Here is a 53376-nt window from a genome sequence, read left to right on the forward strand (position 1 = left end):
AACTTCGTCGACGACAGATTTTTCGTGCTTGTATCGCTCCAGCATGCCTGGTTTGCCCGGCTCTGATTTCTTTGAAATTTCTTCGTCAAGCTCAGGCTTAAAGAACGGGATATGTGCCTTGTAGGCTTTGTCTATCCTGTCCTGTTGAGTAGCGATAGCTATGATGATGGTTATTGACTGATCCGGATGTTTGATGTTTTTTTTGCTGAAGAGAGTTTTTAACTCTGTGGACTCAACGATTTTTCCATTCCATGGGAGCGGCTTTGCAATATATTGTCTGGGTGGGAATGGCGCGTACGGCAGACGTGGCAATGGAGGGTCAGATTTTATGATGATGGGGGGGAGATTGATTGTTTGAGGGGGGGGCGTGTTTTTCATGATGCCTCCTTGGCAATGAGTCTGGTACGTAAAACGTCGAATTATTCGTTGGGGACGAAGGATAGTCGTTGTGAGAATTATGGATGTTCGATTTTCTGGCGATAACGATTCAAGATGAGATTCAGTTGATCGCCGTTAACTAACATGTCTTGCATGATTGGGGCTAAGGGTGTTGTCTTGCATGATAAGCAGGCTATTTATATGGCTTCTGATCGGCAACCTGAAAAACTCGTCGGAAAATTCTTGATAGTGTGTGAGGTCAGGTATTTTTCCACACTACTGATGCTCTGTTGCCTAGCTGCGTTATTAGCAACATGGCTGTTGCGGGGGCCGCCAATCAGGTCATGGACAGCGCTCTACGGAGAGACTGGAGCGCTACCTCATTGTCGGGTAGGGTGCCAAGGCATTCTCCGCGGAACAAGGATGAAATCATGATGATTACCGCTCTGCGCTCCCGTCTGGCCGTGAGTCTCGGCTTGAGCCTGGCCCTCGGTGCCTTGGCTCCCGCCGCTTTTGCACAACCCGATCAACAGGTCCTCGCCGGCGCCGAACAGTACAAGGGCGAGGCCCTGAAGCTGCTCGAAAAACTGGTGAACATTGACTCCGGCTCCGGCTATGTGCCGGGGCTGACCCAGGTCGGCGACATTGCCATCGATGAGTTGAAGAAGCTGGGCGCCAGCATTGAAAAGGTGCCGAACTCCGATGGCAGTCAGCACATCCTGGCGACCCTCAAGGGCACTGGGAAAGCGAAGATTCTGTTGATGGCCCACATGGACACGGTGTTCAAGGAAGGCTCGGCTGCCGAGCGTCCGTTCCACATCAAGGACGGCCGCGCCTATGGGCCTGGCGTGATGGACGACAAGGGCGGCATCGTCGCCGGCATCTATGCGTTGAAGGTGCTCAAGAACCTGGACTTCAAGAACTATGCACAGATCACCTTCCTGCTCGATGCCAGCGAAGAAACCGGCTCGGACGTCGCCACCGACCTGATCAAGAAAACCGCCAAGGCCCATGACGTGACCCTCAACCTGGAACCGGGGCGCCCGGCCGATGGCCTGGTGGTGTGGCGCAAGGGCAGTGCCACGGCGCTGGTGGAGGTCAAGGGCAAGGCGTCCCACGCCGGTGTGGCGCCAGAACTGGGGCGCAATGCGGCGATGGAAGCGGCGCACCAGATCCTTCAGCTCGGCAAGCTCGGCGACGCGGACAAGAAAACCACCATCAACTTCACGGTGCTCAACGCGGGCGACCGGACCAATGTGATTCCCGACAAGGCCACCGCCAAGGCTGACGTGCGGGCCGCGGTGCCGGAAGAATTCGACCGTATCGAAAAAGACCTGGCCCGTGTGTCCCAGGACAAACTGATCTCCGACACCGAAGTCACCACCAGCCTGAAACGCGGCCTGCCGCCAATGCCGCAGACGGCGGAATCGGATCGTCTGATGGCCATGGCCCAGGGGATCTATGGCGAGCTGGGGCGCAAGCTTACCGAGGAGGGCAGCGGCGGAGCGGCGGATGCCAGCCTGTCGGCCGAGGTCGGCACGCCGACGCTGGACGGTTTCGGGATCGTCGGCGGCAACATCCATACACCCGAGGAATACGCGGAAGTGGAAAGCGTCGTGCCACGGGTCTATCTGCTGTCGCGGATGATCATGGAGTTGGCGGGACGGTAGTCATCAGGCCCAGCACTGAGTCCTGTGTAGGGGCGCTCCCAGTGGGTTAAGGCATACCCCCTGTGGCCTCTGGAAGTGTTTTCCAGAGGCCAGTTTCATTGGGTGAAGCGGCTAGCGTGGGTCGACGTTATCCAGCGCCCGGTTTGCCAGCAATCCACCCAGCTCGATCAATTGCTGGATGCCCAGAGCCACATGCCGCCGCGAGCCATCCAGCTCGAACGCCAGGTCGCTGACCATGGCATTGGCCGAGGAGAGGGTTTCGCTGAGGTTGGCGAGCAGGCATTCGGTGTCGACGCCGTTGACCACGGTGAAGAGTGGACCCGGATCGATCTTGGCTTCGGTCGGGTGGGGCTTGAGGTAGAAATCGAGGGCGCGCTTGGCGGCTTTGTCGAGTTCCGATGCGTTGGGATCGGTGTCTGGTGGGTTGGGGGGTACTTTGAACATGCTTGAAACTCCTTGGTAAATGGAGCCGCAACCTATTGCTACCAAACATTAGGTGGCGGCTATACGCAGGTTGGTAGACCGGGTACCAAGGCAACCCAGCGCACCACAAGGGTGCCCCGCGCACAGCCGCCATAACAATCAGCCAACGAAAATCGTCAACGGATATTTGCCGAAGCTGTGCGCCTTAGTTTACCCGGGCTACCAAACCCGGTCGCTGATTCGTCAGCGACCGGAAAACGATAAAGCCAGGGGCCCAAAGCGCACAAGCCGGCGGATTCTGGCGTAGTTGTAGGCAATGGCGCAAGGCGATGTAGTTGCGACCTACACCACGATGAGCAAAGTAAACACATGGCTTTTGTGGCGAGGGGATTTATCCCCGCTGGGCTGCGCAGCAGCCCCAAAACCAGTCACCGGGGTGCAACAGATGCACCGTGTCAGCCGGTTTACGACTGCTTCGCAGCCGAGCGGGGATAAATCCCCTCGCCACAAGAGTTTGGTGCCAGCCAGGAGATTTCAGTACACCCAAACCTCCACCCGCCGATTCCTGATCCGGCCTTCATCCTCGCTATTGGCCGCCACCGGCATCAGTGCGCCGAACCCGCGTACTTCCCGCAGCGTCACGCCGTTCCTGACCAGCTCACGTCGCACCGCCATGGCCCGTAGTTTGGACAACAAATCCGCTCGCGCCGGGTCGTCCTTGGCGTCGCCGAACCCCACCAGCGTGACGTGCCGTTCGGTTTTGCCGTGTTGCCGGAGGTAGTCGAGCACGCGGCTCAGGTCCTGGCGGGCCTTGTTGTCGAGGCTGGCGCTGCCTTCGGCGAAGCGGAAGTTGACGGTCAGGCGTTGGGCGTGGCGGCTCAAGGACTGGTAGCCCTCCGGCATCAACGCATTCGGCGTGACAGTCATGGCCCGCACGGTCTGGGCGATGAACCCGTTTGCCGCGACGATGGCCTGGCCCTTGTCGCTTTGGGTGAACGCCACCAACGCCTCGGCCCATGGAGTGCCCGCCTGGGGCGGCAGGTAGAAGAACAACCGCCGGGACAACGGATAGTCCTCCGTGGCAATCAGGTTGTTCAACGGCAACATCGGTTGGGAGTCGCCGTCGGCAATCGCCAGCGCCTTGGCCTGGCGCACGTAGGGCAAACCGATGAAACCGATGCCTTGGGGATCCTGGCTGACGGCGTCGGACAACTGTTCGCTGGATTCGAAGCGCAGGGCGGCAGGATCCAGCCGTTTGCCCTGACGGTTGAGCACCAGTTCCTTGAAGGTGTCGTACGTGCCGGACTGGTCATCCCGGGCGTAGAGCCGTATCGGTCCGCCGACGCTGCCCACCGACTCCCAGGTCTTCGCTTCACCGCTGAAGATCTTCGCCAGTTGCACAGTGTTCAACTGACGCAGCGGGTTGCTTGGGTGAAGGATAATCGCCAGGCCATCAATGGCGATGACCTGCTCGGCCGTAGGACTTTTCAGATCACCCAGGGGCAGCAGTTCCTCCAGCTCGTTGTCCTTGATCGGCCGGGAAGAGGCGGCCAGGTCGGCGCCGCCCTGCTTGAGGGCGGCGAATCCGGTGCTGGAGCCATGGGCGGCGATGTCGATCTCCACCCGCCGGCCACCGGCGGTCTGGCCAACGATGCGTTGCTCGTTGTCATGACCGGTGATTTCAGTGCTGACCTTGAGCAGGCCCTGATCTTCCATCAGCCCCTTGGCCAGGGCTGGACCGAGTGTCGCGCCAATGGTGTTCGAACCCTGTATGCGCAAGGCAAGACCCTGCTCGGGAACCGGCAGATCGGTGGCCCAGGCCGTGAGCGGCAGCCACAGCACCACGAAACAACCCACCCGAAGCCGCATCTCGGCACCTTCTGAACCCAGAGAAATGCCGGAAGATTAAGTCAGGCAGGTGACTGTGAGATGACAATCACCCTCGACCCCTGTGGGAGCGAGCCTGCTCGCGATAGCGGTGGGTCAGCTTGCATTGATGTTGAATGTGCCGCCGTCATCGCGAGCAGGCTCGCTCCCACAGGGGGGAGTGCAGGTTTTGGGATCAGCTCAATTGCAGCCAGATCGGCGCATGGTCCGAAGGCTTCTCCATGCCCCGCAGTTCATAATCCACACCGGCATCCTTGACCCGTGGCAGCAGGCCGTGGGAGGTCAGGATCAGGTCGATGCGCAGGCCGCGCTTGGGTTCGTCCTCGAAGCCGCGGCTACGGTAGTCGAACCAGCTGAAGCGGTCGGTGACGTCCGGGTTCAGGTGGCGGAAGCTGTCCACCAGGCCCCAGTTCTTCAGGCGGGCCATCCATTCGCGTTCTTCCGGCAGGAAGCTGCATTTTCCGGTTTTCAGCCAGCGCTTCATGTTGTCCGGGCCGATGCCGATGTCGCAGTCTTCCGGGGAAATGTTCACATCGCCCATTACCACCACGGGCTGGTCGTTGCTGAAGCGGCTTTCCAGCAGGTGCTGCAAATCGCTGTAGAAACGTTCCTTGGCCGGGAACTTGGTTGGATGATCGCGGCTTTCGCCTTGTGGGAAATACCCGTTCATGATGGTCACCGGCACACCATTGGCGTCGGCGAAGGTGCCCCAGATAAAGCGCCGCTGGGCGTCTTCATCGTCGCTCTCGAAGCCTTTGTACAAACTCAGCGGCGCCTGGCGGGAGAGCAGGGCGACGCCGTAATGGCCTTTCTGTCCGTGGTAATGCACGTGGTAACCCAGGGCTTGCACTTCGGCCAGGGGGAACTGTTCGTCGTGGACTTTGGTTTCCTGCAGGCCGATCACGTCCGGCTGATGCTTCTCGATCAGCGCCGCCAGCTGATGGGGGCGGGCGCGCAGCCCGTTGATGTTGAAGGAGACGATCTTCATGGTCGGCTGTCCTGGCAAAACTGCGATGCTAGCTGACATGTCGGAGAGGAGCTAGTGGCCTGTACGGTTAATTCGAGTACTCAAATTCGAGTGCCAGGGCTTGCCAGGCAAGGCGCCATGACGAGTCGTAGCCCCGCTACGGCGAGGAATGGCAACGCAGGCTGGCAAGTCCTGGCGCCGAAGTTGAGTAAGCGAATTAGCCACACAGGCCACTAGCGTGGCAGTAGGACAAATGCACTGCTAATGTCCTGTGCATGTAGGAACGATCGCAGCCCTATCGGGTTCGTACTCAATAAGAGCAGGGCCTCCCGAGCCCGCCCAGGAGATCTCCCACCATGCCTGAAACCGCTACCGCCATCGCCGATATCCACATGCTCGACAGCGGCTACTCCCGCGAAGCCCGTTCATTGCTGTACCAGGCCTATCGCCATGAGCCGACGTTCAGCTACTTGTTCGAGTCCGAGCGCCCGGGTTATGAGCAGCGGGTGAGGGCGACGGTACGGGAGTTGGTCAAGCAGCATTTTCTCCAGGAGTTGCCGGCCATCGGCCTGCTGGTCAACGACCGGCTGATCGGCATCGCCCTGATCGCTCCACCCCAACGCCGGCTGGGCATCACCGAAAGCTGGGCCTGGCGCCTGCGCATGGTGTTGAGTACCGGTTTTCGTTGCACCCGGCGCTACCTGGAATACCACGCGGCGGTGACGGCCTGCCTGCCGTCGGATGCGGTCCATGTGCTGCCGCTGCTGGGGGTGCATCCACAGTTTCAAGGCAAGCATTTCGGCGAACAGTTGCTCCAGGCAGTGCACAACTGGTGTGCGGTGGATGAACATTCTCAGGGGGTGGTCCTGGACACCGGTAACCCACGCTACCTGGAGTTCTATAAGCGCCAGGGGTATGAGGAAATCGGCGAGATTGCGGTAGGACCGATCCGCGAACACGTGTTCTTTCACCCCAATCCCCAGGTTTTGCAAAGCGCAACGGCCTGAACCTACTCCCGGTCTGCGAACTTTTGCGACATGTCCGGTCCTATCAGGCTCCCAAGCCCGTGTTAGCATCCGCGCCATGAAACTCCCAGGACGAATAACCCGTGGCGCGCTCCTGCTGTCCCTCAGCTGCGCGGCACTGGCACAAAGTGAATTGGATGTACGGGTCAAACCCTCCAATGATGCACTCAAGGCCAACGTCGAAGGCTACATCGGTGGCCTGGGCGATCGTGACGAGGAGGCCTTGCTGCGCTTCAGTCGTGGTGCCGAGGAGCAGGCGCGCAAAGCCGCCCAGGCACTGGGCTACTATCAGCCGCGGATCGACAGCGAGGTCAAGGGCGGCAAGCAGCCGCGCCTGATCCTGAGCATCGACCCTGGCGAGCCCGTGCATTTGCGCAACGTCACCGTGCGCGTCGATGGCCCGGCTGCCTCGCTCAAGGCCTTTCGGGTACCCGACAACACGGCCCTCAAGCCGGGCGCGGTGCTCAACCATGGTCGCTATGAAGACGTCAAGCGGACTATCCAGAACCAGGCTTCGCGCTATGGCTTTTTCAGCGGTCGATTCGTCAGCCAGAAACTGCAGGTGGACCCCCAGGCCGGCATCGCCGATATCGAGCTGATCTACGACAGTGGGCCACGCTACACCCTGGGGGCGGTGAGTTTCGAGGGCGATACGCCCTTCGACGAAGACCTGCTGCGACGCATGGTGCCCTTCAAGGCCGGTACGGCCTACGACTCAGAGCTGATCGCCGAACTGAACCAGGCCCTCCAATCGAGCGGGTACTTCGAAGGCGTGCGCGTGGATGCGGCGCCCACCGCTGCGACCGACAACGTGATACCGGTCGCCGTCAAGCTCGACACCCGCAAGCCGCGCACCATGGGCCTGGGCCTGGGGTTCTCCACCGACGTCGGCCCGCGGGCCAAGGCCAATTGGACGCGCCATTGGGTCAACTCCCAAGGCCACAGCTACGGCTGGGAGACGGAAGTGTCGGCCCCCCGACAGAACGTCGGCCTGTGGTATGACGTGCCGCTGGACCCGCCGCTGACTGACAAGCTGCGCTACGCCGGCGGTTACCAGTATGAAGAGCTGGCCGACACCGACAGCCTCAGCAAGCTGTTGACCGTGGGGCCCGAGTGGCACAGCAAGTTGCCCAGTGGCTGGCAGCGGGTGATATCGCTCAAGTGGCAGCGCGAGGAGTATCGCCTGGGTGACGATTCGGGCCTGAGCACGCTGTTGATGCCGGGCGTCAGCTACTCGTACCTGCGCAGCGACAACCGCATCGATCCGCACAACGGCTATCGCTTGCAGTTCGACACCAAGGTCGCCAAGGAAGGGCTGGGCTCGGACAACAACGTGCTCTACGGCACGGCCATGGTCAAGGGCCTGACCACGGTGTTCAACAAGCATCGCCTGTTGGCCCGGGCCCAGGTGGGCGGCAGTGCCACCAATGGCTACAAATCCATTCCGCCGTCCCTGCGCTTTTTCGCCGGCGGCGACCAGAGCGTGCGCGGCTACGATTATCAGAGTCTGTCGCCGGAAAACAACGAAGGCGATCGCATCGGTGGCCGTTACATGATCGCCGGCAGCCTCGAATACCAGTATTCGATTGCGGAAAAATGGCGGGTCGCGACCTTCGTCGATCAGGGGAACGCCTTCAACAGCCTTGAATTGCCGAGCCTCAAGACCGGCGTGGGGGTTGGCGTGCGCTGGGTGTCGCCGGTCGGCCCGATCCGCCTCGACCTGGCCCATGCGCTGGACGAAGAGGGCGGCATCCGATTGCACTTTTCCATGGGGCCTGAGTTGTGAGGCGTGGTTTGAAGAGAATACTGCTGGCGCTCGCTGGAGGGCTGGCGTTGGTCGTGCTGACATTGGGCGTCATGTTGGGTACGCAGCCGGGTAGCCGCTGGACGCTTGGCCTGGCGCCGGGTTTGAGCGTGGAAAACTTCCAGGGGCGGTTGGGCGGACAGTGGAGCGCCGATCATCTCTTGTGGCAACAGGACAGCCGCCGCGTGGAGCTCGATGGGCTGATCTTCGCGTGGTCGCCGTTGTGCCTGGCGCGCATGACCCTGTGCATCGAGCAGCTCAAGGTCGATAAGGCCAGCGTGCAATTGCCTCCTTCTGTCGACGCGCCGAGCAGTGGTCCGATCGCGTTGCCGGACCTGGACTTGCCGGTTGCCATCGAACTGGGCGATGTGCAGATCGGCAACCTGCTGTTCAACGGCAGCGAGCAGCTCAAGGGGTTGCAACTGGTTGCCCATTGGGCCGCTGCGGGCCTGCAGATCGACTCGGTACAATTGCAGCGTGACGAGCTGAGCCTGAAGCTTTCCGGGTTATTGAAGCCCGCAGGCAACTGGCCGCTGAAGGCCCAGGGTCAGTTGACCTTGCCGGCCCCGGGCGACACGCCGTGGGCGCTGGACCTGACCGTCGACGGCAACCTGCTCGACACGCTCAACCTCAATGCCGACAGCAGCGGCTACCTGCAAGGCCGGCTGGTCGGCGAGCTGCAACCGTTGGCGGACAACCTGCCGGCCAAGGTGCGTATCACCGCCGACGGCTTCAAGGCCAGCGCCGATCTGCCGGACACGCTGTTGCTCAATCAACTGGAACTGACCGGTGAAGGCGACCTGAAAAACGGCTATCAACTGCTTGGCAAGGCCACGCTGCCCGCCGAGCAGGGACCGGTGGCGTTGTCGCTGCAAGGCAAGGTAGACGCCGGCGGCGCACAGATCGCTGGCGTGGACCTGAACGCCGGTGACCGGCAGAGCTTGAACGTGAGCGGGCAGGTGGACTGGCGCGAAGGCCTGAGCGCCGACGTGAAAATCGCCTGGTTGGATTTCCCCTGGCATCGTCTCTATCCGCTGATCGACGAGCCACAGGTGACGTTGCGCAGCTTCAACGGCGAAGTCTCCTATACCGACGGTCAGTACCTGGGTTATTTCCAGGCCGCATTAGACGGTCCCGCAGGCGCTTTCAGCCTGGGCAGCCCGCTCAGCGGCGACCTGACGCAGATCCATTTGCCGCAGCTCCAGTTCACGGCGGGGCAAGGCAAGGCCGAAGGGCACCTGGACCTGCAATTTGCCGAGGGCATTGCCTGGGATACGGCGCTGGACCTGTCGGCCATCAATCCGGCCTATTGGCTTGGCGAACTGCCCGGCACCCTGGCTGGACCGCTGCGCAGTAAAGGGTCGCTGAAAAACGACACCCTCGACCTCGACGCGGACCTGGACCTCAAGGGCAAGTTGCGCGGCCAGCCGGCGCTGTTCCAGGTCAAGGCCAGCGGCAGCGGTGAGCAATGGAATCTTGGTGCGCTGGACATCCGCCTGGGGGATAACCGCATCAACGGCAGCGGCAGCCTGCAACAGAAATTGACTGGCCAGATCGACATCAAGCTCGCGCGGCTGGCGCAGCTCTGGCCGCAACTGCGCGGCCAGCTCAACGGTCGTATCGATGTGGCTGGGACCCTCCAAGCCCCCCAAGGCAAGCTCGGCCTGCAAGGCACCCGGCTTGCCTTTCAGGACAATCGCCTGCAAAACCTGAACCTGGGCGCCACCCTCGACAGCGCGCAGCGGGGCAAGGTCGATCTGAAGGCCAGCGACATCCGCGCCGGCGACACCGCGTTGGGCGTGCTGACGGTCAGCGGCCAGGGGGATATCAAGCAGCAAAAACTCAACCTGGATCTGCAAGGGCCGCAACTGAAGACCGCCCTGGGCTTCGATGGCGCGCTGGATCAAGGTAACTGGCGTGGGCGCCTGAACAGTGGCGACCTGCAGGTCGGTGGCCAGGACTGGCGCCTGCAAGGTCCGGCGAAGCTGGAGCGCCTGGCCAACGGCACGCTCAATTTCGGCGCCCATTGCTGGCGTTCCGGCCAGGCCAGCCTGTGTGGCGAGGACCAGCGCCTGATGCCGGAACCGAAGCTGAGCTATCACCTCAAGCAGTTCCCCATTGAAAGCCTCGCCCAATGGATGCCCAAGGATTTTGCCTGGCAGGGCCGGCTCAATGCCGATCTGCAGTTGGATCTGCCGGCCAGCGGTCCGAACGGGCGGGTTCTGGTAGATGCCAGTGGCGGCACGCTACGTATTCGAGACAAGGAACAGTGGCTGGACTTTCCCTACCAGACCCTGAAGCTGGACAGCCGCCTGACTCCCAAGCGCATCGACACCAACCTGAATTTTGTTGGCGCCCGGCTCGGCGAACTGATGCTTCAGGCACAGATCAACCCGTTGCCCGCCAGCAAACCCCTCAGCGGTTCGTTCCGCCTGACCGGCCTGGACCTGTCCGTGGCCCGGCCGTTCGTGCCGATGGTGGAAACCCTCACCGGGCATCTGAACGGCAGTGGCACGTTGTCCGGTGGCTTGCTGGCGCCCCAGGTGAACGGCAATCTTGTGCTCAACGAGGGCGAGGTGTCCGGCCCGGAGTTGCCGGTCAGCCTCGAAGCCTTGCAGGTGCGGGCGATGATCGCGGGAGAAACGGTACGCCTCGACGGTAGTTGGAAAAGTGGCAAGGGCGGACTCGGCAGCCTGAGCGGCAACCTGGGATGGGGCGAGGCCTTGTGCATGAACCTGGCGCTCAAGGGCGCGCAATTGCCGGTCACCGTGGAGCCCTATGCGCTGCTGGAGGTGGCGCCGGACCTCAACATCACGCTGCATGGCGAGCGATTGTCGATTGCCGGCAAGGTGCTGGTGCCCAAGGGCGAGATCACCGTCCGCGAATTGCCGCCCTCCACCGTCAAGGTCTCGGACGACACGGTGATCGTCGGCCACCAGACCGAAGAGGGCAAGGCGCCGCTGGCCATGGCAATGGACGTCGATGTGATCGTGGGCCAGGAGAAGCTCGCGTTTTCCGGTTTCGGCCTGACGGCCAACGTCCAGGGCCAGGTACACATCGGCGACAACATGGATACCCGTGGCGAACTCTGGCTCAACGACGGTCGTTACCGGGCCTACGGGCAACGGCTGACGGTACGTCGGGCGCGGCTGCTGTTCGCCGGGCCCATCGACCAGCCCTACCTGGACGTCGAGGCGATTCGCCAGACCGATGACGTGATCGCCGGCATCCGCTTGAGCGGGAGCGCCGAACAGCCGGTCACGCAAATCTTCTCGGAACCAGCCATGAGCCAGGAGCAGGCGCTGTCCTATCTGGTGCTGGGGCGACCGCTCAGCACCACCGGCGAGGATAACAATATGCTCGCCCAGGCAGCGCTGGGCTTGGGGTTGATGGGCAGTTCAGGGGTGACCACCAGCCTTGCCAGCAACCTGGGGATCGATGATTTCCAGCTCGACACCCAAGGCAGTGGCAACACCACCAGCGTGGTCGCCAGCGGCAACCTGTCGGAAAAACTCAGCCTGCGCTATGGCGTAGGGGTGTTCGAGCCGGCCAACACCATCGCCCTGCGCTACAAACTCAGCAAAAAGGTCTACCTCGAAGCCGCCAGCGGCGTCGCCAGCTCGCTGGACATCTTCTACAAGCGCGATTTCTGACCCCCCTCCAAATCCCCGGTGGGAGCGGGCTTGCTCGCGAAAGCGGTGTGTCAGACGACTCAATGTTGCCTGAAACGCCGCCTTCGCGAGCAAGCCCGCTCCCACAGGCGGGATGCGCTTATCCGATTGTATGTAGCCTGCTAACGATTCGTTTGACATTTGCTGCCTAAGCAGTAATATCTCGACATACATTCACTGCCTAGGCAGCAAACGGTGTCCTGATGAAGCATTTCACCCCAGACGAATTCCATAACTGTCACCTCGGCATGCTGCTCGGACGGGCCGCGCTGCTCAAAGACCGGATCATCGACACGCACATGGAACCGGTCGGCATCACCGCTGCGCAGTTCAAGGTGCTGATCATCATGGCCCAGCACGGCATCGATACACCGGCCGAACTGTGTCGCTACCTGTCCCTGGACAGCGGCTCGATGACACGCATGCTCGACCGCCTGGAACAGAAGGGCTTCCTGGTTCGCCAGCGCTCGGCCGAGGACCGCAGGCAGGTGCAGTTGGTACTGACCGAGGCCGGCCAGGGGCTCGCCGATCGCCTGCCTTACATCGGCGCCGACGCCATGAATCAACTGGCTGGCGCCATCAGCCGCGAGGAGTTGCAAACCCTCGAACAGATCCTCAAGAAAATACTGCTCGCTGCCGGTGATCCCATCACCGTGTTGCGACTGGGGGACAAATGAAGCGTAAAACCTTGCGTACCCGGTTGAGCCTGGTGCTGCTGGCCATGAGCCTCGCGGGCTGTGCCAGCTACAGCGGCCTGAAAACCGAAGGCGTCAGCCTTGAGGCCCAGAACCTCAAGGCTGGACAATCCCTCAATGGCGTCAAGCTGTCGCCGGCGTCATGGCCGAAAAGCGACTGGTGGTCCAGCCTGGGCGATCCGCAACTCGACGGCCTGATCCGTGAAGCCCTGCGCGACAGCCCGGACATGCAGATCGCCAGTGCCCGGGTGCATCAGGCCAGTGCCGCCGCCTATGCCGCCAACGCCGCGCGCATGCCGACCCTGGATGCCAGCGGCAGCGTCAGCCGTTCGCGACTGGCCCGTGACCAGGACCCGGCGGGGCAGGGCGGGGCGTACAGCACCCTGCGTTCGCTGAGCGTGGATTTCAATTACAACTTCGACCTCTGGGGCGGCCAGCGGGCGGCCTGGGAGTCTGCACTGGGCCAGGCCCGTGCGGCGGAAATCGACCGCCAGGCCGCGCAATTGACCTTGGCTGCCGATGTGGCCCGGGCCTACAGCGACCTGGGGCAAGCGCACATCATTCATGACCTGGCGGTTGAAGACCTCAAGCGCACCCGGCAGATGCTCGACCTGAGCAAGCGTCGTCTGACTGCCGGGATTGACAGCGAATACCAGTTCCAACAGACCGAAAGCCTGGAAGCCAGCGCGAGCGCGACGCTGATCGACACGGAAAAACGCCTGCAAAGCGCCAAGATCGCCTTGGCGGTGCTGTTGGGCAAGGGCCCGGATCGCGGCAATGAAATCGCCCGGCCCAACGTACTGCAAGCCAGTGCCGTCGCGTTGCCGTCGAACCTGCCGGCCGAATTGCTGGGGCGCCGCCCGGACCTGGTGGCGGCACGCTGGCGAGTCGAGGCGGCGAGCAAGAGCATCGAAGCCGGCAAGACCAACTTCTACCCCAACCTCAACCTGAGCGCGGCGGCGGGCGTGCAGTCCTTGTTGGGTGACGCGATGTTCGGGTCGGCCAGCCGCTTCTTCAACGTGGCGCCGACGGTGTCATTGCCGATTTTCGACGGCGGACGCCTGCGGGCGGACCTGGATGCCCGGGATGCCGACTATGACCTGGCGGTGGCGCAATACAACAAGAGCCTGGTCACGGCCCTTGGGGATGTCAGCGACACCATCAACCAATTGCGCGATATCTCCCGGCAGATCGGTGCCCAGCAGCACGCCACCGATATTGCCCAGAGTTCCTACGACACTGTGGTCCAGCGCTACGGCTCGGGCATCGGCAATTACCTGGACGTGCTGAGCATCGAGCAGCAACTGCTCCAGGCCCAGCGCCAACTGGCGACCCTGAACGCCGAGCAGATCGATTTGTCGATCCAATTGATGCAGGCCCTGGGCGGCGGTTTCGAGACCGACACCCTGGCTTCGGCCGCGGCGGTTTCCGCCGCGCCGCATAACTGATTCGAGGTATTTGTCATGGCCACCGCAGAAAATACTCAAGCGCCCGAAAACCAACAGGACAACAACCCACGCAAGCGCAAGGTGATGCTGCTGGCGCTGGCGGTGATCGTCATTCTCGCCGGCCTGGGTGTCTGGGCCTGGCATGAACTGTACGGCCGCTGGAGCGAGAGCACCGACGATGCCTATGTGAACGGCAACGTAGTGGAAATCACGCCGCAGGTCACCGGCACCGTGGTGAGCATCGGCGCCGACGATGGCGACCTGGTGCGCGAAGGTCAGGTGCTGGTGCAGTTCGACCCGAACGACGCCGAGGTCGGCCTGCAAAGTGCCCAGGCCAACCTGGCCCGCACGGTCCGCCAGGTGCGTGGTTTGTACAGCAACGTCGATGGCATGCGTGCGCAAGTCAATGCGCAGGAGGCCGAAGTGCAGAAGGCCCAGGAGAATTACAACCGGCGCAAGAACCTGGCAGCCGGCGGGGCGATTTCCAAGGAAGAACTGTCCCACGCCCGGGATGACCTGACCTCGGCGCAGAACGCCCTCGCCAATGCCCGGCAACAACTCAAGACCTCCAGCGCGCTGGTGGACGACACCGTGGTCTCGTCCCATCCCGACGTGCAATCGGCCGCCGCGCAATTGCGCCAGGCCTACCTGAACAATGCCCGCAGCACCCTGATCGCGCCGGTCACCGGTTACGTCGCCAAGCGCACCGTGCAGTTGGGACAACGGGTGCAACCGGGCACGGCGCTGATGGCGGTGATTCCACTGGATCAGTTGTGGATCGACGCCAACTTCAAGGAAACCCAGCTGCGTGAGATGCGCATCGGCCAGCCGGTGGAGATCGAAACCGACCTCTACGGCAGCGATGTGAAGTACAGCGGCACCGTCGACAGCCTCGGCGCGGGGACGGGTAGCGCGTTTGCCTTGCTGCCGGCACAGAACGCCACCGGTAACTGGATCAAGATCGTCCAGCGGGTGCCGGTGCGCATTCATGTCAATGCCCAGGAACTGGCCAAGCATCCGTTGCGGGTCGGGCTGTCCACCGAGGTCAGCGTCAACCTGCGGGATCAGAGCGGTCCGGTCCTGGCCCAGCAACCTCCGCAGAAAGCCTCGTTCAGCACCCAGGTCTACGACCGCCAACTGGCCGATGCCGACGCGATGATCACACGCCTGATCCACGAAAACAGCGCTGCCGCGAGCAAGACTGCACAGCGCTAGTCATTCATGGCTTGAGCCTGTGGGAGCTGTGGTGGACACCGGATCCGTGAACACCAAAGTCCAGTGTGGGAGCGGGCTTGCTCGCGAAGACGGCGGCACATTCAATATCAACGTGACAGTTACACCGCTTTCGCGAGCAAGCCCGCTCCCACAGGTCAGTATGTTGGCCTGGACGATCTCATCACCTTCGCTTCCTAGGATTTCGCAATGAGCAATAACGCATCCTTCTCGCCGCCCAGCCTGTTGCTCAGTACCATCGGGCTGTCGCTGGCGACGTTCATGCAAGTGCTCGACACCACCATTGCCAACGTCGCCTTGCCGACCATTTCCGGCAACCTGGGCGTCAGTTCGGAGCAGGGCACCTGGGTGATCACGTCGTTCGCGGTGAGTAACGCCATCGCGCTCCCGCTGACCGGCTGGTTGAGCCGCCGGTTTGGCGAGGTGAAGTTGTTTCTGTGGGCAACCATGTTGTTCGTGCTGGCGTCGTTCCTGTGCGGCATTTCCACGTCGATGCCGGAGTTGATCGGTTTCCGCGTGCTCCAGGGCCTGGTGGCCGGGCCTCTGTATCCGATGACCCAGACCTTGCTGATTGCCGTGTATCCGCCCGCCAGGCGGGGGATGGCCCTGGCGTTGCTGGCGATGGTCACGGTGGTGGCGCCGATTGCCGGGCCGATCCTGGGGGGCTGGATCACCGACAGCTACAGCTGGCCGTGGATCTTCTTCATCAACGTGCCCATCGGCGTCTTCGCGGTGATGGTGGTGCGCCAACAGCTCAAGGCGCGGCCGGTGGTGACCAGCTATCAGCCGATGGACTACGTCGGATTGATCACGCTGATCATCGGCGTCGGCGCGCTCCAGGTGATTCTCGACAAGGGCAACGACCTGGATTGGTTCGAGTCGAATTTCATCATTATTGGTGCGTTGATTTCGCTGGTTGCCCTGGCGGTGTTCGTGATCTGGGAAATGACCGACCGTCATCCGGTTGTCAATCTGCGCTTGTTCGCTTATCGCAACTTCCGCATCGGTACCATCGTGTTGGTGGGCGGCTATGCTGGGTTCTTCGGCATCAACCTGATCCTGCCGCAGTGGTTGCAGACCCAGATGGGCTACACCGCCACCTGGGCCGGGCTGGCCGTAGCACCGATCGGCATCCTGCCGGTGTTGATGTCGCCCTTCGTCGGCAAGTACGCGCATAAATTCGACCTGCGGCTGCTGGCCGGCTTGGCGTTCCTGGCCATCGGCCTGAGCTGTTTCATGCGCGCCGGGTTCACCAACGAAGTGGACTTCCAGCACATTGCCCTGGTGCAACTGTTCATGGGGATCGGGGTGGCGCTGTTCTTCATGCCGACCCTGAGCATCCTGATGTCCGACCTGCCACCGCAGCAGATTGCCGATGGCGCGGGATTGGCGACATTCCTGCGGACCCTGGGGGGCAGCTTTGCCGCGTCCCTGACCACCTGGATCTGGATTCGCCGGGCGGACCAGCACCATGCCTACCTGAGCGAGAGCATCAACACCTTCGACCCGGCCACCCGCGAGGTGCTCAACCAGCTCGGCGGCGCGACCCCGCCGGCTTATGCTCAACTCGACCACATCCTCACCAGCCAGGCCTACATGCTCTCCACCGTGGACTACTTCACGTTGCTGGGCTGGGCGTTCATGGGCCTGATCGTGCTGGTGTGGCTGGCGAAGCCGCCGTTTGCGGCGAAGGCAGGACCAGCGGCCAGCGGGCACTGACCGAGCATTGAAAATGAGATCCCTGTGGGAGCGGGCTTGCTCGCGAAGGCGTCGTGACAGTCACTTTTGTGGCGACTGATACACCGCCTTCGCGAGCAAGCCCGCTCCCACAGGGGCGGCGTATGCTTTAAGTACTAGGCAATGCCAGTTGCGAATTGCCAAACCCAAACGGCGCCAACGCAAACCCCTGTTCATCCACCTGCAACGCCCAACCCTGCTTGTCCCAATCCCCCAGCACGATGCGCCGGGCTGCGTGTTCGCCGAGTTGCAGTTTATGGATGGCGGGGCGGTGGGTGTGGCCGTGGATCAGGGTCTTCACGCCATAGTGCTGCATGATCCGCGGAATTTCTTCGGGGGTGACGTCGACGATGTCGTTGGCTTTCATCCGCACCTGGGTCGTGCTTTCACTGCGCAGCTTGCGCGCCAGCTTCTGGCGACTGCCCAGCGGCAGGTGTCGCAGGATGAACAGCGTGACCGGGTTGCGCAGCCAGCGCCGCAGCTTCATGTAGCCTTCGTCACGGGTGCAGAGGCTGTCGCCATGCATCAGCAGCACCGGTTCGCCATTGAACTGCACGACACTCGGGTCCTTGATCAGGGTGCAGCCGGCCGCTTTGCAGAAGGCTTGCCCCAGCATGAAGTCGCGATTGCCATGCATCAGGAAAATGTCCGTGCCGCTGTCGCTGAGTTCGCGCAGGGCCTGGCAGATGGAGCGCTGGAACGGCGTCATGGCATCGTCGCCGATCCACGCTTCGAAAAAGTCGCCGAGAATGTACAAAGCCTGCGCCGAGCGGGCGCGGGTGGCGAGTAGATCCAGAAACGCCCGGGTGATGTCCGGGCGCTCCTCTTCCAGATGCAGATCTGAAATCAGTAGGATCACTCAATGATCTCGGCTTTCTCGATGATCACGTCGTCCTTCGGAACGTCCTGGTGGCCCGCCTTGGAGGTGGTGGCAACGCCTTCGATCTTGTCGACCACGTCCTGGCCTTCGATCACTTCACCGAACACTGCATAACCCCAGCCCTGGGCGGTCTTGGCGGTGTGGTTGAGGAAGCTGTTGTCGCTGGCATTGATGAAGAACTGGGCCGATGCCGAATGCGGATCCATGGTGCGTGCCATGGCGATGGAGTATTTCTTGTTCGGCAGGCCGTTGTCGGCTTCGTTCTGAATGCTCGGGCGCTTGTCTTTCTTTTCCTGCATGCCAGGCTCGAAACCACCGCCCTGGATCATGAAGCCCTTGATCACCCGGTGGAACACGACGTTCTCGTAGTGACCTTTCTTGACGTACTCAAGGAAGTTCTCAACGGTCTTCGGTGCTTTCTCGGCGTTCAGTGCCAGGACGATGTCGCCGTGGTTGGTGGTCAGTTTGACTTTGCTCATGATGACTACTCTTTTATGAATTCGTGGGTTTCGGGGCCCGGAAGCCCGCAACCGGTCCGGCTGCAATCGGCCAGGTTGGGCAGTTTAGCGTGCCAGGCACGAAATTCGAGGCGGTTTTTCATCCGGCGGCCGATTAAATTCAATCGTTTGCCGGCCTGGCCTGTCAGCGGCTTGACAGCATCGGCTATGATACGGGCTTTGATTTATCAGGCCGCACCCGGCCGCGCACTTGTAAGTTCAAGGATCCTATGAGCAAGCCCACTGTCGACCCTACCTCGAATTCCAAGACCGGCCCGGCCGTACCGGTCAATTTCCTGCGCCCGATCATCCAGGCGGACCTGGATTCGGGTAAGCACACACAGATCGTCACCCGTTTCCCGCCGGAGCCCAACGGCTACCTGCATATCGGCCACGCCAAGTCGATCTGCGTGAACTTCGGTCTGGCCGAGGAGTTCGGTGGCGTCACGCACCTGCGTTTCGATGACACCAACCCGGCCAAGGAAGACCAGGAATACATCGACGCGATCGAAAGCGACGTCAAGTGGCTGGGTTTCCAATGGTCCGGTGAAGTGCGCTATGCCTCGCAGTATTTCGACCAATTGCACGACTGGGCGGTCGAGCTGATCAAGGCCGGCAAGGCCTATGTCTGCGACCTGACGCCCGAGCAGGCCCGGGAATACCGTGGCAGCCTGACCGAGCCGGGCCGCAACAGCCCGTTCCGTGAGCGCAGCGTGGAGGAGAACCTGGACCTGTTCGCCCGCATGCGCGCCGGCGAGTTCCCGGACGGCGCACGGGTGCTGCGGGCCAAGATCGACATGGCCTCGCCGAACATGAATCTGCGTGACCCGATCATGTACCGCATCCGTCACGCCCATCACCACCAGACCGGTGACAAGTGGTGCATCTACCCGAACTATGACTTCACCCATGGTCAGTCGGACGCCATCGAAGGCATCACCCACTCGATCTGCACCCTGGAGTTCGAAAGCCATCGTCCGTTGTACGAGTGGTTCCTCGAGCACCTGCCGGTGCCGGCCACCCCGCGCCAGTACGAATTCAGCCGCCTGAACCTGAACTACACCATCACCAGCAAGCGCAAGCTCAAGCAACTGGTGGATGAAAAGCATGTCAACGGCTGGGACGATCCGCGCATGTCGACGCTGTCGGGCTTCCGCCGTCGTGGCTACACGCCGAAATCGATCCGTAATTTCTGCGAGATGGTCGGCACCAACCGTTCCGACGGCGTGGTGGACTTCGGCATGCTGGAGTTCAGCATCCGCGAAGATCTGGATCAGAATGCCCCGCGTGCCATGTGCGTGCTGCGTCCGCTGAAAGTCGTCATCACCAATTACCCGGAAGGCCAGGTCGAGAACCTCGAGCTGCCTTGCCACCCGAAAGAAGACATGGGCGTGCGCGTCCTGCCGTTCGCCCGGGAAATCTACATCGACCGTGAAGACTTCATGGAAGAGCCGCCAAAAGGCTACAAGCGCCTGGAGCCGGCCGGTGAAGTTCGCTTGCGCGGCAGCTACGTGATCCGTGCCGACGAAGCCATCAAGGACGCTGACGGCAATATCGTCGAGCTGCGTTGCTCGTACGATCCCGACACCCTGGGCAAGAACCCGGAGGGTCGCAAGGTCAAGGGTGTGATCCACTGGGTGCCGGCCGCGGCCAGCGTCGAGTGCGAAGTGCGCCTGTACGATCGCCTGTTCCGTTCGCCGAACCCGGAAAAGGCCGAGGACAGCGCCAGCTTCCTGGACAACATCAACCCTGACTCCCTGCAAGTACTCACCGGTTGTCGTGCCGAACCCTCGCTGGGCAACGCACAGCCGGAAGACCGTTTCCAGTTCGAGCGCGAAGGTTACTTCTGCGCGGATATCAAGGACTCGAAACCAGGTAGCCCGGTATTCAACCGTACCGTGACCTTGCGCGATTCCTGGGGTCAGTGATCAAGTCTTAAGGGAAACCCTGTGCTTACGATCTACAACACGCTCACCAAGAGCAAAGAAGTTTTCAAGCCGCTGGATGGCAACAAGGTGCGCATGTACGTGTGCGGCATGACCGTGTATGACTATTGCCACCTGGGCCACGGCCGCAGCATGGTCGCCTTCGACCTGGTGACCCGCTGGCTGCGTTTCAGCGGTTATGACCTGACGTATGTGCGCAACATCACCGACATCGACGACAAGATCATCAACCGCGCCAACGAGAACGGCGAGTCGTTCGAGGCGTTGACCGAGCGCATGATCGCGGCGATGCACGAAGACGAGGCGCGCCTCAATATCCTCAAGCCGGATATGGAACCGCGGGCCACCGATCATATCCCCGGCATGCACGCGATGATCCAGACCCTGATCGACAAGGGCTATGCCTACGCACCGGGCAATGGCGACGTGTACTACCGCGTCGGCAAGTTCATGGGTTACGGCAAGCTGTCGCGCAAGAAGATCGAAGACCTGCGCATCGGCGCACGGATCGAAGTCGGTGAGTCGAAACAGGACCCGCTGGATTTCGTGCTGTGGAAAGCCGCCAAGCCGGGTGAGCCGAGCTGGGATTCGCCGTGGGGCAAGGGCCGTCCGGGCTGGCATATCGAGTGCTCGGTGATGTCCACCTGCTGCCTGGGCGAGACCTTCGACATCCATGGTGGCGGCAGTGACCTGGAGTTCCCGCACCACGAAAACGAGATTGCCCAAAGCGAAGCGGCCACCGGCAAGACTTACGCCAACGCGTGGATGCATTGCGGCATGATCCGGATCAACGGCGAGAAGATGTCCAAGTCCTTGAACAACTTCTTCACCATCCGCGACGTGCTCGACAAGTACCACCCCGAGGTCGTGCGTTATTTGCTGGTGTCGAGTCACTACCGCAGCGCCATCAACTACTCTGAAGACAACCTCAAGGACGCCAAGGGCGCCCTGGAGCGTTTCTACCACGCATTGAAAGGCCTGCCGACCGTACCGGCCGCCGGTGGTGAGGCGTTCGTGGCGCGGTTTACCGAGGTGATGAACGACGACTTCGGTACGCCGGAAGCATGCGCGGTGCTGTTCGAGATGGTGCGCGAGATCAACCGCCTGCGTGAGAGCGATCTCAATGCGGCGGCCGGCCTGGCAGCGCGTTTGAAGGAACTGGCCAGCGTCCTGGGCGTGTTGCAGCTCGAGGCGGACGACTTCCTCCAGGCCGGTGCCGAAGGCCGTGTGGACGCTGCCGAGGTCGAGGCATTGATCCAGGCGCGCCTGAACGCGCGCGCCAATAAGGACTGGGCCGAATCCGACCGCATCCGCGACCAGCTCACCGCCATGGGCGTGGTGCTGGAAGACGGGAAGGGCGGCACGACCTGGCGCTTGGCTGATTAAGGCCGACGGCATTTTGCAACATCCTGTGGGAAGGGGATGTACTTCGGTGCAGGAGTCACCCCGGAACAATGTGGGAGCGGGTTTGCTCGCGAAGGCGGTGTATCAGTCAAAGTGATGTTGACTGTCGTGACGCTTTCGCGAGCAAGCCCGCTCCCACAATTTTTCGTGTCCAGCCCACCGATCTTTCTTTTATGAGCTAGTACTGTCAGGTCGATTCGACGTTCTCTCTGACGGGTACCTTCCATGTTGGCTCATTGGTCTCTCGCGGCAATTCATCTTTTGGCGTTCGCCCTCGGCTTGTGGGCAGTGCTCACGCGCGGCACGGCGTTGCGACGCCTGGCCGGTGGTGCGGATGCGGTTCGAAACGTATTGATGGCGGATAACGTGTGGGGCCTGTCGGCCCTGGTCCTGCTGGTGACCGGAGGGATGCGCGCTTTCGGCGGCTATGAAAAGGGCACGGACTATTACCTGCATCAGCCCCTGTTCCACCTGAAGATGACTTTGCTCCTGCTGATCCTGCTGCTTGAGCTCATGCCGATGATCGCCTTGATCAAATGGCGGGTGGCGCTGGGCAAAGAGACGACAATCGATGCTTCAAGGGCCGGCCGCCTGGCCCGGATCAGCCACATCGAAGCCTTGCTGCTGATGTTGATGGTGATCGCCGCCACTGGCATGGCCCGAGGCGTGAGCTTCGGCTGACCAGCACGAACGCTCGCTTCACCGCCATTAAAACGAAACGTCCGACAGCCATGCTACGAGTCATGGCATTAATATCGGTTTCAAGGGGTGGACGGAAAAGCAGGGGCGGGGTGATGCGGGGAAGGCGCGGGCGGCCTGAATCTTTAGCCAGCCATTGCGATGATGCAAACGGGCTGGCTACGGACCGCTGCAAGGCTCAGGGAGTTTGCGGCTTGTCGGGGGCAGTCAGGCCCGCCTGAATGCGCTGATAGATCTCTTCGCGATGCACGGCGACGTTTTTCGGGGCATTGATGCCGATACGGACCTGTTGGCCGCTGACGCCCAGAATGGTGATCGTGATGTCGTCACCAATGTTTATGCTTTCACCGACTTTGCGGGTGAGTATCAGCATGGTGTTCTCCTTGATTACTTTATTAGGGCACCTGATTCAGACAGTGCAGATGTCGGTACTGCTTATAGATTAGTGCTAAGTGTCACAATGTGGGTGCCTCTTTCTGACGTGCAGATGCAGCATTAATTCCCAGGGTGCGACTATACAGAGAGACCGGGCAGGATTCTCGTGTTTTGCGTACTGTTTGCGGGGTTCTTGGTGGATGTGAGTGCTAAAATCCTTCCTTCATGTCTTCCTGAGGAAACGTTGTGCGTAAATTGGCTTGGGTTATCGCGGTGTTGATGCTGGCCGGATGTGGCGAAGGGCGTGAAGTCGAAGCGCCGAAGCCGAAGCCATCGGTGACCTCCGCACCAGCAGTCGCTGCTGCGCCGCAATGGGGGGTCGAGGTTCGGGGCGAGACGCCGCAGGCTGTCAGCGACCTGACCGGATGGCTGATCGAGCACAGCTTCATGTCGAGCGTGGTTCGGGAAAATGGCAAGGAGCGGGTCCTGGTCGGACCGTTAAGCTCCAGGGCGGAGGCCGAGGCCAAGCAAGAGCAAGTCACTGCCGCCCTGGTTCGGGCCAAGAAACGCAACATCGAGACGCAGGTGGTGGATTTCCCGACGGCTCAATGATCGAGCAAAACAACGCCTGTGGGAGCAGGCTCGCTCCCACAGTTGCTTTGTGCTGTTCACAATGCGAGGTCAGCCGCAGGCTTTCAGATCCACCGGCCCCACGAACTCGTTACCCCGTCCCATGACGCAGGCCACGCTCTGGTTGCGCTGGCGCTCCCAGCTTTCCACTGGATAGGTTTTATCCCAGGCTTCGTACAGACGCCGGTCCTGTTTCGAAAGCTGCAGGCCATATTGCTTGCTCATGTAGAAATACGTTCGGGCGATCATTCCCCGGATGGAAGGGCGAGGCATGACTTTCTTCGCCTTGAAATCCACCTGGGTCAGGCACGAGCCGTACTGGCCCTTCTGCACCGGTAGCCAGCCGAAGCTGAAGTTGTTCCGGTCACCATTCACTTCGCCGATGCTGGGCACCAGGTTGTGAAGGTCGGCTTCGGCCCGTTGATAGACCGGATCGTAGCGGGTGCAGTTCTTGCGCCCACCTTGTTGCCAGCACTGGCGCTGATGACCGATCTGCCACGCCGGAACGATATGCTCCCACTCGATACGGGCGGCGCGACTGGCATTCTTGCGGGGCACATAACCGCAGGCCGCCAGGTTGACGCGATTGCCGGTGTACTTGCAGCCGCAGTAGAACTCGGTGGACTGCGGGGCGTAGAGTTTCCAGGCGACTTTCTTGGCTTCGTTGAAGGTACGAGGAGCCCCGGCCTGGGCGCCTGTGGCGATAAGCACAAGCAGTAAAGCAACACAGCGGACTTTCATCGGACTCAATCTTCCTTCGGCACAACCCAGAAAACCTGCACGCCACCATCGTCGCGATAGGCGAGGGTCACGTTGTCGTTCTCGTCGATTTCTTCCAGCAGGCGCTCCCATTCCTCCACGGGTTCGTCGGGAAGGCGAAAGATCAGGGCTGCCTTGGCTTTTTGCGCAGTAGGGGCGTTGATGATTTTCGAGACCCGCAGGCCGAGTTTTGTATAGGAGTCTAAGGGGGTAGTTGCAGCGGAGGGCGTGGCCACAGGATTATCCTTATTAAGCTGTACGTGCATACAGTATTTAACCGTAGGCATTTACGCAACTGCTTAAAATTCAAGAAAATCGTCTGACAGCACGTTTGACGTTTTGGTGTGGGAAAAAATGATTATTTATCGCTGGGACCGAGAAGCTAACCGCTGTGGCTTCGAGTTTATCTGTTCAACCCGATGGCATCGAAGCGGCGGCATGATCCGAGACCCTGCGAACACAACCGCAACGTTGACAAATCCCCGAAGCCTTACCATAGTTCACTTCACGCAAACGTTTGCGCGGCGTTCCGTGCACTGATTTGCCCACAATAATCATAAGATCGGAGTGAACCCATGAAGTTGCCATTCGCTGGACGCCTTCTCGCTGTCGCCGTGCTCGCGGCTGCATCCACTGCATTGCCGTTCTCCTCGGTATCCGCCCAGGCCGCTGAAAAACCCAAGGTCGCCCTGGTCATGAAATCCCTGGCCAACGAATTCTTCCTGACCATGGAAGATGGCGCCAAGGCCTATCAGAAGGAACACTCCGCCGATTTCGACCTGATCTCCAACGGGATCAAGGATGAAACCGACACCGCCAACCAGATCCGCATCGTCGAGCAGATGATCGTGTCCAAGGTTGATGCCCTCATCATTGCGCCCGCCGATTCCAAGGCCATGGTGCCGGTGATCAAGAAAGCCGTCGATGCCGGTATCACGGTGATCAACATAGACAACCAGCTCGATCCTGCCGTGGTCAAGAGCAAGAACATCAATGTGCCGTTCGTAGGCCCGGACAACCGCAAGGGTGCGCGCCTGGTCGGTGAATACCTGGCCAAGCAACTCAAGGCCGGTGATGAGGTCGGCATCATCGAAGGCGTGTCCACCACCACCAATGCCCAGGCGCGCACCGCGGGCTTCAAGGATGCAATGGAAGCGGCGCAGGTCAAGGTCGTGTCCCTGCAATCGGGCGATTGGGAGATCAACAAGGGCAATCAGGTCGCTGCGTCGATGCTCAGCGAATACCCGAACATCAAGGCGTTGCTGGCCGGTAACGACAGCATGGCAGTCGGCGCGGTATCCGCCGTGCGCGCTGCCGGCAAGGCCGGCAAGGTGCAAGTGGTCGGCTACGACAACATCAATGCCATCAAACCGATGCTCAAGGACGGCCGTGTCCTGGCGACCGCCGACCAGTTTGCTGCCAAACAGGCGGTCTTCGGTATCGAGACGGCCCTGAAGATCCTCAAGGGCGAGAAAGTCGACAGCGGTGCCAACGGCGTGATCGAAACGCCGGTCGAGCTGGTTACGAAGTAATCGTCCTGACGATGTAGTGGTGCTCGCCCATCCGGGCGAGCACGTGGAGAGTCTTTATGTCCGTTTTCGACCCGAACGCTGTCCTGACTGTCAGTGGCATCGGTAAAACCTATGCCCAGCCGGTACTGACCGACATCGACCTGACGTTGAGGCGCGGTGAAGTGCTGGCACTGACCGGTGAAAATGGCGCCGGTAAAAGTACCCTGTCCAAGATCATCGGTGGGCTGGTGACACCGACGACAGGGCAGATGCAATTCCAGGGGCAGGATTATCGCCCCGGCAGCCGTACCCAGGCCGAAGAGCTGGGCGTGCGGATGGTGATGCAGGAACTCAACCTGCTGCCGACCCTGTCCGTGGCCGAAAACCTGTTCCTCGACAACCTGCCCAGCCGCGGCGGCTGGATCAGCCGCAAGCAGTTGCGCAAGGCCGCCATGGAAGCCATGGCCCAGGTGGGGCTCGACGCAATCGATCCCGACACCCTGGTCGGCGAGCTGGGCATCGGTCACCAGCAGATGGTCGAGATCGCCCGTAACCTGATTGGCGATTGCCATGTGCTGATTCTCGACGAACCGACCGCCATGCTGACGGCGCGCGAGGTCGAGATGCTGTTCGAACAGATCACCCGCCTGCAGGCCCGGGGCGTTTCGATCATCTACATTTCCCATCGCCTCGAAGAACTGGCACGGGTTGCCCAACGCATTGCGGTGCTGCGCGACGGTAACCTGGTCTGCGTCGAGCCGATGGCCAATTACAACAGCGAGCAGTTGGTGACGCTGATGGTCGGTCGGGAACTGGGCGAGCACATCGACCTGGGACCGCGGCAGATCGGCGCGCCGGCCCTGACCGTCAAGGGCCTGAGCCGTTCCGACAAGGTTCGTGATGTGTCCTTCGAAGTCCGCAGTGGCGAAATATTCGGCATCTCCGGCCTGATCGGGGCAGGGCGCACCGAATTGCTGCGGCTGATCTTCGGCGCCGATGCGGCCGATAGCGGCACCGTGGCGTTGGGTTCCCCGGCCACCGTCGCCAACATCCGTTCGCCGGCCGATGCGGTGGCCCATGGCATCGCCTTGATCACTGAGGACCGCAAGGGTGAAGGCCTGTTGTTGACCCAATCCATTGCCGCCAACATTGCCTTGGGTAACATGCCGGAGATTTCCAGTGCCGGTATCGTCAACGGCAATGACGAACTATCCCTGGCTCGGCGGCAGATCGATGCCATGCGCATCCGCAGCTCCAGCCCGGCACAGCTGGTGTCCGAGTTGTCGGGTGGCAACCAGCAGAAAGTGGTGATCGGCCGCTGGCTCGAACGCGATTGCTCGGTGCTGTTGTTCGACGAGCCGACCCGTGGTATCGACGTCGGCGCGAAGTTCGACATCTACGCGCTGCTCGGCGAATTGACCCGCCAGGGCAAGGCGCTGGTCGTGGTGTCCAGCGACCTGCGGGAACTGATGTTGATCTGTGACCGGATCGGCGTGCTGTCCGCCGGTCGCCTGATCGACACCTTCGAGCGTGCCAGCTGGACCCAGGATGACTTGCTTGCCGCCGCATTCGCCGGCTACCAGAAACGTGACGCGTTGCTCAACGAAGCGGCGCCTAGGGAATTTTCATGAAAACCGCATCTGCCGTCAGCAAGCCGAGTGGCAACTTCTACGGCCTCGGCACTTATCTGGGGCTGGCCGGCGCGCTGCTGGCCATGGTCGCGCTGTTCTCGGTCCTGAGCAGCCACTTCCTTTCCTATGACACGTTCAGCACCCTGGCGAACCAGATTCCCGACCTCATGGTGCTGGCGGTCGGCATGACGTTCATCCTGATCATCGGTGGCATCGACCTGTCGGTGGGCTCGGTGCTGGCGCTGGCGGCCTCGACGGTCAGTGTCGCGGTGCTCGGCTGGGGCTGGAGCGTCTGGCCCTCGGCCTTGCTGGGCATGGCCGTGGCGGCGCTGGCGGGGACCGTCACTGGTTCGATCACGGTGGCGTGGCGGATTCCATCGTTCATCGTCTCCCTGGGCGTGCTGGAGATGGCTCGCGGCCTCGCGTACCAGATGACCGGGTCCCGGACGGCTTATATCGGTGACTCCTTCGCCTGGCTGTCCAATCCGATTGCGTTCGGTATTTCACCGTCCTTCATCATTGCCTTGCTGGTGATCTTCATTGCCCAGGCCGTGCTGACCCGTACGGTGTTCGGTCGCTACCTGATCGGCATCGGCACCAACGAAGAAGCAGTGCGCCTGGCCGGTATCAATCCGAAGCCCTACAAGATCCTGGTATTCAGCCTGATGGGCTTGCTGGCCGGCGTGGCGGCGTTGTTCCAGATTTCCCGCCTGGAGGCGGCGGACCCGAATGCGGGGGCAGGGCTCGAACTGCAGGTCATTGCCGCCGTGGTGATCGGTGGTACCAGCCTGATGGGCGGGCGCGGTTCGGTCATCAGTACCTTCTTTGGCGTGTTGATCATCTCCGTGCTGGCGGCAGGCCTGGCGCAGATCGGTGCGACAGAGCCGACCAAGCGCATTATTACCGGTGCGGTGATCGTGGTGGCGGTGGTGCTGGATACCTACCGCAGCCAGCGCGCCAGCCGGCGGTCCTGAGCCATGGCGACGATCAAGGATGTAGCAGCGCTTGCGGGGATTTCCTACACGACAGTGTCCCATGTCGTGAACAAGACCCGGCCGGTCAGCGAAGAGGTGCGACTCAAGGTCGAGGCGGCGATCCAGCGTCTCGACTATGTGCCCAGCGCGGTGGCCCGTTCGCTCAAGGCCAAGACCACGGCGACCATCGGCCTGCTGGTGCCCAACAGCCTCAACCCTTACTTTGCCGAGCTGGCCCGGGGAATCGAGGATTACTGCGAGCGCAACGGTTATTGCGTGATCCTGTGCAACTCCGACGACAACCCGGACAAGCAGCGCAGTTACCTGCGGGTGCTGCTGGAAAAACGCATTGACGGCCTGATCGTCGCTTCCGCCGGTGGCGACGTCGGCCTGGCGCAAGGCCTGAAGGGTGTTCGCACGCCCATGGTCATCGTCGACCGCGGGCTGGACGGCGTCGACGCGGACCTGGTGCGCATCGATCACGAATACGGCGCGTACCTGGCCACCCGACACCTGCTGGAGCTGGGGCACCGCGATATTGCCTTTATCGGTGGGCCGGCGGACACCAGTGTGGCGCAGATGCGCCTGGCCGGTTACTGCCGCGCGTTGAAAGAGGCGGGGATCGAGTTGCCCGTCGAGCGTAAGCTCGAAAGCGATTTCACCAGCACCGGCGGCTACCGCGCCGCAGCCGAATTGCTTGAACAGCAGCCACCCAGTGCGATCTTTGCGGCCAACGACATGATCGGCATCGGTGTGCTGCGAGCCGCCGCCGAGCGCAACGTGCGGGTGCCCAGCGAGCTGTCGGTCATCGGTTTCGACGACATCCAGATGAGTCGTTATGTCTACCCGGCGCTGACCACGGTGGGGCAATCGATTCTGCAACTTGGCGAGATGGCGGCGGAAGTGTTGTTGCGGCGGATCGCCACGCCCGGGCTGGTCACCGATCAACGGATCGTGACGCCCAGCATTGTCTTGCGGGAGTCGACCGCGCCACTGTCCGGCGCATTCGCCCAGTACCGCTGAACCGAATGGATGAGTAGTGACGTATGTCTGCAAAAGTAGTGGTAATAGGCAGCCTGAACATGGACCTGGTGACCCGCGCGCCGCGTTTGCCCCGGGGCGGTGAAACGCTGATCGGCGAGTCGTTCTCCACGATTGCCGGGGGCAAGGGTGCCAACCAGGCGGTGGCTGCGGCGCGCCTGGGGGCTCGGGTCTCCATGGTCGGTTGTGTGGGCAGCGATGCCTATGGCCAGGCATTGCGAGGCGCGCTGCTGGCCGAAGGCATCGATTGCCAAGCCGTCAGTGTCGTGGAGGGGGCCAGCGGCGTGGCGCTGATCGTGGTCGATGACAACAGCCAGAATGCGATTGTCATCGTCGCCGGTGCCAATGGTGCGCTCACGCCCGAGGTACTGGACGGTTTCGACAAGGCGCTGCAAGACGCCGATGTCATCATCTGCCAGCTTGAAGTGCCCGACGCCACGGTCGGCCATGCGCTCAAGCGCGGCCGCGAGCTGGGCAAGATCGTCATTCTCAATCCGGCACCGGCTTCCCGTGCGCTGCCGGCCGACTGGTACGCGTGTGTCGACTACCTGATTCCCAACGAGAGCGAGGCCGCCATGCTGAGCGGCTTGGCGGTGGATTCCCTGGAAACCGCCGAAGCGGCCGCGGCGCAATTGATCGCCGCCGGTGCCGGTAAGGTGGTCGTGACGCTGGGCGCCCAGGGGCTGATGTTCGCCAACGGCTCGAGTTTCGAACACTTCCCGGCGCCGCGGGTCAAGGCTGTGGACACCACGGCGGCGGGGGATACCTTTGTCGGTGGTTTCGCGGCTGCCCTCGCCAATGGAAAAAGCGAAGTCGACGCGATTCGTTTCGGTCAGGTCGCCGCGGCGCTGTCGGTCACCCGCGTCGGGGCCCAGCCCTCCATCCCCACATTGCTGGAAGTACAGGCTTTCAAACCATGAAAAAGACACCCTTGTTGAATGTGGCCCTTTCACGACTGATCGCCTCCCTCGGTCATGGCGATAAGGTGGTCATTGGTGACGCCGGGCTACCGGTCCCCCCTGGCGTCGAGTTGATCGACCTGGCCCTGACCCACGGCATTCCCGATTTCGTCAGTACCCTGAAAGTGGTGCTCAGTGAAATGCAGGTGGAACGCCATGTGCTGGCCACTGAAATATTCGATAAACAGCCAGCGGCCCTGTCGACGCTTGAGTCGTTGCAGGCCGAAGGTGCAATGGGGGCGCGTGAGTTGGTCAGTCATGAGCAATTCAAGGTCCTCAGCCGACAAGCTCGAGCGATTATTCGCACAGGAGAATGCTCTCCGTACTGCAACGTTGTGCTGATTGCTGGAGTAACCTTCTAAACCCCCGCACAAGGAGTGCACCATGCACCGCTATGCTCAGAAAATGCATCAACTGTTCCGGAGTCTGCTGCTGTTGTCACTGATCACCGCTACGAGCGCCCAGGCGGCGGAAAAAATCGATCTGATCATCGACACCGATCCCGGGGCCGACGATGTGGTCGCCTTGTTGTTCGCCCTGGCATCTCCTGAAGAACTGCAGATCCGCGCGCTGACCACCGTCGCCGGCAACGTGCGCCTGGACAAGACCTCCCGCAACGCTCGCCTGGCCCGGGAATGGGCAGGGCGCGAGGATGTGCCGGTGTACGCCGGCGCGCCGAAGCCGATGATGCGTACGCCGATCTATGCGGAAAACATCCATGGCAAGGAAGGCCTGTCGGGTGTCACCGTCCATGAGCCGAAAAAGGGCCTGGCCAAGGGCAACGCCGTCAACTACCTGATCGAGACCCTCAAGGCGGCCAAGCCCCACAGCATCACCATTGCCATGCTTGGTCCGCAGACCAACCTGGCCCTGGCGCTGATCCAGGAGCCGGACATCGTCCAGGGCATCAAGGAAGTGGTGATCATGGGCGGTGCGCACTTCAATGGCGGGAATATCACGCCGGTGGCTGAATTCAATCTGTTCGCCGACCCACAGGCGGCGGAGGTAGTCGCCAAGAGCGGTGTGAAGCTGACCTACCTGCCGCTGGACGTGACCCACAAGATCCTCACCAGCGAAGCTCGCCTCAAGCAGATCGCGGCCGTGAACAACAATGCCAGCAAGCTGGTCGGCGATATCCTCAACGAGTACGTCAAGGGCGATATGGAGCACTACGGCATGTCGGGCGGGCCGGTGCATGACGCGACAGTGATTGCCTACCTGCTCAAGCCGCAGCTGTTCACCGGTCGTTCGGTCAACGTCGTGGTGGACAGCCGCGAGGGGCCGACCTTCGGGCAGACCATCGTGGACTGGTACGACGGCCTGAAGGCACCCAAGAATGCATTCTGGGTGGAAAACGGCGATGCCCAGGGTTTCTTCGACCTGCTGACCGAGCGTCTGGCACGTCTCAAGTAAGCTGCCTTCGCAACGCAAGACCTGTGAAAGCGAGCCTGCTCGCGATAGCGGACTGTTTGGCGACATCAATCAAGCTTACCCACCGCCATCGCGAGGAAGCCCGGCTCCTGCTGTAGCCTCAATCGGCAGCTTCGATGACGCTCGGGTAGCGTTCGAATGCCTGCTGGATGAAGTTTCGGGCCACCTCCGTGCCCAATTCCTTCACCAACAGCTCTATAACGATGATCGCCAGTTCCTCGGGGCTGCCAGGGCTGTAGGAGCTGTGGCCCTCCGACCATTTGGCATTGATGGTGGCTTCGATGCTGATGATGCTCATGGCAGGGCTCGCGGGTTGAGAGGTCTGTAGGCTCTGTACGAAAAGTCTTGAGACGAAGGTCAGGCAAGGCGAAACAGCCGAGCAAGCGCAGTGGACTGGAGTACATGAGCATTGCGAGGCTGTTTTCAACACAGCATGAACGAGTATCAAGGCTTTTCGTACAGAGCCTAGGCTGAGTTAACCACTTTTGCCCAGGGTTTGGCACTGCGACTTAGGCATCGGGGGAGGGCTGTGCGACACTTGCTTCTTTGATTGTTCAAGGAACCCCTGCCGTGCAGATCGATTTGAATGCGCCTGACGGGCTGACCCTCGACGCCGTTCGCCAGTTGCTGGCATCGGCCAGCGATGACGAACACACCCAATTGCGCGTGACCAAGGGTGGTATCGCCTATCTGTCTTCGGGCGTGGTGGGGGGAACCGACATCAATGGCTTGCTGTTTCGACTTGAGACGTGGGCAAAGGGCTCGGGTTATGTCGGACGAGTCGCTGCCAGTGATGAGGTCTGGGTGATGCAGATCTACAACGCCCTGAAAGACAATTGGCCGAATCCGCCCTTCGACTACATTGATGTTTATTGAACGCTGAACATATTCAGTCACGATTCATGTCTGACTGGCGGTGCCGGGCTCAGGCAAACTGGCGGTTTTCAAGGTGGAAGAGCGGGGCGGTGGCCCTTCTACGGAAACCAAGCTTCGTTTGGGTTGTCGCACGCTCTCTGTTTATTGATCAACGAAAGGAGGCTTCATGCCTTGGAAGCTCGCGTCATTGAGTATTTTGCTGGCCGCCGGGTTCTTGCACGGTTGCAGCAGCGCTGAATCGTCCCCTGATCCGGTTGCCGCCCAGACCCATTACGACCGCTGCGAAGCGAAGGCCGCCGAGTTTGCCATCGGCAAACAGGCCTCGCCGCAACTGCTGGAACAGGCCCGCACCCGTTCCGGCGCGCAGATTGCCCGGATCCTCAAGCCCAACGACATGGTGACGCTTGAGTATCGCTCCGATCGCCTGAATCTCAATACCGACGCCAATCTGGTGGTCAATCGGGTGAACTGCGGCTGAGTCGCAGTTTTCAACCGCCCATAAAAAACCCCGTCACATGGACGGGGTTTTTTAGCGCGCCAAGAAATTACTCTGGGCGAACTTGTGCAGCTTGCATACCCTTTTGGCCTTTCTCAGCCACGAAGGAAACGGTTTGGCCTTCTTTCAGGCTTTTGAAACCGTCGCTTTCGATAGCTTTGAAGTGTACGAACAGGTCGTCACCGCCACCTTGAGGAGTGATGAAGCCGAAGCCTTTTTCATCGTTGAACCATTTAACGGTGCCGGTTTGGCGATTAGACATGGTGTATCTCCAAGAAACATATATTTTCAGTAGTGCTGTGCTGCTCAGGCCAACTGGGCACACCTGGGTATCATAGTCGAAATGTTCGATTTGGGAGCCCCCCGGACGTGCTGTTTGCCGAACAGTCGTCTTTTCTTTACCGCCTCATCCTGCTGTAAGCCCCGGTTTTAAAGGGTTTTGGCGGAAAGTAAAGGCGATAAAAAAAGCTGTAAAACCTGCAAAATTCGTCTGAAAAAAGGCAAATTCGGGGTTTTTCATGGGCTCAAGCCAGTCTTGAAAAGCCTGTCCGCTCATTTTTTCTTCGAAGGGGCGGCCTTGCATTTGGCGATCTGTCCGAGCGCCTTTTGCTGCAGTTCCACGGGCGCTTTGTTGTCCATCAGGGCCTGGATGTCGGCGGCCGGGTAGGATTTGATCGCATCGGCGCCACAGGCGCAGTGGGATTTGGCCGCCGCCGCGCCGATCTGCGGTGTGGCCGCCTGAGTGCACTGGGCCATGTATTTCTCACGCTCGCCTTTTGGCCAGTCGGCGTGGGCGGTCAGAGGGAGCAGCAGGGCGAAGGGGGCGACTGCTGCCAGTAACGTGTTCAGACGCATGCTGGGATGCTCCTTTGGGTCGATGTCTTGTTATCAGAGGTATTGCGGGGCGTTTCAGTTCAGCACTCTGGCATAAAAACCAGGGGTTTACGCTTGTTCAGGTTGCAATTAGAGCACGGCGATGACCGTTCATCTGTGCTAGCATGCCGGGCTCGGGTATTTTCAGGCACCGGATGACGACAGGTCCCGGCAGCGGTAAATGTTCGAATAACCCTGATTTGAATCCCAGTCACTCTGGTTCGGTTTCCCGGTTGGCCGCGAGGCTCCTGCCGCTGTAAGGCAGGCGTTCATGATTGAATGGCCTGGACTGGATCTTGTACTGGCTCATCCCAACCCACGTGACCTTTGGTAGGGGTCACCACTAGGAGAGGAGGCGCCATGCCAACTATTACTCTTCCCGACGGCAGTCAACGTTCATTCGATCATCCGGTATCCGTAGCCGAGGTCGCCGCATCCATCGGTGCAGGCCTGGCCAAGGCCACCCTGGCCGGCAAGGTCAACGGCAAACTGGTAGATGCCAGCGATGTCATCGACAGCGACGCCACGCTGCAAATCATCACCCCCAAGGATGAAGAGGGACTGGAGATCATTCGCCACTCCTGCGCGCACCTGGTCGGCCATGCGGTCAAGCAGTTGTACCCGAGCGCGAAGATGGTCATCGGGCCGGTCATCGACGAAGGCTTCTATTACGACATCGCCTTCGAGCGTCCTTTTACCCCGGACGACATGGCTGCCATCGAACAGCGTATGCAACAGCTGATCGAGAAGGACTACGACGTCATCAAGAAAGTCACCCCGCGCGCCGAAGTCATCGAAGTCTTCAAGGCCCGTGGCGAGGATTACAAGCTGCGTCTGGTGGAAGATATGCCGGACGAGCAGGCCATGGGCCTGTACTACCACGAAGAATACGTCGACATGTGCCGCGGTCCGCACGTGCCGAACACCCGTTTCCTGAAGTCTTTCAAGCTGACCAAACTGTCCGGTGCCTACTGGCGCGGCGATGCGAAGAACGAGCAGTTGCAGCGCGTCTACGGCACTGCCTGGGCGGACAAGAAGCAGCTGGCGGCCTACATCCAGCGCATCGAGGAAGCCGAGAAGCGCGATCACCGCAAGATCGGCAAGCGCCTGGGCCTGTTCCATACCCAGGAAGAATCGCCGGGCATGGTGTTCTGGCACCCGAACGGCTGGACGATGTACCAGGTGCTCGAGCAGTACATGCGTCAGGTCCAGCGTGAAAACGGCTATCTGGAAATCAAGACGCCGCAAGTGGTGGACCGCAGTCTGTGGGAGAAATCCGGGCACTGGGCCAACTACGCCGACAACATGTTCACCACCCAGTCGGAAAACCGCGACTACGCCATCAAGCCGATGAACTGCCCATGCCACGTGCAGGTGTTCAACCAGGGCCTGAAAAGCTACCGCGAGCTGCCGATGCGTCTGGCCGAGTTTGGTGCATGCCACCGTAACGAGCCGTCGGGGGCGCTGCACGGCATCATGCGCGTGCGCGCGTTTACCCAGGACGATGCTCACATCTTCTGCACCGAAGAGCAGATGCAGGCCGAATCGGCTGCGTTCATCAAGCTGACCATGGACGTCTACCGGGACTTCGGCTTCACCGAAGTCGAGATGAAGCTGTCCACTCGTCCGGAAAAGCGCGTTGGCTCCGACGAGCTGTGGGATCGCGCCGAAGCCGCACTGGCGGCCGCCCTCGATAGCGCGGGCCTTGCGTATGACCTGCAGCCGGGCGAGGGTGCCTTCTACGGTCCGAAGATCGAGTTCTCGCTGAAAGATTGCCTGGGTCGTGTCTGGCAGTGTGGTACCCTGCAGCTCGATTTCAACCTGCCGATCCGTCTGGGCGCCGAATACGTGTCCGAAGACAACAGCCGCAAGCACCCGGTCATGCTTCACCGCGCGATCCTCGGTTCCTTCGAGCGGTTCGTCGGCATCCTGATCGAACACTACGAGGGCGCGTTCCCTGCGTGGCTGGCGCCGACCCAGGCAGTGATCATGAATATCACTGATAAACAGGCAGATTTTGCCGCCGAGGTCGAAAAAACTCTCAACCAAAGCGGATTTCGTGCCAAGTCTGACTTGAGAAATGAAAAGATCGGCTTTAAAATCCGCGAGCATACCTTGCTCAAGGTTCCCTATCTTCTGGTTATTGGAGATCGGGAAGTCGAGATGCAGACTGTCGCTGTGCGTACTCGTGAAGGTGCTGACCTGGGCTCGATGCCCGTCGCCGAATTCGCCGAGTTCCTCGCGCAAGCGGTTTCCCGGCGTGGTCGCCCAGATTCGGAGTAATTATTATTAAGCGTGAAATGAGACAAGATAAACGAGCTGCACCGAAGGCCCCGATCAACGAGAATATCTCGGCACGCGAGGTTCGGTTAATTGGCGCTGACGGCGAGCAGATTGGCATCGTCTCGATTGATGAAGCGCTTCGTATTGCTGAAGAAGCCAAGCTTGATCTGGTGGAAATTTCCGCGGACGCAGTCCCACCCGTTTGCCGGGTGATGGACTACGGCAAGTCGATCTTCGAGAAGAAGAAGCAGATTGCCGCGGCGAAGAAAAACCAGAAGCAGATTCAGGTAAAAGAAATCAAGTTTCGTCCAGGGACGGAGGAAGGGGATTACCAGGTAAAACTGCGCAACCTGGTACGTTTCCTGAGTGACGGGGACAGGGCCAAGGTATCCTTGCGATTCCGCGGCCGTGAGATGGCCCACCAGGAGCTGGGGATGGAACTCCTCAAGCGGGTTGAACAAGACCTGCTCGAGTACGGTTCGGTCGAACAGCATCCTAAGATGGAAGGACGCCAGCTGATCATGGTCATCGCCCCGAAAAAGAAGAAGTAATCACCAGGGCACGGCAGGCCTTGCGATTATGTTTATCAACTGAATGCGGAGTATCCGAACATGCCAAAGATGAAAACCAAAAGTGGTGCTGCCAAGCGGTTTCTGAAAACTGCTAACGGCATCAAGCACAAGCACGCTTTCAAGAGCCACATCCTGACCAAAATGTCGACCAAGCGTAAGCGTCAACTGCGCGGTAGCAGCTTGCTGCATCCGTCTGACGTGGCAAAAGTCGAGCGCATGCTGCGCCTTCGTTAATTTTTGGATCAAGAATAGAGGAAGTAACTCATGGCTCGTGTAAAGCGTGGCGTCATTGCCCGTAAGCGTCACAAGAAAATTATGAAACTTGCTAAAGGCTACTACGGTGCGCGTTCCCGCGTATTCCGTGTTGCCAAGCAAGCCGTAATCAAGGCAGGCCAATACGCCTACCGTGACCGTCGTCAGAAAAAACGTCAGTTCCGCGCTCTGTGGATCGCTCGTATCAATGCTGGTGCTCGTACCAACGGCCTGTCCTACAGCCGTTTGATCGCTGGCCTGAAAAAGGCGTCCATCGAGATCGACCGTAAGGTTCTGGCTGATCTGGCAGTGAACGAAAAAGCGGCGTTTGCTGCGATTGTCGAGAAAGCTAAAGCCACCTTGGCTTAAGTACCCCCGGCAGTCACCGGGGTCCACCTCTGTGGGCCCGGGTGTTAAACGTCATGAATAGGGGAAGAGCCTTAAAGCTCTTCCCCTATTTCGTATCTGGAGTCTGTACATGGAAAACCTGGATGCGCTGGTCTCTCAAGCACTAGAGGCTGTGCAAAGCGCTGAAGATATCAATGCCCTGGAGCAAATCCGGGTTCACTACCTTGGCAAGAAGGGCGAGTTGACCCAGGTGATGAAGACCCTGGGGAACCTGCCGGCCGAAGAGCGTCCGCAAGTCGGTGCGCTGATCAACGTCGCCAAGGAACGTGTCACAGAAGTCCTCAATGCGCGCAAGGCGTTGTTCGAGGAGGCGGACCTGGCCGCCAAGCTCGCCGCCGAGTCCATCGACGTAACCCTGCCTGGCCGTGGCCAGACCTCCGGTGGCCTGCACCCGGTGACCCGGACCCTGGAACGCGTCGAACAGTTCTTTACCCGCATCGGCTACGGCATCGCCGAGGGCCCTGAGGTCGAAGACGACTACCACAACTTCGAAGCGCTCAACATCCCAGGCCACCACCCGGCCCGGTCGATGCACGATACCTTCTATTTCAACGCTAACATGCTGCTGCGCACCCATACCTCGCCGGTACAGGTCCGCACCATGGAATCGAAAAAGCCGCCGATCCGCATCGTCTGCCCAGGCCGTGTGTACCGTAGCGACTCGGATATCACCCACTCACCGATGTTCCACCAGGTCGAAGGCCTGCTGGTCGATCGCGACATCAATTTCGCCGACCTCAAAGGCACCATCGAAGAGTTCCTGCGGGTGTTCTTCGAGAAAGAACTGGCGGTGCGTTTCCGCCCCTCGTACTTCCCATTCACCGAGCCATCGGCTGAAGTCGACATGGAATGCGTGATGTGCAGCGGCAAGGGCTGCCGGGTCTGCAAGCAGACTGGCTGGCTGGAAGTCATGGGCTGCGGCATGGTTCACCCGAACGTGCTGCGCATGTCCGGGATCGATCCGGAAGAGTTTTCGGGATTTGCTTTCGGCATGGGCGTCGAGCGCCTGGCCATGCTGCGTTACGGTGTGAATGACTTGCGCCTGTTCTTCGACAACGACTTGCGGTTCCTTGCGCAATTTCGCTAGCCGTCACGAACTTATTAGGAGAACAGGATGAAATTCAGTGAACAATGGCTGCGCGGCTGGGTCAGTCCGCAGGTAAGCCGGGACGAGCTGGTTGCTCGTCTGTCTATGGCCGGTCTTGAGGTCGATAGCGTGACGCCGGCCGCCGGTGAATTCAGCGGTGTGGTGGTGGGCGAGGTGCTGAGCACCGAACAACACCCGGACGCGGACAAATTGCGGGTTTGCCAGGTCAGCAATGGCGGGGAAACCTTTCAGGTGGTCTGTGGCGCGCCAAACGTGCGCCCGGGCCTGAAGATCCCGTTCGCGATGATCGGCGCCGAGCTGCCGGGCGACTTCAAGATCAAGAAGGCCAAGCTGCGTGGCGTCGAATCCAACGGCATGTTGTGCTCCCAGGCCGAATTGCAGATCGGCGAAGGCAACGATGGTCTGATGGAACTCCCGGCCGATGCGCCAGTGGGACAGGACATTCGTGAATACCTGGGCCTGGACGATGCCAGCATCGAGGTCGACCTGACGCCGAACCGTGGTGATTGCCTGTCCCTGGCCGGTCTGGCCCGTGAAGTGGGCGCCTTGTACGACACTCCGGTGGCTCGCCCGACGGTCGCGCCGGTTCCGGCAATGCATGACGAAGTGCGTTCGGTCGAGGTCCTGGCCCCGACAGCGTGCCCGCGTTATCTGGGCCGTGTGATCCGTAATGTCGACCTGTCGAAGCCGACGCCGTTGTGGATGGTCGAGCGCCTGCGTCGTGCCGACGTGCGCAGCATCGACGCTGCCGTCGACATTACCAACTACGTGATGCTGGAACTGGGTCAGCCCCTGCACGCGTTCGATCTCGCCGAAATCAATGGCGGCATCCGCGTGCGCATGGCCGAGGAAGGCGAGAAGCTGGTTCTGCTCGACGGCCAGGAAGTCACCCTGCGCAGCGATACCCTGGTGATCGCCGACCACTCCCGCGCCCTGGCCATTGCCGGTGTGATGGGCGGCGAGCACAGCGGCGTTTCCGTGTCGACTCGCGACGTATTCCTCGAAAGCGCGTTCTTTGATCAGATCGCCGTCGCTGGCAAGGCCCGTTCCTACGGCCTGCACACCGATGCCTCGCACCGCTACGAGCGTGGCGTGGACTGGCAACTGGCCCGTGAAGCCATGGAGCGCGCCACCGGCCTGCTGCTGGAAATCACTGGCGGCGAAGCCGGGCCGATCATCGAAACCGTCAACGAACAGCACCTGCCCAAGATCGCACCGGTCACCCTGCGTGCCCAGCGTATTTCCCAGATGCTGGGCATGGACATGGACGCGGCCGAAGTCGAGCGTCTGCTCAGCGCCTTGGGTTTGAACATCCGTGCCGATGGAGCAGGGCAGTGGCGCGTCGAAGTGCCAAGTCATCGTTTCGACATCAGCCTGGAAGTCGACCTGATCGAAGAGCTGGCCCGCCTGTACGGCTACAACCGTCTGCCGGTTCGCTACCCGCAGGCTCGCCTGGCCCCACAAGCCAAGGCTGAAGCCCGCAGCGACCTGCCGGAACTGCGCCGCCTGCTGGTGGCCCGTGGGTATCAGGAAGCGATCACCTACAGCTTCATCGATCCACGCCAGTTCGAACTGTTCAACCCAGGCGTCGAGCCGCTGTTGCTGGCCAATCCGATCTCCAACGACATGGCGGCCATGCGTTCGTCCTTGTGGCCTGGTCTGGTCAAGTCGCTGCAGCACAACCTGAACCGTCAGCAGGACCGCGTGCGCCTGTTCGAAAGCGGCCTGCGCTTCGTCGGCCAGTTGGACGGCTTGAAGCAAGAGCCGATGCTCGCCGGTGTCGTTTGCGGCAGCCGCCTGCCGGAAGGCTGGGCGCAGGGTCGCGACGTCGTCGACTTCTTCGACGTCAAGGCTGACGTGGAGGCGGTACTCGGCTTCGCCGGTGCGCTGGATGCATTCACCTTCGTGCCGGGCAAACATCCAGCCCTGCACCCTGGGCAAACTGCGCGCATCGAGCGAGACGGGCGTGAAGTCGGCTATGTCGGTGCCATCCACCCGGAATTGTCGAAAACCTTGGGCCTCGATCGTCCAGTCTTCGTTTTCGAGCTGGTTCTGGCCGAAGTGGCGCAGGGGAAAATGCCGAAATTCCAGGAGTTATCGCGCTTTCCTGAAGTGCGCCGTGACCTGGCGTTGCTGGCTGACCGCGACGTTGCCTCGAGCGCCGTGCTGGACGTAATCCGTGAAAATGCAGGCGAGTGGCTGACGGACCTCAGGCTATTTGACGTGTATCAGGGTAAAGGCATTGATCCGCATAGAAAAAGCCTTGCAGTCGGCTTGACCTGGCAGCATCCATCGCGCACTCTTAATGACGATGAGGTGAATACCGCAACGCAGAATATCCTCACCTCGCTCGAAAACAGGTTGAACGCCACGTTAAGGAAGTGACGTATGGGGGCTCTGACGAAAGCTGAGATGGCGGAACGTCTATACGAGGAGCTGGGCCTGAATAAACGGGAGGCCAAAGAACTGGTCGAACTGTTTTTCGAAGAAATCAGGCACGCTCTCGAAGACAACGAGCAGGTCAAATTGTCCGGTTTCGGCAATTTTGACCTTCGGGACAAACGCCAGCGGCCTGGCCGCAATCCGAAAACGGGAGAAGAAATCCCGATCACGGCTCGCCGTGTGGTCACCTTTCGTCCAGGGCAGAAGTTGAAGGCCCGAGTTGAGGCTTATGCTGGAACCAAGTCATAACGACGAGCTACCCGTCATCCCGGGCAAACGCTACTTCACCATTGGTGAAGTCAGCGAGCTGTGTGCGGTAAAACCACACGTGCTGCGCTATTGGGAGCAGGAGTTTCCTCAACTCAACCCGGTCAAGCGCCGCGGAAACCGCCGGTACTATCAACGACAAGACGTGTTGATGATCCGGCAGATCCGGGCGCTGCTGTACGACCAGGGCTTCACCATCGGCGGCGCACGCCTGCGCCTCTCCGGTGACGAAGCCAAAGACGATACCACCCAGTACAAACAGATGATCCGCCAGATGATCGCCGAGCTTGAAGATGTGCTGGTGGTGCTCAAGAAATAAAATTCTGCTTTTAAATACTTCCAGTTTTCAAAAGCTTGCGTTATATTCCTGAGCGTTCCGCTGAGAAGCGGAACATGATTCACGCCTAGTCGGGGCGTAGCGCAGTCCGGTAGCGCACTAGCATGGGGTGCTAGGGGTCGAGTGTTCGAATCACTCCGTCCCGACCATATTTTTCAATGACTTAGCCCAACTCTAGCCAGTTGGGCTTTTTCATTGGTGGGGAGTTTTTCGGGACTTCATCCTGTTTTCCTCTTCAAGATTGTCAGCACCGGTCCCCTCGAGTCGGTTGCTGATACCATATTCGCAGCTTCGATCAGATGCCCGAGCTCGGCGCCCGAGTAGTGACTGGTGATGCTGCCGTTCTTGTGTCCCAGCAAAGCCTTCCGGTCTTCCTGTGTGACACCTGCCGCCCGAAGGCGACGGCCAAACGTGTGTTTCAAGTCGTGCACCCTGATGGATGCATACCCAGGGTGAGCGGGGCGAAGGTTTTCCTCCTGCCAGAGTTTCGCCGCTCTCACCCGTGCCTTTTTCCAAGCAGAGTCATTCATGCGATGCATTGCGGTGCCGTTGTAAGGGAACACCCATTCCTTGCTCTGGCCGCGTTGCTTGTCGATGATCGATTTCGCCACGCTGTTCAACACCACTAGCCGCTCGTCCCCGTTTTTTACACCGGACCGCTCGTTCCGCCCGCCGAAATCAGATGGGATCAGGAACACGCTGGTACCCAGTTCCGGCACTGGAATCTCCCAATCCCATCTCAACTTGCAGACCTCCTGTTCCCGGCAGCCTGTGTTCACTTTGAACAGGGCCATCGTTTGCAGGTGCGACGGCAATTCCCCGAACAAGATTGATTGCTCTTCCCAGGACATAGGGTAGGGCTCTCGCACCTTTTTCTTGAGGTCCAGTTTTGTCAACATTGGCACCGAATCAAGCCAGGGCCTCCGTTCCTCATCTCGCCACTTCCTTGCGCAAAGCGAAAGAACCCGGATCACCCGCTCGATCGAGATGTTGATCGTGCGGGGCGCCACCGGCTTCAACTGCTTCCCGCACGGCAACACCATTCCTTTCAATCGATCCTTCACGAATGGCTCAAGCGCCTGATCATCGATGTGAGTCAATGGCACACCCTTGAGATAAGGGTGAAGGTGCTTCAGGTGATGCGCCGTCAGCTTGATCGAGGGCTGGTCCTTGTTCTCGATCAGGAACCGCGTAGCCGCCTCTTCCCAGGTACGGGTGCGACGCACGCCGTATACCTTCTGCTGTCGAAGCTGCTCCAGCCTGTGTATCAGGTACTGCTCGGCCTCCTGCCGGTCACTAGTGCCAGTGCTTTCTCGAAGTCGCTCACCTCTGAAAACTTTGTCGATTTGCCAGACTCCACCTTTCTGGTAGAGACCGGAGATCGCTTTTCTCGCCATGGTTTACCTCCTTTGAGTTCACCCTGGCGCTCGCTGCGAGGGGGATTGTTGTCCTGATTGGCCGCCTTTTCAATCGACTTGCTCGCAATGTAGGCGTCTGCCCACTCGTCCAGCTCGATGCGATCAAACGCTACGCCTTGTTTCCCAATGGGAAATTCCCGCACGTTTGGCCTGACTGTTTTGTTGAATTCGTCCCGGCACATGCCGAGATAGCCGGGGGCATCCATGAACCGGATGAACCGCGGCGGGATGGTTGTTGCCTTTGCCGCTGTGGCGTTTGCCATGTGTTGCTCCATGCCGCGCTTGGCGGCAGAAGGTGGTGATGGGCTATGGCTTGGCGATCTTGTTCCAGCCGCCACGCCGATGCGTTTCGTGGTAGGTATCGACTCCTCGATGCTGCCCATGGCTGATTCGGCAGACCCTGCATGTCCGCGAATCGCCGAAGTCGCCGTATTTCACAACCTCGAAGCGTGACCAGCGGTGCCCAAACGGTTTGCAAATCAGTGCGCGCCCGACTTGAATGATCACGTTCCAGGTTCGCGGGTAGTTCAAGCGGAGGTCGTTATGGATGTGGTTCAGGCGCATCCCCATCCGCCAGCCGAGCGGCCGGTTGTGGGCGTCCTTGCGTAGTGGTTCGGTGATGAGTTTTCCGATTTGTTTGAGCACAGGAATACCTCGCCCGCCGTACACCGGCAGGCTGTAGGGGGATTGGGGTTATGGGCGTTTCATGAAGGTGATCCAGTGCGTCTTTTTCGCGCTTGCCGGACTTGTGGCCAAACAGAGGTTGTTCGTCGGTCAGGGCCAGAATCTCGCTTACCCGGACCTGAGTTTCGTTCCACTTGAAGATTAGGAACTGGCCCGGGCGCAGCACGCGAAAGCATTCGGCGAAGCCCTTGCGCAGATCGTCGCGCCAGTCGTCGGTGAGGATCCCGTATTTCAGGCGCAGCCAGCTTTCCCGGCCGGCACGCACCAGGTGGGGCGGGTCAAACACGACCATGTTGAACGTAGCGTCAGCAAATGGCAGGTCCCGGAAGTCCATGATGACGTCAGGTTCCACCTTCAGCACGCGGCCATCACACAGCACATGCTCTTCGTCGCGGATATCGCCAAACAGGGCCCGCTGGTCTTCCTTGTCGAACCACATCATCCGGCTTGCGCTACAGGGATCGAGAACAGCGCTCATGGCCTGGGCCCTCGATACACCAGCCAGGCCATGTAGAGCAGGGGGAGGATCATGGGCGTGACTCCTTCATCGCTGCCGCTGCAATCGCTTCGATCTGATCGCAGTGGCCGTAGATGTCCTGGATGTTGTTTTGGCCGTTCACGCAGTCGCGCACGGTGGGGCGGATGTTGCCTTCAATGTGGGCAGTGATGGACTGCAGCGCTTGGCGCAGCACCTCGTTATCGGCGATCAGGGCCAGGACTGCGGCGGGGTTGGCGGCGGCGATGAAAGCCTGATTTGCGAAGTTCTGTGGAATGTCTTCGCGCACCTGGGCAAACATGGAAACCATGCCGATATGGCGATACTCGGAGTTGATGGCCCCTTCGTGCCGATCGTTCTCTGCATACCACGGCCCTGGCGTTGCAGCCTCGGCCAGCCGCTTCAGTTCGGTGTAGTCGGTCATGGCTTCACCGTCCCTCCAGCGGCTTCGATGGCGTCTGCCGCTTCTTCGCGCATGTCATTCCAGCCGCCTTCGTAGCAAGCATACGGCGGCGCGCTGTCGTAGGCCTTTGGCAGCTCCACCACCAGGGCGGCGCGGGAGGCCTGCCAGGCAATCCAAGATGTCTGCACCCAAACCATTTCGAAGCGGCCAAATTTATCTCGCGTTGAACAGATGGTGTATGACTCTCGACGCTGGTCGCACTCGTCGGCGAGCCACTCCAAAAAACCATCCAGAATGAAATTGGTCATACTCAGTTCGGCTTGGTCGCTCATGACATCACCAATGCAGCAGAGAGGAGGAGAAGGCCCCACAGGATTGCGCTGAGGGCCAGGGCTTTCGGGATCATGGCTGAACCCTCTTGAACTCGACGACCCAGACCCAGGGGTTGGCGTCCCAGGCATCGGGACCATTCACTTTGTTCCAGAGGTTGCCGAAGGCGTGCCGTGCTGAGCCCAGGCATTGCTCATGGCTGGTAGTCTTGTCCCACATCCAGCCTTCGCGCTGCTGGTGGCCGTCGACCGCCGGGCAATCGCCGACGTCTTTCCATCCGTGCCCACCGTGGAAACACTTTTTGCCGTAGTCGGTGAAGAAACAGCCTTCGGCCTGCGCCTGCTCCTCGCTGATGTCCCGCAACTGCTCGACGCGCACGTCGATGATCTCCAGCAGGATGCGGCTGACCCAGCGCGGCATGTGGATGGATGGCCGCCACCGGATCAACGCTTCCTCGCCTTCCCAGTCCGGGATGCCATCTGCGCGGTAGACGATTTCGCAATCTGCGCGCTCGTCCTTTGGAACTGCGGCTTCGCGATAATCGTTGATGAAGCAAGTCTCGCGCACCCACAGCCGGTCGCCGGGCTTGCCGTAGGGACAGAGGCTGTTCGCTGGGTCCGCTACGTATTCGGGCGTGAAGTCTTCCAGCCATTTCAGGCCGGCGCCTTTAACTGGCCGCCGGGTGACCGTCTTCCGGCCATCCAGAATGGCGCGCACCATCGGCGCCGAGAACGGGATCGGCCGTTCCTTTATTTGAGACATGCGGATTCCTTGCCGCTATAGCGGCTGACTTTGAAGGGGAAGGGGGTTACTGCTTGATTGGGTTGAGGCGGGCTACTTCGTCGAGGCAGGCTGGCGCATCTTCGATCATGGCTTTGTAGATCTTCGCCACGCTCCAACTGTAATTTTGGTCGCCGCGACGGATCATAAGTTCTGTCGGTTCAATCGGAACGAGCTTCCAGCCTTCAGGCGCCACCGCTACCGGCGCGGGCGGATCAGCCAACACGGATGTCAGTTCTTCGTATGCCTCGGCGCCGTCAGCTCCACGGACGTAGAGTTCGGCGGCGATACGCTCCAGAAGATCACGCGATATGCTGACCATCACTCACCATCCTTTGCGGCTGGCGCGGATTGGTGGGCTAGCGCAGCATTCAGCGCACAGCCCGACTTATGCCCGTCCAGCTCATTCGCTCCGCACTCAATGCAGTTATATCCATCGTCTTCACCGTTCGGTCCTGGCGGCTGCCACTCCCACTGATGCTTGTTCAGCAACTCCAGCGCCTTGGTCAGCTCGTCTTGTAGGGCGTCGCGCTCGTCAATGACTGTGTTGTACAGCTCTTCGAAAGACTCAGATTTAAGCCGCTCTACCTCGGATTGGAGCTCGTCACGCTCGCGCATCAATTCGATGCCCGTGTCGTGCGCTTGACGATAGCAGTGGTCGGAATCGCTAAGTTGGGATTTTAACCGCTCGACCTCAGCCTGTAGCCGGATGACGTGGGCGCGGTCTACAAGCTCGCGCACCTGAAATCCTTCTGCAACTGCGCCTTGAGCCCCCTCGGGAGAGATGTTCACCCAGCGACCGTAGGTCCCGCGACTATGGTATTGCCATTGAACTTCAGATTCAGGCATAGCAGGCGGCGCAGTATGGGAAAGAGCTACGTCAATTTTTCCAAGCATGTCGGAAGACCAACTGGACGTATTATTTCTGGCTACGAGTGCACGCAGGTTTCCAACCAGCTCCCGCGACAGGGTTACAGTTTCATTCTTCATCGTCTTCTTCCTCAACCCAAGCGGAGTACTCAACGCAGTTATGCAGGTAGTCGGTCGCTGCGTCATCCAAGTACTGTTCGCGCTGTTGCTCGGACATAGCCTCCCATTCGGCGCGATCCACAAATTCTTCGTCCCTGTGGGCACAGCCCGCGAAGCCAGTTCCTACGAAGAGCTTTATTTTGATTTTGTCACTCATGGCTTTCTGCCTCAGTAGGGAATGCATTTATCGCAGTTGGCGGACCAGTCCTTGGAGTTGCATCCAGGGCAGACGTGCTCCGGGCTTGCTGCCTCGGCGGTGGGGTTGAGGGCGGCATTGATACGGCCCGAAAGTTCTGCGCTAACCATGAGCCAAAGACGTGTATCGTTCTGAATGCCACGGCAAATCTGCAACAGATCCTCAATGCGCCGCTCTGCCGCCTGACATGCCTGCTGCTCTGCATGGCGACGCTGTTCCAGGTCGTGAATCGCTTCGTCGCGCTGGTTGAGCAGTTCTTGGAGGGCCTGGTTCTCGGCGGCGGTCCGCTCCAGCAGGTTCGCCAGCCCCTCAATGTGTTCCTTCTCGGTCAAGCCGATATTGGGCTTGGCCGCGGCGAAGCTCCGGGAGTAGTCGAGGGCTAGCTGGATATTCGGAGCGATTTTCTTTTCTGCGGGCATGGCTATGTCCTTTGCCGGGGCATGCCCGGGCGGTGGAGTGGGGGAGTTATGCGGCTCGCTTGAGCTCTTCGATGACGATCTTCCCGGCCAGCGGTGGTACCGCGTTGCCAGTCATGTGCATGGTCAGCCGATGATTGTCCGGGCGCTTGGTGTCTGGTCCGAAGGACTGGGCTGCTAGGGCTTCGTCCGCCGACATCATTCGCATCTCGCCCCCGCGCACCAGGGCCCAGCGGTCAAGCGTGGTGATCGTGCCAATGGGCCGATCAAGGCTTCGCCCAGTCAGGCCGGAGCCCGAGCCGTAGTAGGGCATGATGAAGCGTTCGCCGAAGCGCTCACGGCCATTCTTCACACGCAGCAGCGTTGACTCGGCGCGACCGGGTTTGTCGATCTTGCTCCAGTTGCCAGCATCGAAGTCCAGGATGTCGCGGGCGGGAACGTGCTGGCAGCGGGGCAGCTGCAGGTGCAAAGGGGCCTTGCTGAGGGAGCAAACCATGAACAGACGCACGCGGTGCTGTGGTACGCCAAGGTCGGCGCAGTCCACAACATGAGGCGCCAGCGAGTAGCCAAGCCGCTGCATTGCGTAAGCCCAAGCCGGGTACAGCACCCAGTCCATGAACTCCGGCACATTTTCGATGATGGCAAACTCTGGTCGATTCACTTCGGCGTTCGAAACTGGTGACCATGCCGTAGACCTGGAGTTGTCGTGCTTCGGGTTGCCGTTGTCTCTGCCGCGGGCTTTCGTGTGGCCCTGGCAGCACGGAGAGGCCAGCATCAAGTCATGCTTCGGCACCTGCGACCAGTCAGCTTGGTGCAGGTCCTGGCAAATATGTTGGGTGTCTGGATGGTTGGCCGCGTGCCATTCCACTGCGTCCGGCCAATGGTTGGCCGCCCAAAGAACTTTTGCGCCTGCATCGCGGGCGCCGGTAGACCAACCACCGAGGCCGGCGAACAAATCGATTGCTGTGAACATGGGTATCCTCGCCGGTTGGCGTGATTCGAGTTTGTGGGGTTACTTCTTCGGGTAGGTCTTGGTCAGGCTGCCGTTGACCGTGTGTCCGCGCTTCAGCACGACGCGGGCCAGCGCAGCCCGGTCCTTCTCGCTGTGGCTGGCCTGAATCAGCAGGCCGAAGTAACTGTTAGCCGTCTCGCGCAGATCCTCGGCGGGCGCCTGAGCTGTTCGCTTCAGTGCCTGGGCCAGGGATCGCTTCCGGGTGGTTCTTCGCCACGGCTTGATGACGTGCCCGACGAAGTCCACACCCCGGTCAACCGGCTGCAAGATGGTCTTGCTGGGGTTTAGCCTGGCACCCAGGCTGGGCAGGAACGCCTCAACCTGGTCCAGCCATGCGTTGAGCTGCTGTGGCGACTCATGCAGGAACACGAAGTCATCGACGTAGCGGACATAGTGCTTGGCGCCGAGCTGGTGCTTGGCGAACTGATCCAAGGCGTTGAGATACACGTTCGCAAAGAACTGCGACGACAGGTTGCCGATGGGCAGGCCCAGGCGCGCAGGCTGCGCGGTAAGGCGCTTGTGCTGCGGCACCCGATTGAACAGGTGCGCCGGGCTTCGCGTCTCGTAATACTCACGCGGGTCATGCATCAGGATTTGCTCAGCGAGCGCCAACCACCAAGGTTCTGTGATCCTGGCGGCCAACTGCCGGCGCAACACCTCCTTGTCGATGGCGACGAAGAAGTTCGCCAGGTCGCACTTCAGGTAGAAGATCGGCTTCGACCAGTTCTGGCTGGCGCTGCGGATCTTGGACTCAAGGCGCTTTGCGGCATACAACGTGCCGCGCCCGGGGATGCATGCGCAACTGTCCGCTATGAAGCTGGCGTAGAAGCGCGGGGCCACATGGTTGTACAGCAGGTGATGGACGACGCGGTCCCGAAAGGCAGCCGCCCAGACTTCCCGGGCCTTCGGTCGGGTGACCACGAAGCAGATAGAACGGCCTGGCCGGTAAGTACCGGCGATCAGGTCGCCGTGCAGCTCGCTCAGGTTTCTTTCCAGGTCCATTTCGAAAGCCAGCGCGCTGTCGCTGTTGCGCTTGGAGCGTCGGCAGTCGTAATAGGCCTGGACAAGATCGCTGAACGGGTAGGGGCCAACGTTCGAATCTGCGGACGGGGCGGACACGGAGCTCATTGTTCTTGTCGTTGTTGTTCTGATTGCCATCATCGAAGTTCATGTTGAATGCGTAGTAGGCGGAGCGCTGCGACCTATCGTGCTATCTACGTTGCCAAGCCGAAGGCAGAGCCGATCAGCGAGGAAACTGCGCGAGACCTACACGGACGCTTTAGACCGGCGGTATCTCTTGTGCGCATGGCGGTGACCCGAAGGTCAGCGGCACGACCAGATTCAATTCGCACAGACCTGAAAGCCGTAACTCTCAGATGGCGGGCGCGGTTGGGGTGGAGCGTTTCCAGGCGTTAGCCTGTTTGCCAATTGAGGTGGTGACCTCGATAGCCTTGGCATGCTGTGGGACGCTGATGAATCGACTTTCCTTGAAAAGCCGCATCAGGAACTCGATGACCTGAACCTTCTCTACCAGCGAGGTCAGGTATGGATGCTTGTCCCGGGTCGAGTTAGCCCGGGCAATCAACATCAGCACGTCGATGCACTCATCAATCACCCGCTTGCCAAGCGACTGCTTCAGGTCGCGGGGTATGTTTCGTGTCATGTTGGTAGCCATGAGCAACAAACCCATCGACACCTTGTAGATGCTCAGTTCTGTATGCATTCCCATTGCAGTGGATCTCCTTTAAGAGCAACCGGCCGCAAGCGGCCGGATTAAATAAATGAATCAGTCTAATAATTGGCTGCGGACGGGGCGGACACGGAGCTCAAGGCCCTTGTCGTTGGTGAGCTGATTGCCATCACCGAAGTACATGTCGAACGCGTAGTAGGCGGAGCGCTGCGAACTCGACCAGTACCAGGTGTCACGGAACGCCTCAGGACCGCCCTCGCGGAAAGCCTCGACGCTGGTCTGGGCTGGCGATTCAGCGCTGTACAGCAGGCCTACAGGCTCGCTGTTCGGGTTGTCACCATCCCGCCGACCGGCCCAGTTCTCTTCGGTAGTCGGTTTGAAGTTACGGTATTGCAGCTCTTGCACGTCCCGGGCCGGGATCGCCCAATCGGTGAAGCCGCCGATGTCCAGGGCCAGGACCTTCTGAGCCAGCTCGCTGCCAGCGGAGGCCATAGCTTCGGTATTGGCCCGGCTGTCGGTGAAGCTGTCGGCGCCTTCGATCTTCTCGCCGTACTCGCCCCAGGCACCTACCAGCTCATGCTCAGCACTGGCGGTGATGTTCAGGTAACGCTTGCCGGTGTCCGGGTCACGGGTAATGCCGGAGAAGAAGCCACCGCCGAAGGGCTGGCCGATTTCCGGGATGGTCACTGCTGGTGCTGCTTGAGCTGCTGCGGACATAGTCTTTCCTCTTTTCGAAGGCAACAAAAAAGGCGCTGCTGCGCCCCGGTGCCGGATCAAGAACGGATGAATGAAGGATTAAATAAAGAATCTGCGGACGGGGCGGACACGGAGCTCATTGTACTTGGCGTCGCCGTACTGACCGCCATCAGCGAACTCCATGTAGAATGCGTAGTAGGCGGAGCGCTGCGAACTCGACCAGTAGTAGCAGTCCTTGGCGAAAACCTCGGGGCAGTTCAGCCAGCCCTGGTACAGCTCGGCGGCGGCGGGCAGGTAGAAGTCATGATGACCATCGGACTGATACTCGGCGCAGGCATTCGCGGCCGGGTACTCATTGTCATCGTCGTTGCACAGAACCTCTGTGTTGGTGTGGCCGTCGGTCTTGCTGAGGCCTTTCACCTCAACTCCACGGCCACCCCATTTAAGACTGCCAACGTCCTTTGCAGCGAAGATCAGGTAGTGCGCCGGAACATCACCGCGAGCAGCAACGAAGCCGCCGTTAATGCCTCCTTGGCCGGCCCAGTATTCGCCCAGGTCCGGGGCGGTAACTGGTGCTGCCGATGGGACATTCGCCACTGGCGGGATAGAGCTTACGAACAGGGCGGCGATTGCAATCTCTGCCAGCCTTGGGCGGGCCACTTTGAAGTGGATGCCATTGTGTTCCAGTTTCACCATTTCAGCTTTCATGGGTTTTCCTCAGGGTGGCGCCGCCCTCCGTAACCGGATGCGCAGCGTGGGGTAGGGGTTATTCGTCGTGACGGATGCGAATGGTTTCGCGGTCGAAAGCGAGCTTCAATTTCCGCGACACGTTTTCGGGTATCACGTATTCGTGTCGCGGAGGTTCAAGCAACGGAAGGGCTCCGCCCGGGCCAAGGCCGTGCAGGTGGTGAATCATCAGCGTGATTGCCTCGCCTTGCTCCTCAAGGCCGGACCAGGTCATCAGCTCAGCCAATGCCTGGCGTGTTCCGGCCATGGCGTGAAACCTGATTTCCTCTTCGCCGCGGCTCTTGCGCTTCGCCGCGGCCTTCGCTGAGCGTTCTTTCTGAGCTGCAGCCATGGCAGTTCTCCGTTATCCTGCTGGCCGGCAAGTCCAGCCAGGTCTGTCGTTTGCGTTGTTGGGTGCGGAAACGTCTCACGCTGCTTTGACCTGGTTCCAGGCGCCGGCGGCGGCAAACACTTTCGCGGCCAGAGCCTCGTCCAGCGATACCGAACTGGGGATGGCGATCCAGCCGTACGCCACCAGGTGCTTCGGGTTGCAGCTATCGCGCACCTCGGTGTAGTACTGCTCAATCACTTCGGTGAGCTGGCTGGCGAGGTACATCCCATTGGGCGCGATCTCCAGGGACTTCAGGTATTCGCTTCCGTCCTGTCTGACGCACATGCCGCTGATGTAGATTGTCCAGTTGTGGGCTACGTCGAAGATTGCATCGACGATCTGACGGCTGCGGATAACCCTGCAGGTCTTCCAGTTGAACATCCACTGCCGGCCGCTGGGATCGATGTTGATCCACACACACGTGGTTGGTGGCGAGGATGGCGCGGCAGGAGCGTTCTATCCTGGCCTTGATATTGTGGGGCTTGCGCTTGCTCATAACGCCTCCGCCATCTTGCGAAGCGCCCGGCGTTCGGCCAGGGTCAGCGGCGCCGGCTTGCGTTTGAGGACCGTTTCCGGGTCTATGCGGTTGGAGCGGGGCGGAGGAAGGGGATTGCTCGGCGGGCTGCGCAATTCTTCGATCTGGCCGCCGGCCGCAAGATACTGGGCGACCTGGGCAGATATGGCGTCTGCCTGTGGTCGATGCGCTTCGACCAGGCTGAGGTGGTTACTGATCATGGCGGCCTCACTTTATGCTGATCGAGCTTTTTCCGATTTCGGTATGGGCCCCCGGCACTTCCTTGCCCTCCTTGATGGCCTTGGCAATTGCGGCCTTGTCTGGAGCACTGGTCACCTTGACGTTGACAAAGTCATCCGGGATCGCTTTTTCGTCATCGATTACTACGATTGGCTTACCCTTGCCGCAGGTAATGGTAAAAAGCGGGTGGGTGATTTTGGTAATCCCCGACGCCTCCATGTTTGTGCGCAGGTATTCCTTCAGGCTTTCCTTTCGATTCGTGATGATCCGCTTGCGCTCGGTCAGCCTTTCGATCTGGGACTGAATAGCTTCGAGGTCGCCGTCAATGTTCAGGGTGACCATGGCGATTGCCTTGCCCTTCTCCTGAAACTCGCCTTCGATGCCTTCCATGGTGTCGCGCAGGGCTACGGCCAGGTCTTCGTCGGCGGTCTCGGCCAGGGCGGCCAGCTCCTTGAACTGCTCGGTGATGGTGTAGAGGGCGGTCATGCTGCTGACTCCTGTTCGAATTTAGGCGAAAGGTCGTTCAGTTCTTTGTTGATGCGCTGCACGGCGCTGGTGTCCTTGCGGGCTGCTAAGATGCGCACGGCGTGGTCATGGATTTTCTTGACTTCGTGAGAAGTCTGGGCGCTGCGCATGGTTTCGACGACAGACTTGATGTAGTCAAGGCGCTCCTGTTTCTGCCGCTCTTCCTCAGCAACCCTGTCTTCTGCCTTGGAAATAGCCACCTCGTCTCGCACCGTCTCAACGTAGGCTGCGTCGTCGAACA

General features: G+C 60.3%; 61 protein-coding genes, 1 tRNA gene and 2 pseudogenes (2 of these 64 only partly in view). 30 read left to right on the forward strand and 34 right to left on the reverse strand.

Going from position 1 to position 53376, the window contains the following annotated elements; translation table 11 throughout:
- On the reverse strand, window positions 1-378 hold the start of the coding sequence (locus tag FBX99_RS29210; protein ID WP_256664092.1) for a polymorphic toxin type 44 domain-containing protein. The gene continues 1137 nt to the left of window position 1, outside the view; only the first 378 of its 1515 coding nucleotides appear in the window; the start codon lies at window positions 376-378; its stop codon lies off the left edge, out of view.
- Window positions 379-809: 431 nt separating this feature from the next.
- Between FBX99_RS29210 and FBX99_RS18365 the strand changes: the two genes are divergently transcribed.
- A complete protein-coding gene (locus FBX99_RS18365; protein WP_144930098.1) occupies window positions 810-2048 on the forward strand; it encodes a M20/M25/M40 family metallo-hydrolase in 1239 nt (412 codons plus the stop codon).
- A gap of 111 nt (window positions 2049-2159) precedes the next feature.
- Here FBX99_RS18365 and FBX99_RS18370 read toward each other — a convergent pair whose 3' ends face one another.
- From FBX99_RS18370 to xthA, 3 genes are all read right to left on the reverse strand, one after another.
- Window positions 2160-2492 (reverse strand): DUF6124 family protein, encoded by a 333-nt coding sequence (locus FBX99_RS18370; RefSeq protein ID WP_145132431.1) that lies wholly within the window; start codon window positions 2490-2492, stop codon window positions 2160-2162.
- A 513-nt stretch (window positions 2493-3005) separates the two neighbouring features.
- On the reverse strand, window positions 3006-4340 hold the full coding sequence (locus tag FBX99_RS18375) for a substrate-binding domain-containing protein (RefSeq protein WP_145132433.1): 1335 nt from the start codon (window positions 4338-4340) through the stop codon (window positions 3006-3008).
- A 193-nt stretch (window positions 4341-4533) separates the two neighbouring features.
- Window positions 4534-5346: an exodeoxyribonuclease III gene (xthA, locus tag FBX99_RS18385; RefSeq protein ID WP_047700644.1), complete on the reverse strand. Its 813-nt coding sequence runs from the start codon at window positions 5344-5346 to the stop codon at window positions 4534-4536.
- Window positions 5347-5681: 335 nt separating this feature from the next.
- Here xthA and FBX99_RS18390 point away from each other — a divergent pair, with 335 nt between their 5' ends.
- The 7 genes from FBX99_RS18390 to FBX99_RS18420 all read left to right on the forward strand — a co-directional run bounded on the left by FBX99_RS18390 (window position 5682) and on the right by FBX99_RS18420 (window position 16920).
- Entirely contained in the window at window positions 5682-6332 is a 651-nt protein-coding gene (locus FBX99_RS18390) for an N-acetyltransferase (protein ID WP_047700645.1), read from the forward strand.
- 76 nt (window positions 6333-6408) lie between these two features.
- Window positions 6409-8136 (forward strand): autotransporter assembly complex family protein, encoded by a 1728-nt coding sequence (locus FBX99_RS18395; protein WP_145132437.1) that lies wholly within the window; start codon window positions 6409-6411, stop codon window positions 8134-8136.
- Window positions 8133-11807 carry a translocation/assembly module TamB domain-containing protein gene (locus FBX99_RS18400; RefSeq protein WP_145132439.1) on the forward strand — a complete coding sequence of 1225 codons (3675 nt, stop codon included), beginning with the start codon at window positions 8133-8135 and terminating at the stop codon, window positions 11805-11807. The genes FBX99_RS18395 and FBX99_RS18400 overlap by 4 nt, the downstream gene beginning before the upstream one ends.
- Before the next feature lie 221 nt (window positions 11808-12028).
- The gene (locus tag FBX99_RS18405; RefSeq protein WP_144930091.1) at window positions 12029-12502 is read left to right on the forward strand and encodes a MarR family winged helix-turn-helix transcriptional regulator; all 474 of its coding nucleotides are present in this window, start codon (window positions 12029-12031) and stop codon (window positions 12500-12502) included.
- Window positions 12499-13968 (forward strand): efflux transporter outer membrane subunit, encoded by a 1470-nt coding sequence (locus FBX99_RS18410; RefSeq protein WP_144930090.1) that lies wholly within the window; start codon window positions 12499-12501, stop codon window positions 13966-13968. Before FBX99_RS18405 ends, FBX99_RS18410 begins: the two co-directional genes overlap by 4 nt.
- 15 nt (window positions 13969-13983) lie before the next feature.
- A complete protein-coding gene (locus FBX99_RS18415; protein ID WP_144930089.1) occupies window positions 13984-15183 on the forward strand; it encodes an efflux RND transporter periplasmic adaptor subunit in 1200 nt (399 codons plus the stop codon).
- Between the two features lie 207 nt (window positions 15184-15390).
- Window positions 15391-16920, forward strand: coding sequence for a DHA2 family efflux MFS transporter permease subunit (locus FBX99_RS18420; protein WP_145132442.1), 1530 nt, complete (start codon window positions 15391-15393; stop codon window positions 16918-16920).
- 127 nt (window positions 16921-17047) lie between these two features.
- Here the strand turns inward: FBX99_RS18420 and FBX99_RS18425 are convergent, their stop codons facing one another.
- Window positions 17048-17797 carry a UDP-2,3-diacylglucosamine diphosphatase gene (locus FBX99_RS18425; RefSeq protein ID WP_145132444.1) on the reverse strand — a complete coding sequence of 250 codons (750 nt, stop codon included), beginning with the start codon at window positions 17795-17797 and terminating at the stop codon, window positions 17048-17050.
- Entirely contained in the window at window positions 17794-18297 is a 504-nt protein-coding gene (locus FBX99_RS18430) for a peptidylprolyl isomerase (RefSeq protein ID WP_144930086.1), read from the reverse strand. Before FBX99_RS18430 ends, FBX99_RS18425 begins: the two co-directional genes overlap by 4 nt.
- A gap of 248 nt (window positions 18298-18545) precedes the next feature.
- Between FBX99_RS18430 and FBX99_RS18435 the strand changes: the two genes are divergently transcribed.
- The 3 genes from FBX99_RS18435 to FBX99_RS18445 all read left to right on the forward strand — a co-directional run bounded on the left by FBX99_RS18435 (window position 18546) and on the right by FBX99_RS18445 (window position 22346).
- Window positions 18546-20243, forward strand: coding sequence for a glutamine--tRNA ligase/YqeY domain fusion protein (locus tag FBX99_RS18435; RefSeq protein WP_144930085.1), 1698 nt, complete (start codon window positions 18546-18548; stop codon window positions 20241-20243).
- A 21-nt stretch (window positions 20244-20264) separates the two neighbouring features.
- Complete coding sequence (cysS, locus tag FBX99_RS18440; protein ID WP_144930084.1) at window positions 20265-21647, forward strand: cysteine--tRNA ligase; 1383 nt, start codon at window positions 20265-20267, stop codon at window positions 21645-21647.
- 243 nt (window positions 21648-21890) lie between these two features.
- Entirely contained in the window at window positions 21891-22346 is a 456-nt protein-coding gene (locus FBX99_RS18445; RefSeq protein ID WP_145132446.1) for a DUF2214 family protein, read from the forward strand.
- Between the two features lie 196 nt (window positions 22347-22542).
- Here FBX99_RS18445 and csrA read toward each other — a convergent pair whose 3' ends face one another.
- A complete protein-coding gene (gene csrA, locus FBX99_RS18450; RefSeq protein ID WP_003179932.1) occupies window positions 22543-22737 on the reverse strand; it encodes a carbon storage regulator CsrA in 195 nt (64 codons plus the stop codon).
- 248 nt (window positions 22738-22985) lie between these two features.
- On the opposite strand from csrA, the gene FBX99_RS18455 reads away from it, so the two are divergent.
- The gene (locus FBX99_RS18455; protein WP_144930082.1) at window positions 22986-23351 is read left to right on the forward strand and encodes an SPOR domain-containing protein; all 366 of its coding nucleotides are present in this window, start codon (window positions 22986-22988) and stop codon (window positions 23349-23351) included.
- 69 nt (window positions 23352-23420) lie between these two features.
- On the opposite strand, the gene FBX99_RS18460 is transcribed toward FBX99_RS18455, so the two are convergent.
- Window positions 23421-24110, reverse strand: coding sequence for an endonuclease (locus tag FBX99_RS18460; RefSeq protein WP_047700657.1), 690 nt, complete (start codon window positions 24108-24110; stop codon window positions 23421-23423).
- 5 nt (window positions 24111-24115) lie between these two features.
- The gene (locus tag FBX99_RS18465; protein WP_144930081.1) at window positions 24116-24415 is read right to left on the reverse strand and encodes a DUF1654 domain-containing protein; all 300 of its coding nucleotides are present in this window, start codon (window positions 24413-24415) and stop codon (window positions 24116-24118) included.
- Window positions 24416-24703: 288 nt separating this feature from the next.
- On the opposite strand from FBX99_RS18465, the gene FBX99_RS18470 reads away from it, so the two are divergent.
- Genes FBX99_RS18470 through FBX99_RS18500 form a run of 7 tightly spaced genes read left to right on the forward strand, consistent with a single transcriptional unit; the run spans window position 24704 to window position 31657 of the window.
- Entirely contained in the window at window positions 24704-25660 is a 957-nt protein-coding gene (locus FBX99_RS18470; RefSeq protein ID WP_144930080.1) for a sugar ABC transporter substrate-binding protein, read from the forward strand.
- A gap of 56 nt (window positions 25661-25716) precedes the next feature.
- On the forward strand, window positions 25717-27270 hold the full coding sequence (locus FBX99_RS18475) for a sugar ABC transporter ATP-binding protein (RefSeq protein ID WP_144930079.1): 1554 nt from the start codon (window positions 25717-25719) through the stop codon (window positions 27268-27270).
- Window positions 27267-28244 carry an ABC transporter permease gene (locus FBX99_RS18480; protein ID WP_144930078.1) on the forward strand — a complete coding sequence of 326 codons (978 nt, stop codon included), beginning with the start codon at window positions 27267-27269 and terminating at the stop codon, window positions 28242-28244. The genes FBX99_RS18475 and FBX99_RS18480 overlap by 4 nt, the downstream gene beginning before the upstream one ends.
- A gap of 3 nt (window positions 28245-28247) precedes the next feature.
- The gene (locus FBX99_RS18485; protein ID WP_144930077.1) at window positions 28248-29267 is read left to right on the forward strand and encodes a LacI family DNA-binding transcriptional regulator; all 1020 of its coding nucleotides are present in this window, start codon (window positions 28248-28250) and stop codon (window positions 29265-29267) included.
- A 23-nt stretch (window positions 29268-29290) separates the two neighbouring features.
- Complete coding sequence (gene rbsK, locus FBX99_RS18490; protein WP_144930076.1) at window positions 29291-30205, forward strand: ribokinase; 915 nt, start codon at window positions 29291-29293, stop codon at window positions 30203-30205.
- Complete coding sequence (gene rbsD / locus FBX99_RS18495; protein ID WP_145132448.1) at window positions 30202-30606, forward strand: D-ribose pyranase; 405 nt, start codon at window positions 30202-30204, stop codon at window positions 30604-30606. Before rbsK ends, rbsD begins: the two co-directional genes overlap by 4 nt.
- A gap of 22 nt (window positions 30607-30628) precedes the next feature.
- Window positions 30629-31657: a nucleoside hydrolase gene (locus FBX99_RS18500; RefSeq protein ID WP_144930074.1), complete on the forward strand. Its 1029-nt coding sequence runs from the start codon at window positions 30629-30631 to the stop codon at window positions 31655-31657.
- Window positions 31658-31775: 118 nt separating this feature from the next.
- Here FBX99_RS18500 and FBX99_RS18505 read toward each other — a convergent pair whose 3' ends face one another.
- Window positions 31776-31973: a hypothetical protein gene (locus FBX99_RS18505; RefSeq protein ID WP_145132450.1), complete on the reverse strand. Its 198-nt coding sequence runs from the start codon at window positions 31971-31973 to the stop codon at window positions 31776-31778.
- A gap of 272 nt (window positions 31974-32245) precedes the next feature.
- Between FBX99_RS18505 and FBX99_RS18510 the strand changes: the two genes are divergently transcribed.
- Entirely contained in the window at window positions 32246-32551 is a 306-nt protein-coding gene (locus FBX99_RS18510; protein WP_047700665.1) for a hypothetical protein, read from the forward strand.
- Between the two features lie 166 nt (window positions 32552-32717).
- Complete coding sequence (locus tag FBX99_RS18515; RefSeq protein ID WP_144930071.1) at window positions 32718-33029, forward strand: I78 family peptidase inhibitor; 312 nt, start codon at window positions 32718-32720, stop codon at window positions 33027-33029.
- Between the two features lie 67 nt (window positions 33030-33096).
- On the opposite strand, the gene FBX99_RS18520 is transcribed toward FBX99_RS18515, so the two are convergent.
- From FBX99_RS18520 to FBX99_RS18525, 3 genes are all read right to left on the reverse strand, one after another.
- Window positions 33097-33309, reverse strand: a complete 213-nt coding sequence (locus tag FBX99_RS18520; RefSeq protein WP_003179963.1) for a cold-shock protein — start codon at window positions 33307-33309, stop codon at window positions 33097-33099.
- A gap of 144 nt (window positions 33310-33453) precedes the next feature.
- Window positions 33454-33630 (reverse strand): hypothetical protein, encoded by a 177-nt coding sequence (locus FBX99_RS28925; protein WP_178111993.1) that lies wholly within the window; start codon window positions 33628-33630, stop codon window positions 33454-33456.
- Window positions 33600-33902 (reverse strand): hypothetical protein, encoded by a 303-nt coding sequence (locus tag FBX99_RS18525; protein ID WP_144930070.1) that lies wholly within the window; start codon window positions 33900-33902, stop codon window positions 33600-33602. The genes FBX99_RS28925 and FBX99_RS18525 overlap by 31 nt, the downstream gene beginning before the upstream one ends.
- A 378-nt stretch (window positions 33903-34280) precedes the next feature.
- Between FBX99_RS18525 and thrS the strand changes: the two genes are divergently transcribed.
- The 9 genes from thrS (at window position 34281) to FBX99_RS18570 (ending at window position 41738) form a co-directional block, all read left to right on the forward strand.
- Entirely contained in the window at window positions 34281-36203 is a 1923-nt protein-coding gene (thrS, locus tag FBX99_RS18530) for a threonine--tRNA ligase (RefSeq protein ID WP_047700668.1), read from the forward strand.
- Entirely contained in the window at window positions 36203-36754 is a 552-nt protein-coding gene (infC, locus tag FBX99_RS18535) for a translation initiation factor IF-3 (RefSeq protein WP_169432615.1), read from the forward strand. Before thrS ends, infC begins: the two co-directional genes overlap by 1 nt.
- A 60-nt stretch (window positions 36755-36814) precedes the next feature.
- Window positions 36815-37009: a 50S ribosomal protein L35 gene (gene rpmI / locus FBX99_RS18540; protein WP_002553160.1), complete on the forward strand. Its 195-nt coding sequence runs from the start codon at window positions 36815-36817 to the stop codon at window positions 37007-37009.
- Window positions 37010-37039: 30 nt separating this feature from the next.
- Window positions 37040-37396 carry a 50S ribosomal protein L20 gene (rplT, locus tag FBX99_RS18545; protein WP_024779372.1) on the forward strand — a complete coding sequence of 119 codons (357 nt, stop codon included), beginning with the start codon at window positions 37040-37042 and terminating at the stop codon, window positions 37394-37396.
- Window positions 37397-37505: 109 nt separating this feature from the next.
- Entirely contained in the window at window positions 37506-38522 is a 1017-nt protein-coding gene (gene pheS / locus FBX99_RS18550; protein WP_139644397.1) for a phenylalanine--tRNA ligase subunit alpha, read from the forward strand.
- Between the two features lie 27 nt (window positions 38523-38549).
- Window positions 38550-40928: a phenylalanine--tRNA ligase subunit beta gene (gene pheT, locus FBX99_RS18555; RefSeq protein WP_145132452.1), complete on the forward strand. Its 2379-nt coding sequence runs from the start codon at window positions 38550-38552 to the stop codon at window positions 40926-40928.
- Window positions 40929-40931: 3 nt separating this feature from the next.
- Window positions 40932-41234 carry an integration host factor subunit alpha gene (gene ihfA / locus FBX99_RS18560; RefSeq protein ID WP_002553164.1) on the forward strand — a complete coding sequence of 101 codons (303 nt, stop codon included), beginning with the start codon at window positions 40932-40934 and terminating at the stop codon, window positions 41232-41234.
- Complete coding sequence (locus FBX99_RS18565) at window positions 41215-41571, forward strand: MerR family transcriptional regulator (RefSeq protein ID WP_003179985.1); 357 nt, start codon at window positions 41215-41217, stop codon at window positions 41569-41571. The genes ihfA and FBX99_RS18565 overlap by 20 nt, the downstream gene beginning before the upstream one ends.
- A 90-nt stretch (window positions 41572-41661) precedes the next feature.
- Window positions 41662-41738: transfer RNA gene (locus tag FBX99_RS18570), tRNA-Pro, on the forward strand.
- Between the two features lie 69 nt (window positions 41739-41807).
- Here FBX99_RS18570 and FBX99_RS18575 read toward each other — a convergent pair.
- From FBX99_RS18575 to FBX99_RS18675, 21 genes and pseudogenes are all read right to left on the reverse strand, one after another.
- Window positions 41808-42971: a tyrosine-type recombinase/integrase gene (locus FBX99_RS18575; RefSeq protein WP_256677805.1), complete on the reverse strand. Its 1164-nt coding sequence runs from the start codon at window positions 42969-42971 to the stop codon at window positions 41808-41810.
- Entirely contained in the window at window positions 42857-43270 is a 414-nt protein-coding gene (locus tag FBX99_RS29215) for a hypothetical protein (RefSeq protein WP_256664091.1), read from the reverse strand. Before FBX99_RS29215 ends, FBX99_RS18575 begins: the two co-directional genes overlap by 115 nt.
- Before the next feature lie 43 nt (window positions 43271-43313).
- Window positions 43314-43652, reverse strand: a complete 339-nt coding sequence (locus FBX99_RS18580; RefSeq protein ID WP_145132456.1) for a hypothetical protein — start codon at window positions 43650-43652, stop codon at window positions 43314-43316.
- Between the two features lie 48 nt (window positions 43653-43700).
- Window positions 43701-44169 (reverse strand): annotated as a pseudogene (locus FBX99_RS18585) (class I SAM-dependent methyltransferase).
- Window positions 44170-44218: 49 nt separating this feature from the next.
- Window positions 44219-44611: an ead/Ea22-like family protein gene (locus FBX99_RS18590; RefSeq protein WP_145132458.1), complete on the reverse strand. Its 393-nt coding sequence runs from the start codon at window positions 44609-44611 to the stop codon at window positions 44219-44221.
- Window positions 44608-44922 carry a hypothetical protein gene (locus FBX99_RS18595; protein ID WP_145132460.1) on the reverse strand — a complete coding sequence of 105 codons (315 nt, stop codon included), beginning with the start codon at window positions 44920-44922 and terminating at the stop codon, window positions 44608-44610. Before FBX99_RS18595 ends, FBX99_RS18590 begins: the two co-directional genes overlap by 4 nt.
- 70 nt (window positions 44923-44992) lie before the next feature.
- Window positions 44993-45682 (reverse strand): hypothetical protein, encoded by a 690-nt coding sequence (locus tag FBX99_RS18600; protein ID WP_145132462.1) that lies wholly within the window; start codon window positions 45680-45682, stop codon window positions 44993-44995.
- A 46-nt stretch (window positions 45683-45728) separates the two neighbouring features.
- Window positions 45729-46022, reverse strand: a complete 294-nt coding sequence (locus tag FBX99_RS18605; RefSeq protein ID WP_145132464.1) for a hypothetical protein — start codon at window positions 46020-46022, stop codon at window positions 45729-45731.
- Window positions 46022-46690 (reverse strand): hypothetical protein, encoded by a 669-nt coding sequence (locus tag FBX99_RS18610; RefSeq protein WP_145132466.1) that lies wholly within the window; start codon window positions 46688-46690, stop codon window positions 46022-46024. The genes FBX99_RS18605 and FBX99_RS18610 overlap by 1 nt, the downstream gene beginning before the upstream one ends.
- A complete protein-coding gene (locus FBX99_RS18615; protein ID WP_145132468.1) occupies window positions 46680-46886 on the reverse strand; it encodes a hypothetical protein in 207 nt (68 codons plus the stop codon). Before FBX99_RS18615 ends, FBX99_RS18610 begins: the two co-directional genes overlap by 11 nt.
- An 11-nt stretch (window positions 46887-46897) precedes the next feature.
- Entirely contained in the window at window positions 46898-47344 is a 447-nt protein-coding gene (locus FBX99_RS18620) for a hypothetical protein (RefSeq protein WP_145132470.1), read from the reverse strand.
- Between the two features lie 46 nt (window positions 47345-47390).
- Window positions 47391-48314 (reverse strand): DNA cytosine methyltransferase, encoded by a 924-nt coding sequence (locus tag FBX99_RS18625; RefSeq protein WP_145132472.1) that lies wholly within the window; start codon window positions 48312-48314, stop codon window positions 47391-47393.
- Window positions 48315-48353: 39 nt separating this feature from the next.
- Entirely contained in the window at window positions 48354-49481 is a 1128-nt protein-coding gene (locus FBX99_RS18630) for an RNA-directed DNA polymerase (RefSeq protein WP_145132474.1), read from the reverse strand.
- Window positions 49482-49725: 244 nt separating this feature from the next.
- Window positions 49726-50082, reverse strand: a complete 357-nt coding sequence (locus FBX99_RS18640) for a four helix bundle protein (RefSeq protein ID WP_145132476.1) — start codon at window positions 50080-50082, stop codon at window positions 49726-49728.
- A 57-nt stretch (window positions 50083-50139) separates the two neighbouring features.
- Window positions 50140-50760 (reverse strand): DUF1566 domain-containing protein, encoded by a 621-nt coding sequence (locus FBX99_RS18645; protein ID WP_145132478.1) that lies wholly within the window; start codon window positions 50758-50760, stop codon window positions 50140-50142.
- A 78-nt stretch (window positions 50761-50838) separates the two neighbouring features.
- A complete protein-coding gene (locus tag FBX99_RS18650) occupies window positions 50839-51447 on the reverse strand; it encodes a DUF1566 domain-containing protein (RefSeq protein ID WP_145132480.1) in 609 nt (202 codons plus the stop codon).
- Window positions 51448-51505: 58 nt separating this feature from the next.
- On the reverse strand, window positions 51506-51817 hold the full coding sequence (locus tag FBX99_RS18655) for a hypothetical protein (protein ID WP_145132482.1): 312 nt from the start codon (window positions 51815-51817) through the stop codon (window positions 51506-51508).
- A gap of 75 nt (window positions 51818-51892) precedes the next feature.
- Window positions 51893-52352: pseudogene (locus FBX99_RS18660) on the reverse strand (hypothetical protein).
- Entirely contained in the window at window positions 52349-52591 is a 243-nt protein-coding gene (locus FBX99_RS18665) for a hypothetical protein (protein WP_145132484.1), read from the reverse strand. Before FBX99_RS18665 ends, FBX99_RS18660 begins: the two are co-directional and overlap by 4 nt.
- 7 nt (window positions 52592-52598) lie before the next feature.
- The gene (locus tag FBX99_RS18670) at window positions 52599-53096 is read right to left on the reverse strand and encodes a siphovirus Gp157 family protein (protein ID WP_145132486.1); all 498 of its coding nucleotides are present in this window, start codon (window positions 53094-53096) and stop codon (window positions 52599-52601) included.
- On the reverse strand, window positions 53093-53376 hold the 3' portion of the coding sequence (locus FBX99_RS18675) for a hypothetical protein (RefSeq protein WP_256664090.1). Its footprint extends 457 nt past the window's final position; only the last 284 of its 741 coding nucleotides appear in the window; the start codon falls outside the window, past its right edge; the stop codon is at window positions 53093-53095. Before FBX99_RS18675 ends, FBX99_RS18670 begins: the two co-directional genes overlap by 4 nt.

The organism is Pseudomonas sp. SJZ074 (genome assembly GCF_007828215.1).
GTDB lineage: Bacteria > Pseudomonadota > Gammaproteobacteria > Pseudomonadales > Pseudomonadaceae > Aquipseudomonas.

Excerpts from the sequence above, each read along its gene's own strand:
- FBX99_RS18415 (WP_144930089.1), top strand. The coding sequence starts at position 13,984 with ATGGCCACCGCAGAAAATACTCAAGCGCCCGAAAACCAACAGGACAAC.
- thrS (WP_047700668.1), top strand. The coding sequence starts at position 34,281 with ATGCCAACTATTACTCTTCCCGACGGCAGTCAACGTTCATTCGATCAT.
- rbsK (WP_144930076.1), top strand. The coding sequence starts at position 29,291 with ATGTCTGCAAAAGTAGTGGTAATAGGCAGCCTGAACATGGACCTGGTG.
- FBX99_RS18405 (WP_144930091.1), top strand. The coding sequence starts at position 12,029 with ATGAAGCATTTCACCCCAGACGAATTCCATAACTGTCACCTCGGCATG.
- FBX99_RS18375 (WP_145132433.1), bottom strand. The coding sequence starts at position 4,340 with ATGCGGCTTCGGGTGGGTTGTTTCGTGGTGCTGTGGCTGCCGCTCACG.
- xthA (WP_047700644.1), bottom strand. The coding sequence starts at position 5,346 with ATGAAGATCGTCTCCTTCAACATCAACGGGCTGCGCGCCCGCCCCCAT.
- FBX99_RS18520 (WP_003179963.1), bottom strand. The coding sequence starts at position 33,309 with ATGTCTAATCGCCAAACCGGCACCGTTAAATGGTTCAACGATGAAAAA.
- FBX99_RS18605 (WP_145132464.1), bottom strand. The coding sequence starts at position 46,022 with ATGGTCAGCATATCGCGTGATCTTCTGGAGCGTATCGCCGCCGAACTC.
- FBX99_RS18515 (WP_144930071.1), top strand. The coding sequence starts at position 32,718 with ATGCCTTGGAAGCTCGCGTCATTGAGTATTTTGCTGGCCGCCGGGTTC.
- FBX99_RS18625 (WP_145132472.1), bottom strand. The coding sequence starts at position 48,314 with ATGTTCACAGCAATCGATTTGTTCGCCGGCCTCGGTGGTTGGTCTACC.
- FBX99_RS18485 (WP_144930077.1), top strand. The coding sequence starts at position 28,248 with ATGGCGACGATCAAGGATGTAGCAGCGCTTGCGGGGATTTCCTACACG.
- ihfA (WP_002553164.1), top strand. The coding sequence starts at position 40,932 with ATGGGGGCTCTGACGAAAGCTGAGATGGCGGAACGTCTATACGAGGAG.
- FBX99_RS18480 (WP_144930078.1), top strand. The coding sequence starts at position 27,267 with ATGAAAACCGCATCTGCCGTCAGCAAGCCGAGTGGCAACTTCTACGGC.
- FBX99_RS18390 (WP_047700645.1), top strand. The coding sequence starts at position 5,682 with ATGCCTGAAACCGCTACCGCCATCGCCGATATCCACATGCTCGACAGC.
- FBX99_RS18615 (WP_145132468.1), bottom strand. The coding sequence starts at position 46,886 with ATGAGTGACAAAATCAAAATAAAGCTCTTCGTAGGAACTGGCTTCGCG.
- rpmI (WP_002553160.1), top strand. The coding sequence starts at position 36,815 with ATGCCAAAGATGAAAACCAAAAGTGGTGCTGCCAAGCGGTTTCTGAAA.
- FBX99_RS18445 (WP_145132446.1), top strand. The coding sequence starts at position 21,891 with ATGTTGGCTCATTGGTCTCTCGCGGCAATTCATCTTTTGGCGTTCGCC.
- FBX99_RS18500 (WP_144930074.1), top strand. The coding sequence starts at position 30,629 with ATGCACCGCTATGCTCAGAAAATGCATCAACTGTTCCGGAGTCTGCTG.
- FBX99_RS18595 (WP_145132460.1), bottom strand. The coding sequence starts at position 44,922 with ATGAGCGACCAAGCCGAACTGAGTATGACCAATTTCATTCTGGATGGT.
- FBX99_RS18470 (WP_144930080.1), top strand. The coding sequence starts at position 24,704 with ATGAAGTTGCCATTCGCTGGACGCCTTCTCGCTGTCGCCGTGCTCGCG.
- FBX99_RS18475 (WP_144930079.1), top strand. The coding sequence starts at position 25,717 with ATGTCCGTTTTCGACCCGAACGCTGTCCTGACTGTCAGTGGCATCGGT.
- FBX99_RS29215 (WP_256664091.1), bottom strand. The coding sequence starts at position 43,270 with ATGGCAAACGCCACAGCGGCAAAGGCAACAACCATCCCGCCGCGGTTC.
- FBX99_RS28925 (WP_178111993.1), bottom strand. The coding sequence starts at position 33,630 with ATGCAAGGCCGCCCCTTCGAAGAAAAAATGAGCGGACAGGCTTTTCAA.
- FBX99_RS18650 (WP_145132480.1), bottom strand. The coding sequence starts at position 51,447 with ATGAAAGCTGAAATGGTGAAACTGGAACACAATGGCATCCACTTCAAA.
- FBX99_RS18460 (WP_047700657.1), bottom strand. The coding sequence starts at position 24,110 with ATGAAAGTCCGCTGTGTTGCTTTACTGCTTGTGCTTATCGCCACAGGC.
- FBX99_RS18630 (WP_145132474.1), bottom strand. The coding sequence starts at position 49,481 with ATGAGCTCCGTGTCCGCCCCGTCCGCAGATTCGAACGTTGGCCCCTAC.
- FBX99_RS18525 (WP_144930070.1), bottom strand. The coding sequence starts at position 33,902 with ATGCGTCTGAACACGTTACTGGCAGCAGTCGCCCCCTTCGCCCTGCTG.
- FBX99_RS18655 (WP_145132482.1), bottom strand. The coding sequence starts at position 51,817 with ATGGCTGCAGCTCAGAAAGAACGCTCAGCGAAGGCCGCGGCGAAGCGC.
- FBX99_RS18430 (WP_144930086.1), bottom strand. The coding sequence starts at position 18,297 with ATGAGCAAAGTCAAACTGACCACCAACCACGGCGACATCGTCCTGGCA.
- pheS (WP_139644397.1), top strand. The coding sequence starts at position 37,506 with ATGGAAAACCTGGATGCGCTGGTCTCTCAAGCACTAGAGGCTGTGCAA.
- FBX99_RS18465 (WP_144930081.1), bottom strand. The coding sequence starts at position 24,415 with ATGCCTACGGTTAAATACTGTATGCACGTACAGCTTAATAAGGATAAT.
- FBX99_RS18435 (WP_144930085.1), top strand. The coding sequence starts at position 18,546 with ATGAGCAAGCCCACTGTCGACCCTACCTCGAATTCCAAGACCGGCCCG.
- FBX99_RS18645 (WP_145132478.1), bottom strand. The coding sequence starts at position 50,760 with ATGTCCGCAGCAGCTCAAGCAGCACCAGCAGTGACCATCCCGGAAATC.
- csrA (WP_003179932.1), bottom strand. The coding sequence starts at position 22,737 with ATGCTGATACTCACCCGCAAAGTCGGTGAAAGCATAAACATTGGTGAC.
- FBX99_RS18370 (WP_145132431.1), bottom strand. The coding sequence starts at position 2,492 with ATGTTCAAAGTACCCCCCAACCCACCAGACACCGATCCCAACGCATCG.
- rplT (WP_024779372.1), top strand. The coding sequence starts at position 37,040 with ATGGCTCGTGTAAAGCGTGGCGTCATTGCCCGTAAGCGTCACAAGAAA.
- FBX99_RS18670 (WP_145132486.1), bottom strand. The coding sequence starts at position 53,096 with ATGACCGCCCTCTACACCATCACCGAGCAGTTCAAGGAGCTGGCCGCC.
- FBX99_RS18590 (WP_145132458.1), bottom strand. The coding sequence starts at position 44,611 with ATGACCGACTACACCGAACTGAAGCGGCTGGCCGAGGCTGCAACGCCA.
- rbsD (WP_145132448.1), top strand. The coding sequence starts at position 30,202 with ATGAAAAAGACACCCTTGTTGAATGTGGCCCTTTCACGACTGATCGCC.
- pheT (WP_145132452.1), top strand. The coding sequence starts at position 38,550 with ATGAAATTCAGTGAACAATGGCTGCGCGGCTGGGTCAGTCCGCAGGTA.
- FBX99_RS18640 (WP_145132476.1), bottom strand. The coding sequence starts at position 50,082 with ATGGGAATGCATACAGAACTGAGCATCTACAAGGTGTCGATGGGTTTG.
- FBX99_RS18410 (WP_144930090.1), top strand. The coding sequence starts at position 12,499 with ATGAAGCGTAAAACCTTGCGTACCCGGTTGAGCCTGGTGCTGCTGGCC.
- FBX99_RS18600 (WP_145132462.1), bottom strand. The coding sequence starts at position 45,682 with ATGTCTCAAATAAAGGAACGGCCGATCCCGTTCTCGGCGCCGATGGTG.
- FBX99_RS18505 (WP_145132450.1), bottom strand. The coding sequence starts at position 31,973 with ATGAGCATCATCAGCATCGAAGCCACCATCAATGCCAAATGGTCGGAG.
- FBX99_RS18610 (WP_145132466.1), bottom strand. The coding sequence starts at position 46,690 with ATGAAGAATGAAACTGTAACCCTGTCGCGGGAGCTGGTTGGAAACCTG.
- FBX99_RS18420 (WP_145132442.1), top strand. The coding sequence starts at position 15,391 with ATGAGCAATAACGCATCCTTCTCGCCGCCCAGCCTGTTGCTCAGTACC.
- FBX99_RS18365 (WP_144930098.1), top strand. The coding sequence starts at position 810 with ATGATGATTACCGCTCTGCGCTCCCGTCTGGCCGTGAGTCTCGGCTTG.
- FBX99_RS18620 (WP_145132470.1), bottom strand. The coding sequence starts at position 47,344 with ATGCCCGCAGAAAAGAAAATCGCTCCGAATATCCAGCTAGCCCTCGAC.
- FBX99_RS18665 (WP_145132484.1), bottom strand. The coding sequence starts at position 52,591 with ATGATCAGTAACCACCTCAGCCTGGTCGAAGCGCATCGACCACAGGCA.
- FBX99_RS18565 (WP_003179985.1), top strand. The coding sequence starts at position 41,215 with ATGCTGGAACCAAGTCATAACGACGAGCTACCCGTCATCCCGGGCAAA.
- FBX99_RS18395 (WP_145132437.1), top strand. The coding sequence starts at position 6,409 with ATGAAACTCCCAGGACGAATAACCCGTGGCGCGCTCCTGCTGTCCCTC.